Source organism: Pseudomonas sp. BB438 (genome assembly GCF_057180225.1).
This window is the reverse complement of sequence record NZ_CM170001.1, coordinates 1,106,700-1,163,599: the sequence shown is the minus strand read 5'-3', so window position 1 is coordinate 1,163,599 and position 56,900 is coordinate 1,106,700. Positions and strand designations below refer to the sequence as shown.

Below are 56,900 nucleotides of genomic sequence, written 5' to 3'. Positions count from 1 at the left end.
GATTCGCCACCGCGACCTGAGCTAAGCAGCGACAGACAACAAAAGGACAGCCCCTCGCGATGCCCGCCCTCGAAGTCACCATCATCAACAAGCTTGGCCTGCACGCCCGTGCGGCGGCCAAATTCGTCGGCGTTGCAGGGCGATTCCCCTGCCAGGTTCGCGTGGGCCGCAACCCGGAGAGCACGGTGGACGGCAAGAGCATCATGGCCGTCATGATGCTGGCCGCTGGCAAGGGCACCCATCTGCACCTCGCAGCCGAAGGCGAACAGGAAGACGAAGCGCTCAAAGCGCTGGTCGACCTGATCAACAACTACTTCGACGAAGGCGAGTGAGTCGCAGGGCCCTCAGCCCAGCGACGTATCCAGCGCCATCATCAGACAGAAGCCGATGATCAGCCCCTGCGTGGCCTGCGCCGCGTGGCCGCGCCGCTGTGATTCGGGAATGATCTCGCGCACCACGACGTAGAGCATCGCCCCTGCCGCCGCGGCCAGCCCCCAGGGCAAGAACATCCGCGAAATACCGATCAGCCAGGCACAGAGCACCGCAAACAGCGGTTCCACCAGCCCGGATGCTGCACCGGCCAACGCCGCCTTGCCGCGCGAGACGCCCGCCCCGGCCAGCACCAGCGCAATCGCAAGCCCTTCTGGCACATCCTGCAGCGCGATCCCCAGCGCCAGGCCGCTCGCCCCCTGCACCTGTCCCCCGGCGGCGACGCCCACAGCCATGCCTTCGGGGATGTTGTGCAGGACGATGGCGGCGACGAACAGGAGGATACGTGCCGGCACCTTGCCGTCGGCTACACCCTGGATGTTCGCCTGGGCATCCTCCAGCACCCGCCCGAAGACGGCGAGGCCAAAAGCCCCCAGCGCCAGGCCGAGGCTGACCAGCAGTGAGGCCAGCCAGGTCGGCCGTCCGGAAGCTTCTGCCGCCTCCAGTGCCGGCAACAGCAGGGAGAAGGCCGTGGCCGCCAGCATCACCCCAGCACCGAAGCCCAGCATAGTGTCGGCGATGCGTGCCGGCATGCTGCGCACCAGCAGCACGGGCAGCGCTCCCAGAGCGGTCCCGAGCGCGCAGAGCATGCCGCCCTGCAGGGCCAGGTACATCGGCGCCGACAGCGACAGCCGTGCCAGCAGCATCAGATGCTGAGCCATGAGTACACCGCCGCCAAGGACGATGCTCAGTCCCAGCAACCAACGCACATTGCGCCCTCCGCTTTCACGCAGACTCTGCACGATCAGACGCATGGTGCCGCCTTCGGTTTCATCCGTTGCCCCGCTCCTGCTGGGCCAGACGGTAGCGTCGGAGGACCTCCGGCCAGGCGACGACGTTATAGAAGGCCGCGATGTATTCCGGTCGGCGGTTCTGGTAGCGCAGGTAATAGGCGTGCTCCCAGACGTCCAGGCCAAGGATCGGCAGGTTGTCCTGCATCAGCGGGCTGTCCTGGTTGCCACTGCTCTCGACGACCAGACGCCCTTGCGGATCGACGCACAGCCACGCCCAGCCACTGCCGAAGCGGGTCAATGCCGCCTGGGTGAAGGCCTGGCAGAAAGCGTCGTAACCACCCAGCTCGGCGTCGATCGCCTGACGCAGCTCTTCCTGCGGCTGGCCGCCGCCGTCCGGCGCCATCACGGTCCAGAACAGCGAGTGGTTGGCATGGCCGCCGCCATTGTTGATCACCGGTCCACGCAGAGCAGCGGGGAGACTGTCGAGCGTCTGCAGCAACTGCTCCACCGGCGTCTCGGCGAACTCGGTGCCTTCCAGCGCAGCGTTGAGGTTGTTGATGTAGGTCTGGTGGTGCTTGCAGTGATGGATTTCCATGGTCTGCGCATCGATATGCGGTTCCAGGGCATCGTAGGCGTAGGGCAAGGCAGGCAGGACGTGGGGCATCTTCAAACCTTCTGTCAGTGGGGGCGCATCGACTCAGTGATAACGCATCGATTGAACGGCGGTGAACAATCCCGGGCGCAGCTCCACCGCGCCCTGGCGGCGCAGCAGGCGCTGGGTGCGCGGGTAGGTGCCGTGTTCGCCGATGAAGTTGAGCAATTCGACATAAGTGCGACGGCTGTGCTGAACCGCCGCGGCGCGCAGATCCGAGCATTTGCGCAGGTCTTCACCCAGCGCGAGCAGCCGTTCGTGGCAGGCGCAGAGGTATTCGGCGGTCTCCTCCGGCTGGCCCAGCTGCAGGTGCAGGTCGCCGAGATTGTGGTGGGAGATGACGAAGGCCATCACCGCCTCCTCGGCGTCGTGCCAGCGGTCCAGCAGCACCTGTGCCAGCGCCAGGGCGTGCAGGTAGTGCTCACGGGCATCGATCAACTCTTGACGAATGAAGCAGCGATTGCCCAGTTCGATGGTGCGTTGCCAGTGGCGCATGGCCGTTTCCTCCAGCGGGTGGGGCGGACTCAGAGTCCGCCGGCGGTGAGCTTCTCGGGATTGAGCAGTTGCTCGAGACGGGCACGGTCCAGGTCGGTGCCCTTCAAGTAAGAGCCCTCAAGCGCAACGTCGATGATCGGCCGGCCGTCGCGGTAGGCCTGCTTGGCAATCTCCGCAGCCTTCTGGTAGCCGATGATCGGGTTCAGCGCGGTGACCAGGATCGGGTTGCGCGACAGCGCCTCGCGCAGGCTCGCCTCGTTGACCTTGAAGCTGGCGACGGCTTTGTCCGCCAGCAGGCGGCTGACGTTGGCCAGCAGGTGGATGCTGCGCAGCAGGTTGTCGGCGATGACCGGCAGCATCACGTTCAGCTCGAAGTTGCCGGACTGCCCGGCGACCGCGATGGTGGTGTCGTTGCCCATTACCTGGGCGGCAACCATGGCGGCAGCTTCCGGGATCACCGGATTGACCTTGCCGGGCATGATCGACGAGCCAGGCTGCAGCGCTTCCAGTTCTATTTCGGCGAGGCCGGCGAGCGGTCCGGAGTTCATCCAGCGCAGGTCGTTGGCGATCTTCATCAACGCCACGGCCAACGCCTTGAGCTGGCCGGAAGTGGCCACAGCGATGTCCTGGGCGCCGATCAGTGCGAAGAAATCGTCACCGGGCCGGAACACCAGGCCCGTCAGACCATTGAGCTCCTCGCAGAAGCGCGCGGAGAACTGCGGATGGGCGTTCACCCCGGTACCGACGGCGGTGCCCCCCTGGGCGAGTTGTTGCAGCGCCGGCAATTGCGCCTGGATGCCTTGCGAGGCTTGGCGTACCTGCTGCGCCCAGCCGCCGAGCACCTGACTCAGGCGCACCGGCATGGCATCCATCAGGTGAGTACGCCCAGTCTTCACATACTGATGCACCGCCTGGGCTTTCTTCTCCAGGGTGGCGTGCAGATGGTCCACTGCCGGCAACAGGTGCTGGTGGATCTCCAGCGCCGCGCTGATATGGATGGTCGAGGGAATGATATCGTTGCTGCTCTGCCCGCAGTTGACCTGGTCGTTCGCGTTAACCGGTTTGCCCAGGCGTCGGCTGGCCAGCGTCGCGACCACCTCGTTGGCATTCATGTTCGAGCTGGTGCCCGACCCGGTCTGGAACACATCCACCGGAAAATGCTGCTGCACGTCACCGGCCAGCAGCTCTTCGCAGGCGGCGACGATGGCCGCGCCGGTCTCCGCGTCCAGCTGTTCCAGGCCGACGTTGGCGCGTGCGGCGGCCGCCTTCGCCAGCAGCAGCGCGCGAATGAACGGTCGCGGCATGCGCTGACCACTCACCGGGAAGTTGTTCACCGCCCGCTGCGTCTGAGCGCCGTAGAGCGCCGACGCCGGCACCTCCAGTTCGCCCATGCTGTCGCGTTCGATACGGCTGTCAGTCATTCTCGATTCCTTCTTGCAGTCTCAGGGAGGGCGCCATCTCCTGCTGCGCCATGCGCCTGCCGAGCAGGCTCAGGCGCTGGCGCTGGGCGGACGACGTCGCCAGGCGTTGCAGTTCACGAAGAGGGAGATAGGCGTGGTCCAGGCAGAGCACGCGCCAATGCCAGGGCAGCGCGATGTCACGACTGCTATCAAGCAGCAGCTGGAAGCACTTCTCGAACAGGCGCCAAGCCGGCACCGGCTCCCAGGCGGCCAGGTAGCGAGCCTCGCCGAGATAGTGCTCGACCAGGCGCGGTTCATCCGGCTCCAGGGCGCAGCGGATACGGGTGCCCAGGCGGTACCAGCGGTCAGTGATCGAGCTGTCGACGTCGGCAAACATGGCAACCCCACAATCGATAATGAGATTGATTATTGTTTGTGAGAATTAAAAAAACAAGCCGTCCAAACGCAATGCGCTGGACGGCTTGTCTGGAGAGGGGGATCAAGGAGACGCTGGAAGCCGCGGCCAGCCGGGCCGCGGCAGGTGGATCAGTTGCCGGCGACCATCATTTTTTCGATGAGCACGGAGCCGGTGTGCAGGTTGCCGCGGTACTCCACATCGTTGCCAATGGCGACGATGTTGCGGAACAGGTCTCGCAGGTTGGCGGCGATGGTGACTTCCTGGACCGGGAACTGGATTTCGCCATTCTCCACCCAGTAGCCGCCCGCGCCGCGGGAGTAGTCGCCGGTCACCAGGTTGACACCCTGCCCCATCAGCTCGGTCACCAGCAGGCCGCGGCCCATGCGACGGATCAGGGCCGCCTGGTCCTCGTCGCCATGGCTGACGAACAGGTTGTGCACGCCACCCGAGTTGGCCGTACTGGGCATGCCCAGCTTGCGTCCGGAATAGGTACCAAGGACGTAGGAAACCAGTTCGCCACCTTCCACGAAGGGCTTGGCGTAGGTGGCCAGGCCATCGTTGTCGAACGAGGCGCTACCCAGCGCACCGCGCAACAGCGGGCGCTCGTCCAGGGTCAGCCATTCCGGGAACAGCCGCTGGCCCAGCGCACCTTCGAGGAAGGACGACTTGCGGTACAGGCTGCCGCCGGAAATGGCGCCAAGGAAGTGGCCGAACAGACCGACTGCGACTTCTGGTGCGAACAGCACCGGTACTTCGGCAGTCGGCACAGGACGCGCGCCGAGACGGCTCGCGGCGCGCTCGGCGGCGCGACGACCGATCGACTCGGGAGTGCCCAGCAGCTCGCCGCGGCGGTTCACGTCGTACCAATAGTCGCGCTGCATCTGCCCTTCGAGCTCGGCGATCATCACACAGCTCAGGCTGTGGCGGGTGCTGGCGTAGCCACCAACAAAGCCGTGGCTGTTGCCGTACACACGGCAACCCTGGTGGGTGTTCAGCGTCGTGCCGTCTGCCTTGGTGACCCGCTTGTCGGTGGCGAACGCAGCGGCCTCGCAGGCCAGCGCGCGCTCGATGGCCTGGTCGGGGGTAATCGACCAGCCGTGGTACAGGTCCAGGTCCGGCAGGTCACGCGCCATCAGCGCCGGGTCCGCCAGGCCGGCGCAATCGTCTTCGGAAGCGTGCTTGGCAATCGCCAGCGCCGCCGCCACCGTCTCGCGGATAGCATCGTCGCCGGTGGCCGAGGTGCTCGCCGAGCCCTTGCGCTGACCGACGTAGAGCGTGATGCCGAAGCCCTGGTCGCGGTTGAATTCGACGGTCTCGACTTCACCCTGGCGCACCGAGGTCGACAGCCCCTGCTCCACCGACACCGCTACCTCACAGGCGCTGGCGCCCTGCCGGGAAGCCTCGGCGATGATCCGCTCGACCTGCTCGCGCAGTTCGGGAAGGACCTCCGGGCTCACTGCCGGGTTGTGTTCGCTCATTGCATGCCTCTCCTGTTCATATTCCGGCCCTGCCATCAGGCGGCGGCAACCGGCGTGGGCCGGACAAGCGGCCCCTGACTCGTTATCATGGCGGCGTTTTCAACGAGACCCCCGCCATGGCTGAAATTCACGATGACGACTCGTCCTTCGATGAGAAGAGCAAGTCGCAAGTAAAACGCGAAATGCACGCGCTGCAGGAACTCGGCGAGCGCCTCACCACGCTCAAGGCCGACATGCTCGATCGCATGCCGCTGACCGATCCGCTGCGCCGCGCGCTGGAAGAAGCTCCCAAGCACAAGGCCAACGCCGCCAAGAAGCGCCATCGGCAGTTCATCGGCAAGCTGATGCGCGACCAGGACGTCGAGGCCATCCTCGCCCTTCTGGAGCAGGTCGATACGTCGACCCGCCAGTACAACGAACGCTTCCACGCCCTGGAGCGCTGGCGCGACCACCTGATCACCGGTGGTGACGCCGCGCTGTCGGCCTTCTTCGGCGAATACCCGGAAAGCGACCGCCAGCATCTGCTCCAGCTGATCCGCCACGCCCAGCACGAGGCCGCTCACAACAAGCCTCCGGCAGCGGCGCGGAAGATCTTCAAGTACATCCGCGAGCTGGACGAGCTCAAACGCGGCCTGCGCTGAGCAGCCGCGTCCCTCACATCCAGCCCTGCTCGCAACGGCCTCAGGCGCCCGTGCCGCCGACAGTGATGGCGTCGATCTTCAGGGTCGGCTGACCGACACCGACCGGCACGGACTGGCCGTCCTTGCCGCAGGTGCCCACACCGCTATCCAGCGCCAGGTCGTTGCCGACCATGGACACCCGGCCCATCACTTCCGGACCGTTGCCGATCAGGGTCGCGCCCTTCACCGGGCGAGTGATCTTGCCGTTCTCGATCAGGTAGGCCTCGCTCGTGGCGAAGACGAACTTGCCGCTGGTGATGTCCACCTGGCCGCCACCGAGATTCGCGCAGTAGATGCCACGCTCGACACTGGCGATGATCTCCTGCGGATCGCTCTGCCCGGCCAGCATGTAGGTGTTGGTCATGCGCGGCATCGGCAGGTGCGCATAGGACTCGCGACGGCCGTTGCCGGTGCGCGCCACACCCATCAGACGGGCGTTGAGCTTGTCCTGCATGTAGCCCTTGAGAATGCCGTTCTCGATCAGCACGTTGCAGTGGGTGGGCGTGCCTTCGTCGTCCACCGACAGCGAACCGCGACGGCCGGCGATGGTGCCGTCGTCGACGATGGTGCACAGGCTGGAAGCCACCTTCTCGCCAATGCGACCGCTGTAGTTCGAGCTGCCCTTGCGGTTGAAGTCGCCTTCCAGACCATGACCCACGGCTTCGTGCAGCAGCACGCCGGACCAGCCGGCACCCATCACTACCGGCAGACTGCCGGCCGGCGCGGGCACCGCTTCAAGATTGACCAGCGCCTGGCGCAACGCCTCGCGGGCGTAGCTCATGGCACGGTCTTCCTGGAGGAAGTACTTGTAATCGGTGCGACCGCCACCACCGTGACCACCGCGCTCGCGGCGGCCGTTCTGCTCGACGATGACGCTGACGTTGAAGCGCACCAGTGGGCGGATGTCCGCGGCCAGCGAGCCGTCCGCCGCAGCGATCAGCACCTGGTCCCAGACACCGGCGAGGCTGACGGTGACCTGCTGGATGCGCGGATCGAGCGCGCGGGTGGCGGCGTCGATCTTCTGCAGCAACGCCACCTTCTCGGCACGGCTCATCACGTCCAGCGGATTCTCGCCGGCGTACAGGCGGGTCGGCACCACAGCCGTAAAAGCCTGGACCTTGCCGTTCTGTCCGGCGCGGGAAATCGAACGGGCGGCGCGGGCTGCCTGGATCAGGGCTTCATGGTTGATCGCGTTGCTGTAGGCGAAGCCGGTCTTCTCGCCGGACTGCGCGCGCACGCCGACGCCTTGATCCATGTGGAAGCTGCCTTCCTTGACGATGCCGTCCTCCAGCATCCAGGACTCGGAGACCTGGCTTTGGAAGTACAGGTCGGCGGCGTCGATGCCGGGGCCGCTCAGTTCATGCAGGATCGGCGACAGCTGGTCGATATCCAGACCACCGGGGGCCAGCAGGTGCTGACTGACGGATGACAACAGTTCGCTCATATTCACTCCGTACGCGCCGGTCGAGGTTCGACCGACGGGAAAAATCTTCTGTGCCGGGCAATCGGCATGCGCTGCCGGACCGCCGCCTGTTCCTCGCTGTCGCGCCTGGCGAGCAGCACGGCCTCACCCTTGGCCTGTTCGGCGAGGATACGCCCCCAGGGGTCGACGATGGCCGACTGGCCCCAGGTTTCCCGTCCTTTGGGGTGGGTACCGCCCTGTCCCGCCGCCAGCAGGTAGCACTGGGTCTCGATGGCGCGGGCGCGGACGAGGACTTCCCAGTGCGCCGCACCGGTGACTGCAGTGAAGGCGGCAGGGGCGCTGATCAGCTCTGCGCCGGCTTCGCGCAATGCGGTGTAGAGCTCGGGGAAGCGCAGGTCGTAGCAGACCGTCAGCCCCAGGCGACCGACCGGCGTGTCCGCCACCACCACACGCTGGCCGAAGGCGTAATCATCCGACTCGCGATAACGGCCGCGGGCGTCGGCGACGTCCACATCGAACAGGTGCAGCTTGTCGTAGCGCGCTGCCACGTCACCGTGCTCATCTAGCAGCAACGAACAGGCGTTGGACTTGGCTTCCGGCTGGTCCGCCGGCGGCAACGGCAAAGTGCCGGCGACTATCCACAACCTGAGGTCGCGGGCGGTGCTTTTCAACCAGGGCAGGATCGGGCCTTCGCCCATTGCTTCGGCACGGCCGAGATCCGCAAGATCGCGGCGGCCCATGGCAGCGAAGTTCTCCGGCAACACAGCGAGGCGTGCGCCGCCCTCGGCAGCCTGTTCGAGCAGGCGACGGGCGGCGGCGAGATTAGCCAGGACATCGTCCTGGCTGACCATCTGGATGACGGCAAGAGACATGCTGAGCTCCGTCGGTGTCTGGGTTTCATGCTAACTGAAGCCCGGACTTTATGCTCGATTGACGGGCTCAATGAGGCTTTTCGAAGGGTTTCTCGAACGCGATGGTCGGGCTCTGCCACGGCCCCTTCACGCTGTACTGCACGCTGGCGAAACGCGCGACCTTGTCACCCAGCAGCTTGTCCACCACGAAGAGTGCGCCGCCAATGGCCGGAGCGCCGACGATCAGGGCAGCCAGCGGCAGGTTGTTGGTCACCGGCAAGGTCACCAGCAACTTGGCGTCGATCTGGTCGTGGGCCAGGTCCAGGGTGCCGTTCAGCTCGAGGTTGCTCGACGGGCCATCCAGGCGCAACGGCTCGCGGGTGAAGTACACGCCATCGTTGGCAGTGAGCACACCCTTCACGCGGTCATAGCTCAGGCCCTTGCCCAGCAGGTCGGAGAAGTCCAGACGCAGGCGGCGGTTGATGGCGTTGAAGTTGAGCAGGCCGAATACGCGCAGGGCGTTGGCGCCGCCCTCCACTTCGACGAACTGACCCTTGCGCAGACTGGCGTCGAGGGTGCCACCGAAACGCCTCAGGTTCAGCGCCGCCGGGGAGCCCGGCCAGTTGCCGTTGATGTCCACGCGGAAGCGCTCGCTGGTCACGCTGGGCGCAAAGTCCCAGGCCTTGAGCACATCGCCCAGGTTCTTGCCGTCGAGCTGCCCCTGGAAGGTGCTGCGAGCGCTTGCCCCCGTGCCATCCCAGCGCAGGTTGCCCTTCACCGACAGGCCTCGCAGGTCGAGGTTCACATCGTTGAAGCCCAGCCCGGTGGTTGTCGGACGCACGTTGAAACTCCAGGCGCCGACCGGCTTGCCTGCCTTCAGGACCTGGCGAATGCTCACATCCATCGGCGGCAAGGTACGCGGGTCGATATTCGCCAGCGGATCCGGTGCTTCCACCGCCTTTTCGGAGTCAATGGCCTCACCCTTGGGCAGGTTGATGCGGTCCAGAGCGATCTGGATCGGCTTCACCTTGCTATCAGGCACCGTGACCTTGCCGGAGACCAGCGAACTGACCAGCCCAACCTGCCAGTTGCTGTCGACGCGCGCCACGTCCAGCGTCAGATTCTCCAGGGTCTGTCCGAAGCCCTTGAACCGACCAATCTGCAGGTCTGCACCGCGCAATAGTCCCGCAGCGCCTTCTACACCGGTGTTGGAATACTTCTTCGCGACAGCCATCCAGGCATCGGCGTCGACTTCGTCGATCTTGCCGCGCACCTGGACGCCATTCCAATTGGGCAGCACGGCGGGATCTCCGCCCAGGCGCAGCACGCCGCGGCCTGCCAGCGGCTGGTCCGCCGGCGCGGCATAGGCCAGGCTGGCGCGATCGCCATAGGTCGCCCAGTAGCGGCGCTCGGCACCCTCCAGGGTCATGCGCCATTCGCTCTCGCGGGTTTCCTGGGCAGCCTTGCCCAGGGGCGCCGGCAGATCAACGCTCACGCCCTGCAGGTTGGAAGCGACCTGCAACTGGCTGTCCTTGCCGTCGAGCAACAGGTTGAGCTGGAACGGCACGCGGCCATCCACCGGCAGCCGCTTCTGCACCTTGCCCCAGTCGAGCAGGGCCTTCACCGGCACCTGGCCGCCCACCAGCACCCGCGTGCGTGGCACGCCGTTGCGGCCTTCGGCGCGGATGCTGCCGGTGATGCGGCTGCCCAGCACCTGGGCGGCAATATTCTGCCCGCTCAGACCGCTGTCGGTGTCGTAGCGGAACGTGCCCTTGACCTGCTCGAGCCTCAGCTCAGGCTTGGCGATCTTCAACTGGGCCTTGTCGGTATCGAAGTCGACGATCACGCGGGCCTTGCTCATTTCGCCCTTGGCCAGCGGGATGTCCAGGTTGAGATGGCCGTTGAGGTCGCCCGAACCTTCCCAGCCGGCGAAGGTATGAGTCGCGCCGATCGGCGAGTCCTGGAGGATCTTCAGGCCATCGACGAGATTGCTGTCGATATCACCGTTCACGTGCAGATGGGACACCTCACCCGGCTCCGTGTGGGGAATCTCCACCGACACGTCGCGCACCTGGCTGTTGAGGATCTGCCCGCGGGTGGCATTGATGCTGACGCCGGTGTCCTCGACCCGTACCTCACCCTCGGCCTTGCTCAGGCCGGGCCAGCCCGGCTGGTAGTCGAGCACGCCGTCGTGGACCTTGAAGTACAGGGTCAAGGCGTGGGCCTCGGGTGCCGAATGCTTCTGCAGCGAGCCCTGCCAGAGGAAGTAACCCTGCTCGATACGGCCACTCTTGATCGAGCCCTTGAGCCACGCGGCGAGGTCCTTGCTCATCTGCGGGATGACGGTGGGCAGGTATTTGCCGGTGTAGCGCGCATCGCCATTGCTCATGCCGACGCGCAGGTCCATGTAGTCCTCCGCCTCCGGGTCTCGCATCAGCCGGATCAGCATGTCGCCGGCCAGCGTGCCCTCCTCGCCTTCTACCTTCATCAGGTGGCTGCCGAGGGTGAAGGCCTCGTCGTTGAGCTGGAAGAACAGCCGCGCGTGGGCTGTGCGGTAGTGCCAGGGCTCGGGAAACAGAGTTGCCAGGTGCAGCATGAAGTCCTGGGCATTGGCGTCGAGCGTGCCCCCGCCAAGGTTGCCACTGAAGGTGCCGTCGACGTTGGCCACCGCAGGCACGTCGTGGAAAGCACTGACCCCCACCTTCTCGAGGTTGGTAGCGTAGGCGACGCGCTCTGCGCCCTCGCGCTGCGGCCAATAGTCGACGTTGACATTGTGCAGCACGCCCTGGGGCTTGAGCCCATGCAGCCATTCGTCAGCCTTGTCCGGCAGCGGCACCAGGGTGGTGATCAGCGGCGTCAGCGGGGTCAGGTCGAGACGATCGGCGCGCAGTTGCCAGTGCTCCTCGTCCTGCATCCGGCGAGTCAATTCCAGTTCCACTTCGCCCCAGCGGGTTTCGCCGAGGTTCGCTGCCAGATCGGCGACACGCAGATCAAAGTCGTCGCCCTTGCGCTGGAAAAACAGGCTGACGCCCAGATCGCTCAGGCTGACCGGCTTGCGCTCGCCCAGCGCAACGTCGATCTGCGGGGCATTCAGCCGCGCAACGGCAGAAACCGGCACGCCCTTGTCGAGGGTTGCCCACAACTCGCCGCCGGCCTTGGCCTGGGACAATTTCCAGGCGCCGGTGAGGCGTTCGGGCAGCCACTTGGCCCAGTCGGCCTGGGGCAGGCTCAGGTACAGCTGGCCCGAGCTCTTCGTCCAGTCGTCACGGTCCAGGCGGGTTTCCAGGCGGGCCGCCACTGGCTCGCCGCCCGGCAGGCTGAGGCGCGCTTCCAGTCGCTGACGGCTGCCGCTGCGCAGGGTCATGCCGACATAGGTCAGCGACAGCGGTTTGGCCTGCTGCGGCAGCACGGTCAGTTGGCTGTCCATCAGCGACAGGCGCCGCGGGGTCAGCAGCAGGTCGATGAGCTTGTGCGGATCGGTATCGCCGCCGCGGCTGGGCAGGCCGTCGGCGTGCCACTTGCCCTCTTCGTCTTCGCGCAAAGTCAGGTGCAGGCCTTCCAGCTCCAGGCTGTCGATGCGCGGCTGGCGTGCCATCACACTGCCGAGAATGTCCGGAGTCAGGCGCACGCGCTCCAGGCGCAACGAATCATTGCCCTCGCCCAGCTGGATATCACGAACCACGATGATCGGGCTGAAGGCATGCCAATGCCCTTCCAGCGCGCCGATGGCCACCGGCAAGCCCAGTTGCTCGCTGGCCTTCTGCGCCAGGTCGTCACGGTACTCCGCCACCAGCGGCACCAGTTGCCGGCCGAGGCTGACGTACAGCGCGAGCAGCACCAGTCCCAGTGCCAGAAGGCCCAGGATGATGCGCAGGGACGAGGCGAAGAGTCGGCCGGCGCGCTCCATGTCAGCCGACTGCCTGTAGGGTGAAGCGAAGGATCATCGAGCGGCCTCCCAGCCATGCAAGGTCGAACCCAGTCTGACAGTGTGCGTCAGGCAAAGCTCCAGGAAACCCCATTGCACGGCGGCCTCCTGCCAAAACTCCACATTCTGCGATCCGCCGCTCAAAGCAGGACCACGTCGTATTGCTCCTGGGAGTACATGGCCTCGACCTGGAACTTGATGGGACGGCCAATGAACAACTCCAGGTCCGCGACGTTCCCCGACTCCTCGTCGAGCAGGCGATCCACCACCTTCTGGTTGGCCAGCACCAGGTAGGAATTGGCCTGGTAGGCGCGCGCCTCGCGGAGGATCTCGCGGAAGATCTCGTAGCAGATGGTCTCGGCGGTCTTCAGCATGCCGCGCCCCTGGCAACTCGGGCAGGGCTCGCAGAGCACCTGCACCAGGCTTTCGCGGGTACGCTTGCGGGTCATCTGCACCAGGCCAAGCTCGGTGATGCCGATGATATTGGTCTTGGCATGGTCGCGTTCGAGCTGCTTCTCCAGGGTCCGCAGGACCTGGCGGCGATGCTCCTCGTCTTCCATGTCGATGAAGTCGATGATGATGATCCCGCCCAGGTTGCGCAGGCGCAGCTGGCGGGCGATGGCGGTAGCCGCCTCGAGATTGGTCTTGAAGATGGTCTCTTCGAGGTTGCGGTGGCCGACGAACGCACCGGTGTTCACGTCGATGGTGGTCATCGCCTCGGTCGGGTCGATGATCAGGTAGCCACCGGACTTGAGCAGCACCTTGCGCTCCAGCGCCTTCTGCACCTCGTCCTCGACCCCGTAGAGGTCGAAGATCGGCCGTTCGCCGGGGTAGTGTTCCAGGCGGTCGGCGATTTCCGGCATCAGTTCTTCGACGAACTGCGTGATCTTCTGGAAGTTCTCCCGGGAATCGACGCGAATCTTCTCGATGCGCGGATTCACCAGGTCGCGCAGGGTGCGCAGGGCCAGGGAAAGGTCTTCGTAGATCATCGTCGGCGCGCCAACGGTCTTGATCTGTGCGTCAATCTGGTCCCAGAGACGGCGCAGGTAGCGAATGTCGGCGAGGATCTCGTCCTCACCGGCGCCCTCGGCCGCGGTGCGCAGGATGAACCCGCCCCGCTCGACGATGCCCTCGGCCTCGACGCACTTGGCGACGACCTGTTTCAGGCGTTCGCGCTCCTGTTCATCCTCGATCTTCAGGGAAATGCCGACATGGCTGGTACGCGGCATGTAGACCAGGTAGCGCGAGGGGATGGACAGGTGCGTCGTGAGGCGCGCGCCCTTGGTGCCGATGGGATCCTTGGTGACCTGAACGACCAGGCTCTGCCCTTCATGAACCAGCGCGCCGATGCTCTCCACCGCACTCCCCTCACGGGTGGAAATTTCCGCCGCATGGATGAAGGCTGCGCGCTCGAGGCCGACGTCGACGAAAGCCGCCTGCATGCCTGGCAGCACGCGCACGACCTTGCCCTTGTAGATGTTGCCGACGATCCCGCGGCGCAACGTGCGCTCAACGTGGACTTCCTGCAGGACGCCGTTCTCCACCACCGCCACGCGCGATTCCATCGGCGTGATATTGATCAGGATCTCTTCGCTCATGCGCCCTTCCTTATCGCGCCCGGAGTCTTGCCAGCGCTACTTCGTGATCAAGACTGCCAGCTGGGGATGGAGAAGTCAGCCAGCAATGCCGAGGTTTCGCACAGGGGCAAGCCGACCACGGCGCTGTAGCTGCCTTCGACGCGGCTGACGAACACCGCCGCGAGCCCCTGGATAGCATAGCCACCGGCCTTGTCCTGCGGCTCGCCGGTTTCCCAGTAGCGTGCGGCTTCGTCGGCCGAAACGGCGCGGAATGTCACACGACTGCTGACCACGCGCGCCTCGCAACGATCACGGTCGGCCACGGCCACGGCGGTCAGCACCTCGTGCTCGCGACCGGACAGCGCCTGCAGCATGGCCAGGGCGTCGTCACGGTCGACGGGCTTGCCGAGGATGCGGCCGTCCAGCACCACGGCGGTATCGGCGCCGAGCACGCAGACATCGGCGCGCTGAGCGAGGAAATTCAGCCCGGCCAGCGCCTTGCCGCGCGCCAGGCGTTCAACATACGCATGCGCCGACTCGCCGGATTCCGGCGTCTCATCGATGGAGGCAGGCACGATGTGGAACGGCAGGCCGATCTGGGTGAGCAGTTCGCGGCGGCGCGGCGAACTGGAGGCGAGATACAGCTGGGCCATCAGGGACTCCGAAGCGGACCCGCGCAATACGGGCCCGGCGATTTCCCCGCTAAGGGGGCGATCAGTTGATGTTCAGGCGCAGCCGCAGGGCCCGCAGCAGTGTATAGACCCAGGGCCAGAGCAAGGCACTGACCAGTGCCGGCAGGAGAAACACCAGGGTCGGCGGGCGGTTGCCGGTCAGAGCGCTGATCCATAGCTGGACCAGTTGGGCGAGACCGAAGACCACCAGCAACACCAGGCATTGCTGCCAGATGGGGAACATGCGCAGACGCTGGTGCAACGACAGCACCAGACAGATGATCAGGCTCAGGATGAGGGCGTTCTGCCCCAGCAGGCTGCCGTAGAGCACGTCCTCAGCGACGCCGAATACCCAGGCGGTCAGCATGCCGACCTTGTGTGGCAGGTAGAGCACCCAGTAGGTCAGGAACATCGCCAGCCACAGGGGGCGCCCGATCTCCATGAAGCTCGGCATCGGCGCCACCGAGAGCAGCAGCGCCGCCAGCAGGGTGAGCCAGATGGCCCAGCCGTTGTTCGAGCCCTGACCCGCCATCAGTGTCGGGCCCTTGCATCAGGGTGCGAGGCCGGCGCACCAGGCGCGGCAGGGGCGGTGCCATTGGCGCCAGCCGGATGGGCTGGGGCGGCGGGAGCAGCAGGCGTAGCAGGCGATGCGCCGTCATGCGACGGAACGGCCGGAGCGCCCGGTGCAGGCTGCGCCGACGCGCCCGACTCGGCTGCCTTGCGATCGGCCTCGGCCTGGGCTTCGGCGGCATCGGTGGCGCGCTGCTCGGGGGTACGGCTGTCGCTGAACACCAGCAGCACGTAGCGGCTGCGGTTCATCTTGGCGGTTGGCACGGCACGAATGGTCGCGAAAGGCCCTCCGGTGTCGTGCAGGACTTCTTTCACCACTGCCACCGGATAACCGGCCGGGAAGCGCTGACCGAGGCCTGAACTGACCAGCAGGTCGCCTTCCTTGATATCGGCGGTATCGGCGACGTAGCGCAGCTCGAGACGCTCGGGGTTGCCGGTGCCCACGGCGATGGCGCGCAGGCCATTGCGGTTCACCTGCACCGGAATGCTGTGGGTGGTGTCGGTCAGCAGCAGCACGCGCGCGGTGTAGGGCATGACCTCGACCACCTGCCCCATCAGGCCGCTGGCATCGAGCACCGGCTGCCCCTGGAACACGCCGTCCTTCTCACCCTTGTCGATCAGGATGCGCTGGGTGAAGGGGTTCGGGTCGACGCCGATCAGCTCGCCCACCAGCACCTTGTCGTCGACCAGGGCGGAGGAGTTGAGCAGCTCGCGCAGCCGCACATTCTGTTCGGTGAGGGTGGCCAGCTTCTGCAGGCGGCGCTGCATGAGCAACTGTTCGGCCTTCAGGCGCTCGTTCTCGGCCAGCAGCTCGCTGCGGCTGGTGAACTGGTCACGTACACCCTCCCAGGCGCGAACGGGAAAGTCGGCGATGCCATAGAAGGGACTCAGCACGAGGCCCATCTGGCTGCGTACCGGTTTCAGATAATCAAAGCGGGCATCGACCACCATCAAGGCGACCGACAGGACGGCGAGCACCAGCAGGCGCGCGCCCAGCGAGGGCCCTTTGGAGAATATCGGTTTGATGACCGGCTCCTAGCTGTGCAAAGTCGGTTGAGGTTTCACCCGCTGGGGCAAAACGTCAACCGACCTCTACAGGACTTCCCACCTTATTCGGTGGAAAGCAGGTCCATCGAATGACGGTCCATCATTTCCAGCGCCTTGCCGCCGCCACGGGCGACGCAGGTCAGCGGGTCTTCGGCGACGATCACCGGCAGGCCGGTTTCCTGGGCCAGCAGCTTGTCCAGGTCGCGCAGCAGCGCGCCACCGCCGGTCAGCACCAGGCCGCGCTCGGCGATGTCGGAAGCCAGTTCCGGCGGAGACTGCTCCAGAGCGCTCTTCACCGCCTGGACGATGGTCGCCAGGGATTCCTGCAGCGCTTCGAGCACTTCGTTGGAATTCAGGGTGAAGCTGCGCGGTACGCCTTCGGCCAGGTTGCGGCCACGGACGTCGACTTCGCGGACTTCGCCACCCGGGAAGGCGGTGCCGATTTCCTGCTTGATGCGCTCGGCGGTGGATTCGCCGATCAGGCTGCCGTAGTTGCGGCGCACGTAGGTGACGATGGCTTCGTCGAAGCGGTCGCCGCCGACACGGACAGATTCGGCATAGACCACGCCGTTGAGGGAAATCAGGGCGATCTCGGTGGTGCCGCCGCCGATATCGACGACCATGGAACCACGGGCCTCTTCGACCGGCAGGCCGGCGCCGATGGCTGCGGCCATCGGTTCTTCGATCAGGTACACCTCACGGGCGCCAGCGCCCAGAGCCGATTCACGGATCGCACGACGCTCCACCTGGGTGGACTTGCACGGTACGCAGATCAGCACGCGCGGGCTGGGCTGCAGGAAACTGTTCTCGTGAACCTTGTTGATGAAGTACTGCAGCATCTTTTCGCAGACGCTGAAGTCGGCGATCACGCCGTCCTTCATCGGACGAATGGCGGCAATGTTGCCCGGAGTACGGCCCAGCATGCGCTTGGCCTCGGTACCGACCGCTACCACGCTCTTCTGGCTGCCGTGGCTACGAATGGCGACCACGGACGGTTCGTTCAGGACGATGCCGCGCTCGCGCACATAAATAAGGGTATTGGCAGTGCCCAGGTCGATCGACAGATCACTGGAAAACATGCCACGCAGTTTTTTGAACATTGGAAAGAAACCCGTAGGTGGAGCGTGGGTGAAAAATGCGCGGGTAAAAAAGTGCGGCAAACTCTAACAATGACGGGGGTTTTGGGCAAGGCGGCAATTTATGCTAGATTCCTCGTTTTTCGGGCCTGCAGGCCCGTCCCAGCGGCCTTCGACCGTCTGCCGCGGGTTCTGTTCCCTGCCCCACCAATTCCTTCCGGCCAGGTCCAGTTCGAACCGGGCCGCTCTAGCTGGAGACCCCGATGGCGCTTGAACGCTCCGACGTGGAAAAGATCGCCCACCTCGCCCGCCTGGGCCTGGAGGAAGCCGACATTTCACGCACCACCGACACCCTCAACAACATCCTCGGCCTGATCGACGCCATGCAGGCGGTCGATACCGACGGCGTCGAGCCGCTGGCCCATCCGCTGGAAGCCACGCAGCGCCTGCGCGCCGACGAAGTTACCGAGGAGAACCGCCGCGAAGCCTACCAGGCCATCGCGCCGGCCGTGGAAGACGGCCTTTACCTCGTCCCGAAAGTCATCGAGTAAGCGCTAAGGACACGGACATATGCTGCATCAATTGACCCTCGCCGAAGTCGCTCGCGGACTCGCCGACAAGCAATTTTCCGCCCAGGAACTGGCCACTGCCCTGCTCGCGCGCATCCAGCAGCTCGACCCACAACTGAACAGTTTCATCACCGTCACCGAAGAGATCGCCCTGGCCCAGGCCAAGGCGGCCGACGAGCGGCGCGCCAAAGGCGAGACCGGAGCCCTGCTGGGCGCGCCGATCGCCCACAAGGACCTGTTCTGCACCCAAGGCGTGCGCACCAGCTGCGGCTCGAAGATCCTCGACGCCTTTGTCTCGCCCTACGACGCCACCGTCGTCGAGCGCCTGGCCGACGCCGGCGCCGTGAGCCTGGGCAAGCTGAACATGGACGAGTTCGCCATGGGCTCGGCCAACGAATCCAGCCACTACGGCCCGGTGAAGAACCCCTGGGACACCTCCCGCGTACCGGGCGGCTCCTCCGGTGGTTCAGCCGCCGCCGTCGCCGCGCGGCTGATCCCGGCCGCTACCGGCACCGACACAGGCGGCTCGATCCGCCAGCCGGCCGCGCTGACCAACCTGACCGGCATCAAGCCCACCTATGGACGGGTTTCCCGCTGGGGGATGATCGCCTACGCGTCCAGCCTCGATCAGGGCGGCCCGCTGGCCCGCACCGCCGAGGATTGCGCGTTGATGCTAGGCGCCATGGCCGGCTTCGATCCGAAGGATTCCACCTGCGTCGACCAGCCGGTGGACGATTACCTGGCCGCTCTGGCCAAGCCGCTGACCGGGCTACGCATCGGCCTGCCGAAGGAATACTTCGGCGCCGGCCTGGATAGCCGCATCGCCGACGCGGTAATGAAGGTCGTCGAGCAGCTCAAGCAGCTCGGCGCGGTGATCAAGGAGATCTCTCTGCCGAACATGCAGCACGCGATCCCTGCCTATTATGTGATCGCGCCCGCAGAAGCCAGCTCCAACCTGTCGCGCTTCGACGGCGTTCGCTATGGGTACCGCTGCGAAGACCCGAAGGACCTGCAGGACCTGTACAAGCGCTCCCGCGCCGAAGGCTTCGGCGCTGAAGTGAAGAACCGCATCATGGTCGGCACCTACGCGCTTTCCGCCGGTTACTACGACGCGTATTACCTGAAGGCTCAGAAGATTCGCCGCCTGATCAAGAACGATTTCACCAGCGCATTCGCCGACGTCGACGTGATCCTCGGCCCGACCACGCCGAACCCGGCCTGGAAGCTGGGCGAGAAGAACAACGACCCGGTCGCCCAGTACCTGGAAGACATCTACACCATCACCGCCAACCTCGCCGGCATCCCGGGCCTGTCCATGCCCGCCGGCTTCGTCGACGGCCTGCCGGTGGGCGTCCAGCTGCTCGCGCCGTACTTCCAGGAAGGCCGCCTGCTCAACGTCGCGCACCAGTACCAACTGGCAACCGACTGGCATAAACAAGCACCGGCTGGATTCTGAGGACGACACACATGCAATGGGAAACCGTGATCGGGCTGGAAATCCACGCACAGCTCTCCACCCAATCGAAGATCTTCTCCGGTAGCGCCACCACCTTCGGCGCCGCCCCGAACACCCAGGCCAGCCTGGTTGACCTGGCCATGCCCGGCACCCTGCCGGTGCTGAACCAGGAGGCCGTGCGCATGGCCTGCCAGTTCGGCCTGGCGATCAACGCCGAGATCGCCGAGCGCAACGTCTTTGCCCGGAAGAACTACTTCTATCCGGACCTGCCCAAGGGCTACCAGACCAGCCAGATGGACCACCCCATCGTCGGCAAGGGCCACCTGGACATCACCCTGGAAGACGGCACCGTCAAGCGCGTCGGCATCACCCGTGCGCACCTGGAAGAGGACGCCGGCAAGAGCCTGCACGAAGACTTCCACGGCATGAGCGGCATCGACCTGAACCGCGCCGGCACCCCACTGCTGGAGATCGTCTCCGAGCCGGACATCCGCAGCGCCAAGGAAGCCGTGGCCTACGTCAAGGCGATCCACGCGCTGGTGCGCTACCTGGGCATCTGCGACGGCAACATGGCCGAAGGCTCGCTGCGTTGCGATTGCAACGTCTCGGTGCGCCCGAAGGGCCAGGCAGAATTCGGCACCCGCGCCGAAATCAAGAACGTGAACTCCTTCCGCTTCATCGAGAAGGCGATCAACCACGAAGTACAGCGCCAGATCGAGCTGATCGAAGACGGCGGCAAGGTTGTGCAGGAAACCCGCCTGTACGACCCGAACAAGGACGAAACGCGCTCCATGCGCAGCAAGGAGGAAGCCAACGACTACCGTTACTTCCCCTGCCCGGACCTGCTGCCGGTGGTGATCGAGCGCGCCTTCCTCGAAGACTTGCGCGCCAACCTGCCGGAACTGCCGGACCAGAAGCGCGAGCGCTTCGAGAGCCAATACGGCCTGTCCGCCTACGACGCCAGCGTGCTGTCCGCCAGCCGCGAGATGGCCGACTACTTCGAACAGGTCCAGGCCATCTGTGGCGATGCCAAGCTGGCTGCCAACTGGGTGATGGGCGAGCTTTCCAGCCTGCTCAACAAGGACGGCCTGGAAATCGAACAGTCGCCGGTTTCCGCCGAGCATCTGGGTCAGATGATCCTGCGTTTGAAGGACGGCACCATCAACGGCAAGGCGGCCAAGACCGTGTTCGCTGCCATGGCCGAAGGCGAAGGCTCGCCCGACGAGATCATCAAGGCCAAGGACCTGGTGCAGAACACCGACTCCGGGGCGGTCGAGAAGCTGCTGGACGACGTGCTGGCGGCCAACGCCGAGCAGGTCGAACAGTACCGCGCCAGCGATGAAGCCAAGCGCGGCAAGATGTTCGGCTTCTTCGTCGGCCAGGCCATGAAGGCAGCGAAGGGCAAGGCCAATCCGGCACAAGTGAACGAACTGCTGAAGAAGAAGCTCGAAGCCTGAGCCCACACTTCACCGACGCCGGGCTTGCCCGGCGTTTTCACATCTGGAGGTTCGATGCTGCGACCCATGGCCCTCGTCGGCTGCCTGGCCCTGGTGGCCGGCTGCAGCTCCACGTCCTACGACAGCGAAACAGACGTCTCCGGCCGCGGCTACCGCGCCGAAGGCACCGCGTCCTATTACGGCAAGGCGCACCATGGCAAACGCACCGCCAGCGGCGAACGCTTCAATCAGAACGCCCTCACCGCCGCCCATCGCACGCTGGCCTTCGGCACGCGGGTGCGGGTAACCAACCTCGACAACGGCCGCAGCGTCGTGGTGCGCATCAACGACCGCGGGCCGTTCGGTCGCGGGCGCATCATCGATCTGTCCAAGGCCGCCGCCGAACAACTCAACATGCTGCGCACCGGCACCGCGCCGGTGCGCCTGGAAGGACTCTGAAGGAATCATCATGAGCAACGACAACCGCAAGGCCGGCGAACAGGTCCGCCGTGAAGTGATGGGCGACTCCTTCGTCGACCGCGCCCTGGGCAATGCCACCGAGTTCACACAGCCGCTGCAGGACTTCGTCAACGAGCACGCCTGGGGCGGCGTGTGGAACCGTGAAGGCCTGCCGCGCAAGACCCGCAGCCTGATCACCCTGGCCGCACTGACCGCGCTCAAGTGCCCGCAGGAGCTGAAAGGCCACGTGCGCGGTGCGCTGAACAACGGCTGCACGGTGGAAGAGATTCGCGAAGCGCTGCTGCATTGCGCGGTCTATGCGGGCGTTCCGGCGGCCATCGATGCCTTCCGTGCGGCGCAGGAAGTGATCGACGCGTGGCAGGCGGATCAGAAGGCCTGATTTTCAACGGTGCCGATAGGCACTGTTCTCGGGCATGACCCGCCCCTACAAGGGGGTTCGCAGCGCAGCGGTTCGCGAGCAAGCTCGCTCCTACGAAAAGCGCATCGAGCCTCGGCTTTCGCTTTCGCTTTGGCTGTGCAGCCCCAGAGAAACATCCGCGCACTCCGACTGCCCCGTTCGGGAGGGAGTTTTTCGCCCCAAGCGAGAAACCGGATGTCCGGGGCAAGACCCTTGCCTACTTTGGGGCGTTTGCCAAAGTAGGTCGCCCGAGGGGGCGAAACAAGAACTTCACGCGCACGCCGAAGCGGCGCCAAAAGACCTCGCCCGAAGCAGCATTCAGGGCGGATAAACCGGGCCCGGTTATCCGCCGACGCCACGGCGGCGGATAACGCTGAAGCGCTATTCGCCCTACAAACTGAGCGTGGCGTGATCCTGCGGGAGCGTTCCTGGCCTTACGGGTAACTGAACCGCTTAACCAGCGTCAGCTCACCCGGCTGGCGCATCGGGATCAGGAAGGACTCCTGCTTCTCGTTCACCGTCCCCTCTTCGGTGACGATCGTGACCTGCGCCGTGGTCAGCGGTTTGGCCGCATTCACGTCGCCCGAGCTTTCATCCGAGCTCCAGCCGCCGCCGTAGTAGTTCACGTAGACCAGGTACTGGCCCTTGAGTGGGGTCGGGCTGGCGATGATCTCCGGGCCGTAGCCGGTGGTCACATCGACATCCTGAGCCGCACCGTTGGGCAGCGAGCGATTGCCGTACCAGACATGGCCGCCGTCCGGCGTCACCAGATGCAGGTCGAGGTCGGTGTTGTCGGAATCCCAGGACAGCAGCACCCGCAGCTTGGCCGCCACTTCGCCGCCGCCACCGCCGTGGTAGAACTGCACGCGCTTGTGCTGCTGGCCGTCCGGGCTGATGACCTCGACACTATTGGAGCCCGCCGGAAAGGCGAACGGGCGGTCGAAGCGTCCGTCGCCTTCGACCCGCATCGGCATGGCCACGCCGTTGACCACCAGGCGCGCCGGCTCCTTGCTGTCCTTGGGCAGGCCACGGATCTCGCCGCGGATGCGCGCGGTGTCGGACTGGTCGTCCCGTGTGTTCACCGAGGACGCCGGGTAGTTCACCGTCTGCCGGAAGTCGGCCTTGTCACCGTCGCCCGCGCGCCAGCCGCCCAGCGGCGTATCCAGGGTGATCGGCGATTCGGCGGCCTGCGCACCCAACGGGATCAGGCTGGCAAGCAGGGACAGGCGGAGCGCGTGGGCGAGTGTCATGACGATCATTCCAGTATCAGGCGACGGGCCAGGCTTTCCACGTAGCCCTCGTCTTGTCCATTGGGGTGCGCCTGGAAAGCCAGGTGCAGGTATTCATGTGCGAGGTCGAGGCGGTCCTGCTGGGAGTACAGGCCACGCACGTAGATGCGCTGGCGTTCGCGATCGACATAGGGCCGGCCGCTGCTCAGGCGGCACACGGCGAAGGACTGCAGCTCTTCATAGCCCGCCTCGGTTTCCAGGCGCGGGCGCCAGTCGCGGCGCTGCGCCTTGAGCCAGCGTTCGGCGTCGGGCAGCGGCTGGCACGCGGCGATCGGGTTGCTCCAGCGGCTGAGGCTGGTGCGCGGAAAGGCGCGAGCGAGAATGGCGTCGTAGCGCAGGCCTTTGGCGGCCTGATCCTGGGCGTCGCGCCAGGACAGTTTCGACTGCCCTGCCTCGTCCGAGTGATAGGTGACGGTACCGCCGGCCAACACCAGGTCGGCGGTCCAGGCGGCAATGCCGCGCGCTGCCTCGCTGGCCGGTCGCGGCGCCACGCGCTGGCGCTGACTGCTGTCGTCGATGCTCAGGCAGTCGCCACGTGGTGCGCCGTTCTGCAACAGATAGGTGCGAATGATCACCGCCAAAGCCTTGGCTGCTTCCGGCGGCGTCGCCGACGCCTCACGGTCGAGCACCCGGGCCACATACTCTTCTCGGGAAAGTCGTGCTGTCAGGCGCGGGCCTTGGGCGCCACGCTCAAGGAACAGGTCGCCGCGACTGTCCACATCGAGGCGGACTCCATTGGCGAACAGCACATTCTGCCGACCGGTCAGCACACCTTCGGCGGCCGGCTGATTCCGCGAGTCGTAGACGTCCTTCAGCGGATAGCGGCTGAACAACCCGACCTCCACGCACCGCCCCGGATCAAGCGGCCATGGAGCGGGCAGTGCGGCGCCAATGGTGCTGCCGTACTTGGCCAGCACCGTCTTGCTGGTACCCGGCCCGCGCACCCAGAGCGGCGTGCCGTCCACCAGCCAGCCGGCAAATCCGCCCTCGCGCTGGCCGTTTTCGTCCCAGCTCCAGGTCTTCACCCGCAGGCGACCGCCCAGCGCGGCGGGAGTGCGGCCTTCGTCGGCGACGAGGCTGACATCCAGCAGCACCTTGCGTGCCTGCTCCTGCGCCGGCAGGTGCTGCAGTTGATCGAGCAGTTCGGTGACCGGCACTTCGGTCTGCGGCGCCAGCTTGTCCAGCTCGGCAATCCAGGCCGGGGCATGGCGCGCCCGCCAGTACTGCTGCCAGACCGCGCCATCGATACCCAGGCGCTGCGGATGGAAATACAGGCCGCAGGACTTCACCAGCGCGGCATCACGCTCAATGCTCTGCCCCGCCGAACAGCAATAGACTTCTTCCTTGCTTTCGCCACGGCACTCGTAGGCCGGCTCCTGTTGGCCGGTGTCGCTGAGCCAGGCATAGACAAACAGCTTCCACAGGCTGCCCAGCGGAGCATGCAGCTCGGCCGGCAACGGCCGGCGATCGAGCACCTGCTGCGGCCCGAGCCGCAGCAGTTCGTCGCCCTGCGCGGTGCGCCAGGCCAACTGTGCCTGCTCTTGCGGGCCGGGCGCCGCGAAGGCGCTCAGCGGCAACAGCAGGATCAGCCCGGCAAGGCGCGCGCGCATGGATTACTGGACCTTGATCTTCGCCAGGGCAGGCTGCTGCTCCAGCGCCTGCTCCTGCGGCGCATAGAGCCGCTGGTAGCGTGCCGGCGGCAGGACGAACTCGCCCTTCTGCGAGAAGCGGACCAGATGGCGGAAGCGCAGCTCACCGCTCAGGGTATCCACCGGTACGCCATAGAACAGGTCGCCCGGCTCGTTGCGCGCACGTTCCAGGCTGGTTGCCTCGACGCCACCCAGGCCGCTGATCTGCAGGCCCCAGGTCGTGCGTTCGACATCCGCACCCGGCGGCAGCGGTACTTCCAGCATGCCGTAGCGCAAGGCTTGCGCCTGCTCGGTGGTCAGGGTCACTTCGTCCAGGTACAACTCGTCGCTGGAGAGCGGCTTGTTCCCCAGCTCCTCGGCATTGAAGGCGAAGGCGTCGTCACCCGGCACCAGACGCAGCAGGCGGCGCTTGATGGTTACCGGCAACTGGCTGGCTGGCGCTTCGGCGCTGCGGAAGGTCACGGACGCGTTGAGCGGGCGCGACGGCGCGGCACTCAGGTCCAGCTGTGCCGGCACGTCCTTGCCCTGCCATTGCCAGAAGGCGTCGCCAGTCGTGCTGCGGCCCTCCTTCCAATCCACCGCCGGCTTGGGCAGCTCGGCCGCCGGTGCATCGGTCACGGCGCGCTGCATCCAGGTCAACGCCAGGGCACGTTCGACGGTGGACTGCTGCGGCGCCAGGCTCTGCAGCAGTGCACGGGCACGATTGGCATCGACGGTGCCGCTATAGAGCTGCACGGCACGGGCGAACGGCTGGTCGCTGGTGTTCAGCTTCAGGCGCGCGCCATCGAGCTGCCGGGCGAACCCGGATGGCAGCGCCACCTTGTTCTGCTCGGCCAGACTGGCCGTCAGTACGCGGGCGACGGCCAGCCCCAGTTCGGAGTCCGGCTGGCCCATGACCAGGCTGTCGTCGCTGCCGAAGTCGTTCACCGACTTGGCCGCCTCGCCGTTGCCGGCATTCTCCAGATCGCTGAGCAGGCCGCTGACCAGGGTCTGCACCGGCAACTGCATGTCGCGGGCGAAGGCCAGGATCAGTGCGCGTTGCAGCAGCGGCGTAGCGCTGGCGCGCGCGGAGTACAGCTCCAGCACGCGCTGCCAGTGGTCCGGTGGCAGCTGGATTTCCAGTGCGCGGCTGGCATGCCAGTCGGCGTAGTAGGCGTACGCGGTGAGGAAGGCGTCGTTGTCTTCGCCGCCCCACCAGGTGAAGTAGGCATCCGGGCCAGCCATCTGCACCAGGCGCAGGCGGCTGGTCTGCAGGATCAGGCGCAGGCGGTCGCGAACCCGCGGCTCGCCACTGGCGAGCATCGGGTAGGCAACGCTCAGCGGCAGCAACTGGCTGGCCGTCTGCTCGACGCCGCCCCAGGGGTAGTCGAGCAGCGAATCGAGGTTGCCGCGTAGCAGGGCCTGGGCGCTGTCATCCAGGCGCAGGCTGACCTCGCGGGCATCTGCCGGCAGCTCCAGCGGAGTGTTCTGCGCATTGACCTGCAGCGGCCGGGACTGCAGCACCTGCCAGCTATCGGCCACCAGGCTGAAGTGCACGCCGAGGCTGTCACGCACCTGGCCGTCCTGGCGCAGTTCCACGCTCCAGTCGCCATCGCTGAGCGGCTGTTTCGGCAGGGCGATGTAGTTGACGCCACGCTTGAGTTCCAGCGCCTGGGTCTGCTCCTCACCATTGGCGCGGATCAGCAGCTCGGCCTTGGTGTCCTGCTCGCCCTGGTTGAAGACGAACAGACCGAGGTCCGGCGCATCGCCAGTGCGGAAGCGTTTCGGACCGCTCCACTTGAGGTACAGCGGCTTCTCGGAGCGGATGAACTGCTTCTTCTGGCCAACCTGTCCAGCGTCGTCCATGGCACGGGCGGTGATACGCCAGCGGGTCAGGGAGTCCGGCATGCGGAACTTGAACTGCGCCTTGCCGTTGGCATCGGTGACCAGTTCCGGCTCCCAGGCGGCGGTGTCGACTTCCTCGCGGCGCGGGCGCTCCAGTACCTTCACGCCCCGCTCGCTGCGGTTGGCGCGGCCGGGGGCGCTGGGCGTGCCCGGCAATGCCACGTCGTAGCTGATGAACGACAGGCTCGCACTGGTGCGCACGTTGTTGCGCCGCGGGTGGTAGAAGAACTGGTCGATGCCCGGGGCGATCTCCGGCTGCAACGCATAGATCATCTCGTCCACCACGCTCACGGTGAGGTGGCTGGAGACAGGCTTGCCGGCGTAGGCGGTGTCCAGGTTGACGGTGACCGTCTCACCCGGCTCGTAGCGCTCCTTGTCGGTGCTGACGGCGATCTCCACCTGCGGCACGGCGACCTTGATGCCGGCGTTCTGGAAGCTGTAATCGCCACTGCGGGTGTAGAGCACGGAGAAGGTCAGGTTCGGCGAGAACTCGGCCTTCACCGGGATGCGTGCGCGGTACTGGGTCGGGTTGAGCTTCTCCAGTTTCAGCCAGTCGCCGCCCTTGGACAGCAGCGCGGTGGCCTCGACCTTGTCGCGCTCCAGCGACAGCAGCGCATCGTCCACCGGCTCCGGGAAGGTGATCAGCGCCAGGGCTTCTTCGCCGGCCTGGTACTCGGCCTTGTCGAGGACGATCTCCACGGTGCCCGGCACGGCCTTCACGCCATCGCCGCTGACCGAGTGACCGGTGCCGCCCAGCAGTTGACCAGCCTTGTCGCGCAGCTCGACGCTGTAGGTGCCGGGCTTGTCGAAGGTGATAGCGAACGTGCCGTCGGCCACTGCACCATCACCGCTACTGCGGTCTTCCAGGCGCAGCCAGCGGTAGGCGGCGGGCTGGATCTGAGTCTGCTGTTCGGCGGCGTAGCTGAACTCGACTTTATCCCCGGCGGCGCTGAAGCGCTGCGGTGCGCTCACGCGATAGCGCGCGGCGCCACGCTCGATGAGGATTTCCTTGCTGGTCTTCACGCGGTACGCGGCGCCATCACTGGCGAACACGGTGAGCATGTAGCGGCTGGGCTTCTCCGCCGCCGGCAGGTCCAGCGCGGCGCGGCCCTGGTCGTCGGTGGTGATCTGCGCGCTGGACAGTTCCACGGGGAACTGGCCGAGGTACTGCAGTTCGTTGTCCACCATGGACAGCTGCTGGGCGCGCAGGCTCAGCTCCAGGCGCGCATTGGCCACCGGCTTGCCGTCCGGGTAGAGCAGGATCAGGTTGCCCTTCACCGGCTCGCCGGTCTTGAAGTCCGGCTTGGCGAGGTCGAGGGAAATCTCGAAATGCGGCTTGATGTATTCGGCGACGCGGAAGGCGCTGCTGTAGGTCTGGCCGCGGTAGTCGAAGCGCAGCTCATAGCCGCCGGCAACGGCGTTGGCCGGCAGCTGGAAGCGGCCGTTGGTCCCGCTCTTGGCGTCGTACTTGAGGTCCAGGGTCTGCAGCGTGGTGCCGGCGGCATCGATGACCGACAGGCGCAGCGGTGCACTCTGCGGCGACTGCGATTCGCGGGAGTTCTTGAATTCGCGGCCGACGATCTTCATCGACACCCAGTCGCCCGGACGGTACAGCGGGCGGTCGGTGAACGCGTAGAGCTTGGTGTCGTAGATTTCGCTGTCGTAATAGAAGTTCTCGGAGACGAAGACGCCGCCCTCCTCGTCCTCGCCGATCACGAAGGAGCGCTCGGGGCTGACGTGCTGCAGGCGCAGCAGACCCTCGGCGTCGCTGCTGCCGCTGCTCATCACGCCCAGGCCATCGGTCCACAGCACCTTGGCGCCGCCCACTGGCGTGCCTTCATGCTTGCGCGCGGTCCACACCAGCAGTTCGTTGCCGGCGATCTTGCTCACGGCAACGCTGTTGGAAACGAACACCACGGTGGTTGCGCGGTACTTGCCGACCAGCGCTTCGACCAGATACAGGCCGGGTTTCAGCTTGCCCAGCGGCACATAGACGTTGCCCGGAGCGACGTTGATGAATTCGCTGGAGGAGCCGGCGAGGCTGACTTCCTTCGGCGGCTGGATGGGCTTGGCGTCCCACAACGGGTAGCGGAACTGGCTGACCATTGGCAGGCCGGGGATTGGCGCATACTGCGGTTGCGTGTCGTAGGGCGTCGGCGCCGCAATGGCATTGCCCATCTTCAGCTCGGGCACCACCTCGGTGACCTGGTGGCGCGACTCATAGGAGAAGGTCCGCTGCATCACCCGACGCGACTTGCGGTACCAGTTGTCCCACAGGTAGGCCAGGGTGTTGGACAGGCCCTCCCCCTTGAACTGCCCTTCGGACAGCACGCGGTGCAGGTTCTTCTGGCGCTTGAGGAAGTCCAGCGGCTTGTCGATGCGGTAGACGCGGATGTCCGCGCCGCCGTAAGGCTCCATACGATAGCGACGGTAATCGCGGCCCGGCGCTTCCAGGCGCACCTTGGCGACCTCGTCGGAGGCGAAGCTCGAATCGGCGAGCAGGAAGAACGACTCGCCAGCCATGGGCGTGTAGTTGCTCGCCGGAACGTCGTCGTCCGCCTGCACGGTCGCGGGCGCGGCGGCGAACAGGCCGGCGCAGGCCAAGGCAGCGGCAATGCCGCGTAGCGCGTTCATCGAGTCAGGAAGGACAAGCGATAGACGCCGATAAAGTTGGGATTGGATTCGTCGGGTATCCATCGGGTGTCCTTCCATGTCATGAGTTGTTGCAGGCTGACCGAGCGCATGCCGTTGTCGGTCGCCGTACGAGTACCGGTGTGATAAGCGATGTCGCGGCCCATCCAGATCATTAGATGCTGGTCATCGCCCTGGTCGAAGAACATCAGGTCGCCAGGGCGCGCCTGGTTGAGGTCGCGGCCAACGAGCTGGCTGTTGTATTGAATGAGTTTGATCGCGTTGACGTAGGGGCCGGTCTTGCCGCCGCCCTGCTGCCAGGTCTGCGCGAGATTGCGCTGCGCATCGCTGAGTTCCAGCTCCGGCGGTAGGTAGCGGTTGGACATGCCATTGGCGCGCAGCCACTTGGCGTCGTGCACCTTCAGCGCCTCGTTGGCGGCAAAGCGCACGAGGCCCGCGCAGTCCTGCTGGTACCAGCGCGGGTTCGGCCCACGACGCAGCTGCTCTTCGGCGATGCGCACGAACCAGGCGCGGAACACCTGGGTCTGCTGCGCATCCAGCGCCGGCTCGGTCGCGTGCGCCAGGGTGGCGACGAGCAAACCGGCCAGCATCGTGAAAGACGTTCGAATCACAGCGCCTTCCAGTCCAGCGGCAGCCATTTCCAGTCACCACTGGGCTCGCTGCCAGCCGGCAGCGTCAGGGCGAAGGAGCCATTGCCAGCAAGGGTCTTCAGGCGCGGCAGGAGCAGCGTATCGGCGGCGTTGCGGAACACCGGCTCGATGTCCTGCGGCAGGCTGTCGAGGGTTTCGCGCTTGAGCAGCTCGGAAAGGGTCTTGGGCGCGAGGTACGCAGGCACCACGGCGTCCTTGGGCAGTACATCGGCCAACGGCGGGAAGCGCTTGGCCATCGTATTACGGGCCTTGTCGAGCAGCTTGTCATCGATGGAGAACAGCAGCGTGTTGCCGTCACGCAACAGGCTGACGCGGAAGAAACCGTTGCCGCTGACCTGGTCAGGACTTTCCGCTTCGCTGGCCGGGTACTGGCCGAAGCGCGAGCTGACCTGGCGCTGCCACAGGCGGCCTTCGCCTTCGGCGCGGGTCTCCACGGGGAAGGTGCCTTCCTGCACATTGGCCTCGTAGGCGCCGATCATGCTGCCGAAAAGCTTGCCCAACTGATCGTCCAGCTCAGGGCTGGCAGGTGCATCCAGTTTCACGGCGAGCAGCGGCGAGTGCAGGCGCGAGTCCGGGTACCAGCACAGACCGGCGGCGCCGGACAAATGCTCGGAGAAGGACGCGGCCATCTTCTGTTCGGCCCCCAGCTTCACCAGCATGTTGTCGTACAGGCCCGGCGTGACCGGCAGCGCCACACATGCACTGGCGCCCATGGGCATGGCCTGCCAGACAGGCGTGAAGTCCAGCTCCGGCTGGCGGGCGACTTCGTTCAGCGCCAGGTAGCTGTGCCAGCCGTTCTGGCCCTGCTCGAAGCGCACGCCGGCAAAGGTCGGGATGAAGCGCTGGTAGCCCATGGCGAGAACGCCGGCGCCCAGGGTGATGCGCTGCTTCAGCTCGCCGCGCGGTTCAAGGGCGAAGTCCTTGGCGAACAGCGGTTCGCCTTCCAGCGCCGCGCCCAGGTCCTTGGCCACGGCGGCATCCGGCTCGCCGAGATCGTCATAGCCAGGATTGGGGAACAGCATCTTCGGGTTCGACAGCACCAGCATCTGGTCGCCACGGGAGACGAACAGCAGGGTCTTCTCGGCGCCGTAACGCAGGCTGTAGACCGGCGTAGCGCTGCCTTTCACCTGGATCTCGGAGACCTTCCTGAGCTGGCTGTCATCCGCGGCGACCTTGGCCAGCGGCTCCAGGATCCTGGCCAGGCCGCCACGCTTGAGGACCACCATGAAGTCACGCAGGCGGCCGTCGGCACCGCGCCACAGGGCAACCTGGGCCGGCTGATCGAGGAGTTCCTCGATCACGCTGTCCTTCAGGGTCAGGTCGTGCTCGTAGACGATGCGCCGTAGCGTGCCGGTCAGGCCCAGGCGATCGGCGTTGTTCTCGTAATAAAAGACGAAGTCCTCGGTGAGCACGTCGCGCAGCAGCGGCACTTCCAGCACGGCCTTGGGCAGCAGGCTCAGGGAGGCGCTTTCGATCAGCGCGTCCGGACGCTTGAGGTCGCGGACGATGTCCGGGCTTTCCGGCGCTTCCAGGGTCCCAACCGGCGCGGAATGGAAAGCGGGGATCAGGCCGAAGGCCAGGGCCAGGCCGCCGGCGACCAGCGCGGCGGCGAGCGCGCCGATGGCGATCAACGGACCACGGCTCGGGGCCTGGGCAGGCGTCGGCGAGGGGGTGCTGTCTTGGCTGCTGGAGGGCGTATTGTCGCTCATGGATCGCTTGTCCCGTGTCATCCCTGCGAGGGGCGAATTCAGTAGTTGAAGGTCTTCACCAGCACCAGATCGCCGATGGTGCGCATGGGCACCACGAAGGTCTCGCGCTTCTCGTTGACGGTGTTCTCGTTGAACACCAGGTTGATCTCGGCGGTGATCACGTCCTGCTCGTGATTGCCTTCCTGGAAGTTGTAACCCTGGCTGGCGTTGTAGTTGCCCCAATAGTTCACGTAGACCAGGTAGGTCCCGTGCAGCGGCGCGGCCATGGTGAACATCTCCGGACCGGGACCGTCGACGCCGTCCGGATCGAGGCCGCCGCCGTTGCTCAGGCGCGGCCGTGCCCAGAAGGCATGCTGGCCGTCTGGCGTGACGATATGCAGGTCGAGTTCGGCCTTGGGATCGTTCCAGCCCAGCGCCAGGCGAATGCGCGGCGGGATACGGCTGTTGTTGGCTTCATAGAACTGGACGCGCTTGAGGGATTTTCCCTCGGCGCTGGCCACCGCGACGCTGTTGCTGCCGGCGCCGAAATTGTACGGACGGACGAACTTGCCTTCGGCGTCGGTATACAGAGGGAGCGGGTTGCCGTTGACCACCAGGCGCTGGGCGCGATCGACGCCGGCCACTTCGCGCAGGTGGCCTTCGATCAGGCTGCGGCCGCGAACGCCGCCACGGTCGATGGGCGGCGTGGGGTAGGCCACGCGGGGCACGCTGGGATCATCGGTCAGGCCGGAATAGCGCCAGCCGCCGGTGGGGCTCGAGAGATCCGCGCTCGGCTCGGCAGCGACCGTCGCAGCCAGGAGACCGGCTGACAGATACAAGACGGCGCGAACCATCCGACGCGTGAGCTGCATGAACATTCCTTGATCGTGCATGGCGGGGGGGCCAAATGTAACCGGTCTTGTCGGCGCATGGAACGGCCGGCGCTCGGCGTTGCGACGCAGAGCGATCTTTCAGAAATTTCCTACAAGCCGAATAGCTTTTGGCGCAACACGAATTGGAAGAATCTCGACATCCGCCAAGTCACATCCAACCGCCCCACTGCAGGACGAAGATGCCGACGTTGGTGGTCAGCGCCGCCACCAGGGTGGTGATGACGATGATCGACGCCGCCAGTTCGTGGTTGCCATTGGCGGCACGCGCCATGACATAGCTTGCCGCTGCCGTGGGACTGGCGAAATAGAGGAAGAGGACACCCAGTTCGGCACCACGGAACCCCAGCGACCAGGCGACAAAGGTACAGACCAGGGGCAGCCAGATCATCTTCATCAGGCTCGCGCTGACCGCCAGGCCGCCGCTCTCGCGCAGCGAGGCCAGCGACAGGGTGCCGCCGATGCAGACCAGCGCCAACGGCAGGGTCATCTGGGCAAAATAGTCGGCGGAGGTCAGCAACCACTTCGGCAGCCCGATGCCGAACCAGGAAAATGGCAGCGCGGCCAGCACGCTGATGATCAGCGGGTTGCAGATGACGTTGCGGGCAATGCTCAGCGGGTCGGACTTCAAGCTGGGGCTATAGATCGCCAGCACCACCGAGGACAGCGTGTTGTAGCAGAGGATTACCAGGGCTGCGAGCACCGATCCCAGCGCCAGGCCGTGATCACCGTAGAGACTGGTGGCCAGCGCCAGGCCGATGATGCCGTTGTTGCCGCGGAACGAGCCCTGCACGTAGACGCCCCGCTCCGCGCGCGGCACTCGCCAGGCAGCCCAGCCCCACGCCAGCAGGAAACCCGCCAGAGTCGCCGCGCAGAAGTACAGCAGTACCTCCGGGCGCGCCGCGCTGTGCAGGTCGGAATGGTAGATGCCGAGGAACAGCATCGCCGGCATGGTGGCGTTGAACACCAGCGCCGAGGCGGTCTGGATGAATTCCGGGTTGATTGCCCCCACGCGGCGCAGCAGCACTCCGAGGAACAGCATGGCGAAGACCGGAGCAGTGATACTGAAGGTCTGGAGCAGGAGTGCGAGCATGGGGCGGGACGGTCTGGGCGGTGGGGGCGACAATCATAGCAAGCTAAGTACCCACCGCGCCGGGGCAAGTCAGGCTTCGGCTTCCTCTTCACGCACCGGAGCCGGCAGTTCCAGCGGCTTGGGTGCTTCGCCATCGGCCAGTCGCGTCAGTTTGCCGTCGACCGTGGCGCCGTTTTCCATGCTCAGCTGGCGATACTGGATATTGCCGACCACGCGTGCATTGGAGTGCAACTCCAGCAAGTGCTCGACGTAGAGGTCGCCGATGATGGTCCCGTCGATCAGCGCATCGTAGCTGCTGACATTGCCCTCGATCCGCCCTTCCGCGCTGAGCGCCAGCAGGCTGGCCGCGCCGGGCTTGTGGCGGACGTTGCCCTTCACCGTCCCGAGGATCTTCAGGCCATCCTGAAACTGCAGGTCTCCGACCAGATCGACATTGCCCGAGAGCAGGCTGGAGAACTTGTCCACCGACACCTGCGGTCCCTTCTTCTTGCTGTTGCTGAACATCGCAATTCCTCGCGCGACTACTTGCCAGGTTTCTGCTGGCGGAAGAAGGCCAGCTCGGTCTTGAGTTTCTTGATTTCGGCGGACATCGCATCGATCCGCCGCATCAGCTGCTCGCGGTTGGCGCGGTCCTCTTCGCCCTGCAGGCGCTTTTCCTCCAGGTCCCGCTCCAGTTCGGCGTTCTGTGCTTCGAGCAGGTCGATGCGCTCGCGCGCCTGACCGTCATCGCGGGCTCGCAACTGCCAGCCGCCCAGGGCTAGCGCAGACAGCACGACTAGCACCAGCGCCGCCCAGCCCAGCCAGGCAAAGCCACGGGGAACATGGGGACGGTGCTCGGCGCGAAGCAGGTGGCGGGTAGAGGGCCGCTTAGTCCGTGGCCAGGCCATCGCTGTCGATCTCCATGCCGCCCAGGGAAAGGAAGTTCTGCGGGTCGACGAACTCGCCGTGATAGAGCACTTCGAAGTGCAGGTGCGGGCCGGTGGATCGCCCAGTGGACCCCACCTTGGCGATCTCCTGCCCCGGCAGCACGACGTCGCCGACCTTCACCAGAAGCCGGGATGCATGGGCGTAGCGGGTGACCAGGCCATTGCCGTGGTCGATCTCGACGCGATTGCCATAGGACGCGTGGGGACCGGAGACGATCACCCGGCCACCGGCGGCCGCGTGGATCGGGCTGCCGGTGGGCGCCGAGAAGTCCTGGCCGGAATGGAAGGCCAGGTGGCGATTGAAGGGATCGACGCGGTTGCCGAACGGCGACCCCAGGCGCGCCTGCTCCATCGGGCGGCGCGCGGGGATTGCCATGAAATCGGCATTGCGGCGGGCCACCTGATCCATCAGCAGGTCGAAGACCCGGCGCAGGCACTTGGCCGACTGTTCGTTGCGTTCAAGGTCGGCAGCCGACGCGGGCAGCGGATCGACGCAGGCCCTGGGGGGCAGCAGGATGCCGCCTTCGTTGCGGGTGGCGCCGGGCTTGGCCTTGGGCGCGGGCACCAGTTCCGGATCGACCTTGGACAGCTTGCGGGCGATTTCCTCGTGGCTGTCGACAGCCTTGAGCAGGTAGTCGGCGTCCTTCTCCAGGACCTGCAGGCGACCGGTCAACTCACCGATGCGCTCGGCGGCGAAACGCTCGCCTGACTCATCCGTCGGGACGTCGGCCTGCACCACCGGTACCATCACCGGCTCTGCCTGCCCCCGCCCGATCCACAGCCCGCCGGCGAAAGCGGCCGCGGCGAGCGCCAGCGACACGCAGGCAGCGCCCAGCACGTACCGGCGCGTATCGACGAGGCGCAGGTCCGAGCGGGTCAGGGCTTGCCGTGAGGGGGAAAGGGACTTCATGGCGGTACCGTTGGAATGCATTCGGCTCGGCGGGGGAGCCGCCGGGGTGCACAGGGTACCTGTTATTGAAAACTTCGCAGCGGCTAAACACTGGAAAATGTAAATAAATAAGAAGAATTCATCCTGTCTGAGAAAACTTTCAGATGTTTCCCACTAACGCGGTCACATTATTCCAGTGAATCAAACTGCTATTACGCCGGCAGAACGGACTCGATCTCCTGCAAACGGTGCTCTTCCAGACGCAGCTGCCGCGGGTGGAATCGCTTCAGGCTGGCGCGGTGGCCAATGCTAATCAGGGTGACGTCCGGCAGTTGATCGAGCAACACCTGATAGAGCGACGCCTCGTCGGTTTCGTCGAGCGCGGACGTCGCCTCGTCGAGGAACAGCCACTGCGGCGCGTAGAGCAGCGCACGGGCAATCGCGAGGCGCTGCTGCTCGCCCGGCGAAAGGACGCGCTGCCAGTGATCGGCCTCGTCCAGTCGCGGCACCAGGGAGTCCAGCCGGCACAGGTGCAGGACCTGTTTCAGTTGCGCCGGGTCGTGACGGTCGCCCGCCTCCGGGTAGCACAGCGCCTCGGCCAGGGTGCCGATCGGCAGGTAGGGCTTCTGCGGAACGAACAGGCTGCGCGCCTCGGGCATTTGCACCACACCGCTGCCGTAGCGCCACAGGCCGCTCATGGCCCGCAGCAGTGTGCTCTTGCCGCCGCCGGACGGGCCGCCGATCAGCACGTGCTCTCCGGGATTCACCGCCAGGCTGGTGGGCTGCAGCAGTTCACGGCCGTTGCCCAGGTTCAGGGCGAGGTTGTGCAGCTGCAGGGTGTCACCGACCTTGCGCACGTCGATGTTGGCGGATTCGTGGGCGGTCTCGTCCATGGTGGAGCGGAAGCTCAGCAGTCGGTCGCAGGTAGCGCGCCAACTGGCGAGACTGGCGTAGGCATCGATGAACCAGCTCAGCCCGTCCTGCACATTGCCGAAGGCCGAGTTGATCTGCATGAGCTCGCCCAGCTGGATCTGCCCGGAGAAGTAGCGCGGCGCAGCGACGATGAAGGGGAACACGGTGGCGATCTGGGCATAACCGGAGCTGAAGAAGGTCAGGCGCTTCTGTACCTTCATCAATTCCCAGAAGTTGCTCCAGACGTTGCGGAAACGCCCCATCAGCCGATTGCTCTCGTTCGCCTCGCCGTTGTACAGGGCGATACTCTCGGCGTTCTCGCGCACCCGCACCAGGCCGAAACGCAGGTCCGCCTCGAAGCGCTGCTGGCGGTTGTTCAGGCCGATCAGCCGGCGTGCGATGAGGTGGGTCAGCCAGCTGCCGACCGCCGCGTAGAGCAGCGCCGCCCAGAACATATAGCCGGGGATATTGATACCGAGGACTTCGATGCTGCCCGACACGCCCCAGAGAATGACCGAGAAGGACACCAGGCTGACGATGTTGCGGATCAGCCCCAGGCCGAGAGTCAGGGTCGTGTCGGTAAAGCTGTTGAGGTCTTCGGAGAGGCGCTGGTCGGGGTTGTCGGTATGCCCGCGCTGCTCCAGCCGGTAGTAGTTCTTGTCGCCCAGCCAGGCGGCAAAGTGCTTCTCCGTCAGCCAGCGGCGCCAGCGGATGGTGAGCATCTGCGTCAGGTACAGCCGGTAGACCGCGGTGAGGATGAACACTGCGGCGATGCCGCAGAACATCAGCATCAGGTGGATGAAGCTCTTCAGGTCCTTGTTCTGCAGCGCGTTGTAGAAGTCGCGGTACCAGCTGTTGAGCCAGACGCTGAGGGCTACGCCCACCAGTGACAGGGCGATCACCACGATCAGCAACAGCCAGGCCACGCCCTTCTCTTCGCTGCGCCAGTAAGGCGCAGTGAGGTGCCAGACTCGGTGGAAGAAGCGGCTGCGAACGGCATCGTTCGCGGCGCGGTATTCGGCGCTGTCGGTCATGGGATGGGCTCGCACGGCTGTACATACAAAAAAGGAGCGCTCATTGGCGCTCCCTTGTGTTATCGATCGCTTAACGCCTCACCGGGCGTTTCTGCAGCTTACGTTGCAAGGTGCGCCGGTGCATGCCCAGCGCACGGGCGGTCGCGGAGATGTTGCCGTCATGTTCGGCAAGCACGCGCTGGATATGTTCCCATTGCAGGCGGTCTACCGACATGGGGTTTTCCGGCACCAGGGTTTCCAGGTCGGCGTGCTGGGACAGCAGCGCGGTCAGTACGTCGTCGGCATCGGCCGGCTTGCACAGGTAGTTGGTGGCGCCTCGCTTGATGGCTTCCACCGCGGTGGCGATGCTGGAATAGCCGGTGAGGATCACCACGCGCATCTCGGCGTCGAGCTCAAGCAGCTTGGGCAGCAGCACCAGGCCGGAGTCGCCGTCCATCTTCAGGTCGAGCACGGCGTAGTCGGGCAGATCGTCCTTGGCCATGGCCAGGCCTTCCTCGGCGGAGCCGGCGACCGACACCCGCAACCCGCGGCGGGTCATGGCGCGGGCCATGACGCGGGTAAAGGTGGCATCGTCGTCCACCAGCAGCAGGTGGGGCTGCTCTTCGCCTTCGAACAGGATCTCTTCGCTCATGGTACTTCCTCGCGGGCGCGGCAATCAGGCCACGCCATAGCTTCTGGGCAGACGCAACTCCGTCAGAGTGCCGCCATCTTCATGGTTATACAACTTCACCGTTCCACCTGCGCGGGTCACGCTGGCCTGGCTGAGGAACAACCCCAGGCCAAAGCCCTTGCCCTTGGTGGTGAAGAACGGCTTGCCGAGCTGTTCGGCAATGGCCAGCGGCACGCCTGGGCCCTGGTCGCGGATGCTCAGGCAGATTTCACCGGCATCCCAGTCCAGGCGGATGTCCAGATCGTCCGGACAGGCGTCCGTCGCGTTATTCAGCAAATTCAGCAGCGCCTGGCTCAGATCGGTCGGCGGAACCATCCGCGGTGCCTTGCCCTTGCCCAGCGTCTGGTAGCGATAACTCGCCTCGGGGCGCATCAGGTGCCAGCGACGCAGCACCGACTCGACCCATTCGTTGGCACCCTGCTCCTCCACCGCCTGACGACGATCCGCTTCGGCGGCGCGCACCAGGTGCTGCAGGGTGGTCTTGCAGAGCTTGACCTGCTCCTGCAGCAGGGCGAGATCTTCCTGCAACATCGGCTGGTCCGCATTGGTCTGGCGCAACTCCTTGAGCAGTACGCTCATGGTTGCCAGCGGCGTGCCCAGCTCGTGGGCCGCGCCGGCAGCCTGGGTGGCGACGGCCAGCAGTTGCTGGTCACGCATGCCTTCCTCGCGACGTTGCGCCTGCAATTGTTCCTGCCGGCGCAGCGCCTCGGACATGCGGGCGACGAAGAAGGTGATCAGCGCGGCGGCCAGCGCGAAGCTCAGCCACATCCCGTAGATCAGCAGGTTGTCCCTCTGTCCCGCAGCCATCTCCAGGGGGTGGAACCACACCAGCAGCACCGTGTAGCTGGCCAGCGCGAGGCCCGCCAGGGCGATGGTGTAGAGCCACGGCAGGGTCGCCGCAGCGATGGTCAGCGGCACCAGGTAATAGGAGACGAAGGGGTTGCTCGAACCGCCCGAGTAATAGAGCAGCACGCTGTGGATGACCAGGTCGCAGGCCAACTGGACGGCGTACTCGAGTTCGGTCACCGGCCACGGGCCGCGCAGGCGCAGCGCGGTCCCCAGACAAAGCACGAGGGAGACGCCAATGGTCACGCCAAGCGCAAGCCAGGGCAGCTGGATCAACTGGGCTTTATAGGCAAGGCCGACGGAGCCTGCCTGGGCGGCAAGCACGAGAATACGGATTAGCGTCAGATGCAGAAGGTTCTGACGACTGGCGGACAGCTGGAAAACCGGTGGGCGCATGGTGAATTCCGGAATTTGCGCGAGTATAGCCAAGAGCCCCGCCCCCTTTATGCGGCATAGCGCCACAGCATACTCCAGCTCGCCCCAGGACGGCCGCTCCAGCCCGAAACAATTGGTGACATCCGCGCTTAACCCGATTGCGAACCAATGTCCGTCAAAGGGTCTGACAGTCCTCGCCACTGCCTCTACTAAGCTGTGGCCCGGACATTTTCTGGAGCAAGGAGTCATCCATGTCTGTACTGAAGAAACCCTTCACCGCCATCGCCGCCGCCATCGCCCTGTGCGCCACCAGCCTGGGAGCCATGGCAGACGAACCTCGCTACAACCAGGTTTCGCTGCGCGCCGAGGTCAGCCAGGAAGTCGCCCACGACCTGATGCACGTGACCCTGTTCAGCGAAGGCCAGGCTGCGGATCCGGCGAAGCTGGCCGCGGAGACCACCACCACGCTGAATGCCGCACTGGAACAGGCACGCAAGGTAAAAGGCGTGACCGTCAGCCTCGGCAGCCGCAACAGCTACCCCGTGTATGACGACAAGGGCCAGAAGATCACCGCCTGGCGCGAGCGCGCGGAAATCCGCCTGGAAAGCACCGACTTCGCAGCGCTCTCCCAGCTCACCGCCGACCTGCTGGGCAAGCTGAAGATGGGCAGCATGGACTTCAGCATCGCCGACGCCACCCGCGCCAAGAACGAGGATGCGATGATGAAAGGCGCGGTGGATGCCTTCAAGGCTCGCGCCCAGGTGCTCACCGACGCGCTCGGCGGCAAGGGCTACAAGCTGGTCAGCCTGAACCTGAACACCTCCGGTGCGCCGCGCCCGATGCCGGTGATGCGCATGGCGTCGGCCAAGTTCGCCTCCATGGACTCGGCCCCGGCGCAGGACATCGAAGCCGGCACCAGCCAGGTCACCGTCAGCGCCGACGGCACGATCGAGGTGCAGATGCCGTAACGACTGCGACCTCTTTCAGCGCGGCGCTTCCGGGGACCGGGGCGCCGTCGATCGACCACACGGTTCCCATTGTCGAAATTGCGACATTCCCTTGCACCCGCGTCACAACTTCTACACTGACCCCGGTCAGCCGCTTGCGCCCGGCACATGCCGTGCATAGCTTCACGCAACGCAGCTCACGAGGCTGCCCCTCGATGACAACCAGAATAAACAGAGGTCCGTATGCGTAAGAACGCCGTCATCCGCTCCATGATTGCCGCTGGGCTGATCGCCAGCGCCCCGCTCGCCCACGCCGCCAACAACCTGGTCTACTGCTCCGAAGGCAGCCCCGCGGGCTTCGACCCCGGCCAGTACACCACCGGCACCGATTTCGACGCCTCGGCCGAGACGGTCTTCAACCGACTCACCCAGTTCGAGCGCGGCGGTACCCAGGTCGTGCCGGGCCTGGCGGAAAAGTGGGATGTATCCGATGACGGCAAGACCTACACCTTCCACCTGCGCTCCGGCGTGAAATTCCACGCCACCGACTACTTCAAGCCGACCCGCGAGTTCAACGCCGACGACGTGCTGTTCACCTTCAACCGCATGCTCGACAAGAATCATCCGTTCCGGAAGGCATACCAGACCGAATTCCCCTACTTCACCGACATGGGCATGGACGCGAACATCGCCAAGGTGGAGAAGGTCGACGACCACACCGTCAAGTTCACCCTCAACGAAGTCGACGCCGCGTTCATCCAGAACCTGGCCATGAGCTTCGCCTCGATCCAGTCCGGCGAATATGCCGACCAGTTGCTCAAGCAGGGCAAGGCCAGCGACATCAACCAGAAACCCATCGGCACCGGCCCATTCGTGTTCAGCCGCTACCAGAAGGACGCGATGATCCGCTTCAAGGCCAACCCGGACTACTGGAACAAGGGCGAGGTGAAGATCGACAACCTGATCTTCGCTATCAACACCGACGCCTCGGTGCGCATGCAGAAGCTCAAGGCCAACGAGTGCCAGATCACCCTCTTCCCGCGCCCAGCCGACCTGGAAGCGCTGAAGAAGGACCCGAACCTGAACATGCCGTCGCAGCCGGGCTTCAACCTTGGCTATATCGCCTACAACGTCCTGCACAAGCCGTTCGACAAGCTCGAAGTGCGCGAGGCGCTGGACATGGCGGTGAACAAGAAGGCGATCATCGACGCCGTCTACCAGGGCGCCGGGCAACTGGCCGTGAACGGCATGCCGCCGACCCAGTGGTCCTACGACGACACCATCAAGGACGCCGGCTACAACCCGGAAAAGGCCAAGGAGCTGCTGAAGAAGGCCGGCGTGGCCGAAGGCACCGAGATCACCCTGTGGGCCATGCCGGTGCAGCGCCCCTACAACCCCAACGCCAAGCTGATGGCCGAGATGCTGCAGTCCGACTGGGCCAAGGTCGGCATCAAGGCGAAGATCGTCACCTACGAGTGGGGCGAGTACATCAAGCGCGCCAAGGGCGGCGAGCACGATGCCATGCTGATCGGCTGGAGCGGCGACAACGGCGACCCGGACAACTGGCTGGGCACCCTCTACGGCTGCGACGCCGTGGACGGCAACAACTTCTCCAAATGGTGCGACCCGGCCTACGACAAGCTGATCAAGGATGCCAAGCGCACTCCGGACCAGGCCAAGCGCACCGAGCTGTACAAGCAGGCCCAGCACATCCTCAAGGAGCAGGTGCCGATCACCCCGATTGCCCACTCGACCGTGTACCAGCCGATGCGCAAGACAGTGCAGGACTTCAAGATCAGTCCGTTCGCGCTGAACTCGTTCTACGGCGTCAGCGTAGGGAAGTAAGGGCAGTGGCCGTCGGCAGGCGCCGGCGGCCACTTCTCCGGCAGCCATCTTGCGCAGCACTCTCGCCCGCCTGACTATCCTCGGCCTGCTGGGTTGCGGACCGGTATTCGGCCAATCCCTGGTGGTCTGCACCGAGGCCAGCCCGGAAGGCTTCGACATCACCCAGTACACCGCCGCAACCACCGCCGACGCCTCGGCCGAGACGGTCTTCGAGCGCCTCGTCCAGTTCGCCCCCGGCAGTACCCGCGTGGTGCCCGCGCTCGCCGAGAGCTGGACGATCAGCGACGATGGCCTGCAGTACACCTTCGCCCTGCGCCAGGGCGTGAAATTCCACAGCACCGATTACTTCACGCCGACCCGCGCGTTCGATGCCGACGACGTGCTCTGGAGCTTCCAGCGCCAGCTCGACCCGAAGCACCCGTGGAACAAGCTGGCGCCGCGCGGCTTCCCTTACGCCGAGGCGATGGGCCTGCCCGGCCTGATCAGCGCGGTGGAGAAGCTCGACGAGCACCACGTGCGCTTTACCCTGAGACACCCCGAGGCGCCCTTCCTCGCCGACCTGGCGATGGGCTTCGCCTCCATCTATTCCGCCGAATACGGCGACCTGCTGCTGGCAGCCGAGAAAGCCGACCAGTTGAACAACCTGCCCATCGGTACCGGCCCCTTCGTCTTCCAGCGCTACCAGAAGGATGCCCAGGTGCGCTTCAACGCCAATCCCGACTACTGGGGCGGCAGACCGAAGATCGATCGCCTGCTGCTGGCGATCACGCCCGATCCGAACGTGCGCATCCAGAAGGTCAAGGCTGGCGACTGCCAGATTGCCGTCTACCCCAAACCCACCGACGTGCCCGCATTGCGCCAGGATCCGAAGCTGACGATCGAGGAACTGGATTCGCTGCTGGTTGCCTATGTCGGCATCAATACTCGGCACAAGCCGCTGGACGACGTGCGCGTGCGCCAGGCGATCAACCTCGCCTTCGACCGCAACGCCTATCTGCGCGCGCAGTTCGGCGAAGGCGCCGCGACGCTGGCCGTGGCGCCGTACCCGCCGACGCTCTGGGGTTCCGACCCGCAGCTCAAGGTCTGGCCGCACGACCCGGCGCGAGCGAAGCAACTGCTGGAGGAGGCGGGCATCAAGCCCGGCCTGAAACTGTCGATATGGACCCGACCCGGCGGCGGGCCAACCAACCCCAACCCCGGCATCGGCGCGCAGATGCTGCAGAACGACCTGGGACAGATCGGCATCCAGGCGGATATCCGCGTATTCGAGTGGGGCGAGCTGATCAAGCGCGCCAAGCAGGGCGAGCACGACCTGATATTCATGGGCTGGGCCGGCGACAACGGCGATCCGGACAATTTCCTGACGCCGAACCTGTCCTGCGCAGCGGCGAAAAGCGGCGAGAACCAGGCCGGGTGGTGCAACGCCGAGTTCGACGAACTGCTGCGCAAGGCTCGCGCCATCACCAATCAGGACGCCCGCGCCGGGCTCTATCGCCAGGCGCTGGCGATCTACCAGCGCGAGGCGCCGTGGATCGCCCTGGCGTACCCGAAACAGTTCGCCGTGGTGCGGCCGGAAGTGAGTGGCTTCACCCTGAGCCCGCTGGGGTCAAACAACTTCTCGCGGGTCAACTTGGCACCGTGACTGCGAAGGCGGACCATATGCCCGCGATGCGCGCGAGACTCGCGCCTGAAGCGTCCCTCAGGCATTCAGGCCGAAGGGATCGTCCACCGAATGGCTGGGGCGGGTGAACCAGCGCGGACCTTGCGCCGTCATGTAGAAGTGGTCCTCCAGGCGAATGCCGAACGCGCCCGGCACGCAGATCATCGGCTCGTTGCTGAAGCACATGCCAATCTCCAGCGGCGTGCTGTCACCGCGCACGAGGTACGGGCCCTCGTGGATATCCAGGCCAATACCGTGGCCCGTGCGGTGCGGTAATCCCGGCAGCGCATAATCCGGCCCCAGGCCGCCGGCCTCCAGGCAACGGCGGGCGGCGGCATCCACCTGCTCGCAGGGCTCCCCCAGCACCGCGGCGTCGAACGCGGCTTGCTGCGCCGCCTTCTCCAGGTTCCACAGTTCGCGCTGGCGGGCACTGGGGGTACCGAACACGTAGCTGCGGGTGATATCCGAGTGGTAGCCGTAGAGCTGGCAGCCGGTGTCGATCAGCACCATGTCGCCGTCGCGCAGCGGGCGCGGTTTCCGCACACCGTGGGGGAAGGCGCTGTCCTCGCCGAACAGCACGATACAAAAGGTCGAGCCCGACGCGCCGACCTGGCGGTGCGCGGCCTCGATGAAGCGTGTCACCTCGGTGGTGGTGATGCCCTCGCGCAGGATGCTCGCGGCGGCCTTGTGCACCTCCAGAGTCATGTCCTTCGCCTGCTGCATCAGCGCCAGTTCAGCCGGTGACTTGCAGCGGCGGCACTGCTCGATCAGCGCGCCGGCGTCCACCAGTTGCAGCTTGCCCGCCGCCCGGCGCAGGCGCTCGACCATGCCGAATGGCAGACTGTCGCAAAGCCCGACCCGCGCGCCATCGCGTACCTCGATTTCCGCCAGCATGCCGGCCAGCAGGGAGAACGGGCTCTCATGTTCGGCCCACACGCTGATACTGCCTGGCAGCACCTGCAGATCGCGAACCGTGCCCTCCTCGAACGCAGGGGCGATGTAGCGTACGTCGCCTCGTGCCGGCACCAGCGCGCCCACCAGCCGTTCGCTGGGACTCCATTTCAGGCCGGTGAAATAGACCAGCGAACTGCCGGCGTCGATGAACACCGCCGGCAGTTCCCGTGCCTGCATCAGGTGCTGCAACTGCGCGATCCGCGCCTGATACTCCTCGGGCGCAATCGGGCGAGCGCCGGCCGTCATGACCTGCAATTTCGCCAGCGCCTGCTCAGGGCTCACGCCCCCCACTCCCACTGTCATGCCACTCTCCCGAGGATTGAAACGACACGAAATTTAAGCAGCACTGAATTTTTCGGTCAAAGGCTTTTCGGTGCCCGATCTCCTGGAGGCCGATTTTCCACCCGCTGCTGGCTCGATGCTTTCACTGGGCGGCGACACTGGTATGCTGCCGGCGTCCCACAAGAGCCTTGCCAATGTCCGTAGATCGTATCGGAGAACGCCTGCGCCGCTATCGGCGCGCAGCGAAGAAAACCCTGAATCAGGTTGCTGCCGAATCAGGCCTGACCGCCAGCTTCCTGTCCCAGGCCGAGCGCAATCTGACGGGCGTCTCGCTGTCATCCCTGGCCAGCATCGCCAAGGCGCTCAACGTGCCGCTCAACGCCCTCTTCGATTCCCCGCAGCAGATCCCGCCGGATTCGCACCAGGGCGAGCGCGTGCGCTACACCATCGAAGGCCAGCCGCTGAGCTACGAACGGTTGTCCAGCAGCTTTCCCGGCAACCAGCTGAATGCGGTCAAGGTAACGGTCCCGGTGGGCTACGAATCCGAACTGATCACCCACGACGGCTCGGAGTTCGCCTACGTCCTCACCGGACGCATCGCCTATGACATCGATGGCCATTCCTACCCACTGGGGCCCGGCGACTCCGTGCACTTCGACTCCGGCAAGCGTCACTGCCTGCGCAACGTCGGCGACAGCGTGGCGGAGATGCTCACCGTCACCACCCTGCCACTCTTCGGCGAACATTCCGCCACCTGACTCACAGGGCCGGGTAATTTTCAGTCCAGCTTAATTTTCAGTTGAACTTAATTTCAGCCTGACTTAACTTCGGCGCGGCGTGGCCGGGCACAGCCCGACCATGAATGGATAGGCCTTATCCGGACCAGTCCGACCAGGCCAGCTGCAGACCCCATCGGTTCGCCGGCCCCCTCAGAAGAACAAGAATGAGGTCAGGCAATGCGCAAGATGCGACGTAATCCCCTTCACGCACTCGCCTTCGGCGGGCTGCTGCTCGCCGGTTCCGCGGTCCAGGCCGCCTCCAGCCTGGTGTACTGTTCCGAAGGCAGCCCGGCAGGATTCGACCCCGCTCAATACACCACCGGCACCGATTACGACGCCACCTCCGAAACCCTGTTCAATCGTCTCGTGCAGTTCCAACGTGGCGGTACCGAAGCGCAGCCGGCATTGGCCGAGCGCTGGGAAACCTCCGCCGACGGCAAGACCTGGACCTTCCACCTGCGCCCGGGCGTGAAGTTCCACACCACCGATTACTTCAAGCCGACCCGCGAATTCAATGCCGACGACGTGCTGTTCACCTTCAACCGCATGCTCGACAAGGAGCAGCCGTTCCGCAAGGCGTACCCCACCGAGTTCCCCTACTTCACCGACATGGGCCTGGACCGCAACATCGCCAGGGTCAGCAAGGTCGACGAGCACACCGTGACCTTTTCCCTCAACGAAGTGGATGCAGCCTTCGTACAGAACCTGGCGATGAATTTCGCGGTGATCCAGTCCGCCGAGTACGCCAACCAGTTGCTCCAGCAGGGCAAGCCCGGCGAGATCAACCAGAAACCCATCGGCACCGGCCCGTTCGTGTTCAGTCGCTACCAGAAGGACGCGCTGGTCCGCTTCAAGGGCAACCGGGACTACTGGAAACCGGAGGACGTGAAGGTCGACAACCTGGTCTTCGCCATCAACACCGATGCCTCGGTACGCGTGCAGAAGCTCAAGGCCGGCGAGTGCCAGATCACCCTGAATCCACGCCCGGCGGACCTCGCGGCGCTGAAGCAGGACCCGAACCTGAACATGCCCTCGCAGCCGGGCTTCAACCTTGGTTACCTGGCCTACAACGTCACCCACGCCCCGCTGGACAAGACCGACGTCCGCCGCGCACTGGACATGGCGCTGAACAAGCAGGCGATCATCGACGCGATCTACCAGGGCGCGGGTCAGCTCGCGGTAAACGCCATGCCGCCGACCCAGTGGTCCTATGACGAATCGATCAAGGGCCAGGTCTACGACCCGGAGCAGGCAAAGGCCCTGCTGAAGAAAGCCGGCGTCGCCGAGGGAACCGAGATCAGCCTCTGGGCCATGCCCGTGCAGCGCCCGTATAACCCCAACGCCAAGCTGATGGCCGAGATGATCCAGGCCGACTGGGCCAAGGTCGGCATCAAGGCGAAGATCGTCACCTATGAGTGGGGCGAGTACATCAAGCGCGCCCACGCCGGTGAGCATGACGCCATGCTGTTCGGCTGGACCGGAGACAACGGCGATCCGGACAACTGGCTAGGTACGCTCTACGGCTGCGATTCGGTGAAGGGTAACAACGTCTCCAAATGGTGCGACGCCGACTACGACAAGCTGGTGCGCCAGGCCAAGGCCACTACCGACCACGACCAGCGCGTCGCCCTCTACCAGCAGGCCCAGCAGCTCCTCGCACAGCAGTTGCCCATCAGTCCCATCGCCCATTCCACCGTCTACCAGCCCATGCGCAAGTCGGTGCAGGGATTCCTGATCAGCCCCTTCGGGCGCAACTCGTTCTACGGCGTGGCCAACCAGCCCTGATCGCCGACGCGATACCGGCGGCCACATCCGCCTGAGCGCCAGCCCGGCACAGACCGGGCAGCACTACCCGCCTTCCCCTCCGCCTGCCGGCTCCCCCATCTCTCCGATGGGTGGAGGGGATGCATTCGTTGCTAGGAAAACCGACAACAAGAAGGAGCAACCCATGCAGTATCAAGCGATTCGCCGTTCCCTCCTCGCCCTGGCCATCGGTGGCGTTACCGCAGGCCATGCCCTGGCCGCTGACGAACCTGCGGGCCAGGCCGGTGCCAAGGGATTCATCGAGGACCAGAACCTTGTCTTCACCACACGCAACTTCGCCTCCCGCGAGCAGATGAAAGACAGTTTCCACTTCAACATCAAGAAGGACGGCTACAACGAGCCGACCCACAGCCGCTACACCTGGGTCCAGGGCAGCCAGCTCAAGTATGCGTCGGGCTTCACCCAGGGCACCGTTGGCGTGGGCCTGGACGTGGCAGCCTTCCAGGCGATCAACCTGGAGCGCGGACATGGAAGGATCGCCGGCGGCGGCAACCGGACCCTGACCGACAGTGACGGCGATGCCGTCTCCGAGTGGTCGAAGATCGGCCTCGCCAGCCTGAAGCTGCGCGCCTCCAACACAGTCTTCCGCGCCGGGCGCCAGCAGCCGGAAACGCCGGTATTCAACCCCATCGACAACCGCGCGCTGCCGTCGAGCTTCGACGGGCTCAGCCTGATCAGCAGCGAGATCAATGGCCTCGACCTGCAGGGTGGCACCTTCACCCGCGCCAGCCCGCGCACCGGCTCCGACCGTGAGCACTTCACCACCGAGTACGGCACCCGCGAAGTACGCGCCGACCGCTACAGCTACCTGGGCGGCAGCTACGCGATCAGCGACAGGCTCAAGGTCACCGCCTACGGCGGCCAGTTCGAGGACGTCTGGAACCAGTACTACCTCGGCGCCTCCCATGACCTGGGCGACCCTGCCAGCCTCGCGCTGAACACCAGCCTGAACTACTACCGCACCGGCGACACCGGCGCGCGCCAGGCTGGCTACATCGACAACGATACCTACAGCCTCGCCTTCACCCTGACCCATGGCGCCCACGCCGTACTGCTGGGCTGGCAGCAGGTTCGCGGCGACGAGTACTTCGACTACGTCCATGAAACCTCGGCCATCTACCTGGCCAACTCGTTACTCTCCGACTACAACGGCCCCAACGAGAAGTCCCTGCAACTGCGCTACTCCACCGACTGGGCAGCCTTCGGCGTTCCTGGTCTGACCACCATGGCGTGGTACGCCAAGGGCTGGGGCATCGATGGCACGCATTACGATGGCGACCGCAACGGGGCGTACGGCAACTACGCAGAAGTGCGCAACCAGGACGATGAAAAACACCACGAACTGGGCCTTTCCGCCGGCTACACACTGCAGGACGGCCCCCTCAAGCGCAGCAACTTCCGGGTGACCTACATGAAGCACCTGGCCAGCCAGAACCAGGTCGACGGCAGCGTCAACGAGATCCGCCTGGTCAGCAACTTCCCGTTCAACCTGCTGTAAGGAGAACCGGCATGCCCACCTTGCGATTGATCCCGATCCTGCTCGCACTCGGCAGCGGCACCGCCCTGGCGCAGAACCTGGTGGTCTGCACCGAAGCGAGCCCGGAAGGGTTCGATGTGGTCCAGTACACCGGCGCCGTGACCAACGACGCCACCTCGGAAACCCTCTTCAATCGCCTGGTGGGCTTCCGCCCCGGCACCACCGAACTGGTGCCATCCCTGGCGCAGAGCTGGGAGGTCAGCCCCGACGGGCTGACCTACACCTTCCACCTGCGTCCGGACGTGAAGTTCCATACGACCGACTACTTCAAGCCCACGCGTACCTTCAATGCCGACGATGTGCTCTGGACCTTCCAGCGCGCGCTGGACCCCAGACATCCGTGGCACGAATCGGCCAACCGTGGCTACGCGTACTTCGACGCCATGGGCATGCGTGACCTGATCAAGTCCGTGGACAAGGTCGACGACCTCAGCGTGCGCTTCACCCTCACTCACCCCGAAGCGCCGTTCCTCGCCGACATGGCCATGGGGTTCGCCTCGATCTACTCCGCCGAGTACGGCGACCAATTGCTGGCCGCCGGCAAGCAGGGGCAGCTCAACAACCTGCCGATCGGCACCGGACCGTATGTCTTCAATCGCTACGCCAAGGACGCCCAGGTGCGCTACCGCGCCAACCCCGACTATTTCGGCGGCAAGCCGGCCGTCGACAACCTCGTGTTCGCCATTACCCTCGACCCCAATGTGCGCATGCAGAAGGTGCGGCGCAATGAATGCCAGATCGCCCTCTATCCCAAGCCGTCGGACGTGCCGGCGCTGCAACAGGACCAGAACCTGGCGGTGGACAGCATCGACGCGCTGATGACCACCTACGTGGCCATCAACACCCGGCACAAGCCGCTGGATGACGTGCGCGTCCGCCAGGCGATCAACCTCGCCATCGACAAGAAGGCCCTGCTCGACGCGGTGTTCGGCGCCAACGCCGCCAGCCCGGCGATCAACCCGTATCCTTCGACGCTGCTGGGCTACAACAAGGACCTGAAGGATTGGCCCCACGATCCCGAACGGGCGAAAACACTGCTCAGGGAAGCCGGCGCACAGAACCTCAGGCTGACTCTCTTCATCCGCAACGGCAGCTCGCCGACCATCCCCAATCCGGCGCTGGCGGCACAGATGATGCAGGCCGACCTGGCCAAGGCCGGCATCGACCTGCAGATCCGCTCTTTGGAGTGGGGCGAGTTGCTCAAACGCTCCAAGGCCGGCGAGCACGACCTGTCGTTACTGGGCTGGGCCGGCGACAACGGCGACCCGGACAACTTCGTGAGTCCGAACCTGTCCTGTGCCGCAGCGAAATCCGGGGAAAACCAGGCGTTCTGGTGCAACCAGGACTTCGAAACACTGATCCAGCAGGCACGCGAGACCAACGACACGGCAAAACGGGCGGAACTTTATAGAAAGGCGACATCCCTATTCCACGAACAATCGCCGTGGATTCCCCTGGCGCATCCTAAGCTGTTCAATGTGCGCCGCAGCAACATCTCGGGTTACACCATCAACCCGATGACAAACAACAACTTCGCCGACGTTCGAATCCAGTAACCGGTGAAGTAATAAGAAACCGGCGCCCGTCGTGATCCGACGGGTAGCCGCTCGGTGAGGAGCCCCCAACCACCATGCTCAGTTTCATCGCACGCCGATTCGGGCTGCTGATCCCGACCTTCTTCGGCGTCACCCTTCTGACCTTCGCGCTGATCCGCCTGATTCCGGGCGACCCCGTGGAAGTGATGATGGGTGAACGCCGCGTCGATCCGCAGATGCATGCCGAGGCCATGCACCGCCTGGGGCTCGACAAGCCCCTCTACCAGCAGTACCTCGACTACGTCGGCAACCTCGCCCAGGGCAACCTCGGCGAGTCGCTGACCACCCGCGACAGCGTCTGGCACGAGTTCCTCACCCTGTTCCCCGCCACTCTCGAACTGTCCCTGGCCGCCCTGCTGTTCGCCGGCACCTTCGGCCTGCTCGCCGGGGTGATCGCCGCGCTCAAGCGGGGCTCGCTATTCGACCACGGGGTGATGACCATCTCCCTGGCCGGCTATTCGATGCCGATTTTCTGGTGGGGCTTGATCCTCATCATGCTGTTCTCCGTTTCCCTGGGCTGGACGCCGGTCTCCGGGCGCCTGGACCTGCTCTACGACATCGAGCCGAAGACCGGCTTCATGCTCATCGACACGCTGCTGTCGGATGAGGAAGGCGCTTTCCTGGACGCCGTGCGCCACCTGATCCTGCCGGCCATCGTGCTGGGCACCATCCCGCTGGCGGTGATCGCCCGGATGACCCGCTCCTCGATGCTCGAAGTGCTGCGCGAGGACTATGTCCGCACCGCCCGAGCCAAGGGACTCTCCCCGGCACGCGTGGTGTTCGTGCACGCCCTGCGCAACGCCATGATCCCGGTGCTCACCGTGTTCGGCCTGCAGGTCGGCACACTGCTCGCCGGCGCCGTGCTGACCGAGACCATCTTCTCCTGGCCGGGCATCGGCAAATGGCTGATCGACGCCATCGGGCGCCGCGACTACCCGGTGGTGCAGAACGGCATCCTGCTGGTGGCGACCCTGGTGATCCTGGTGAACTTCGTCGTGGACATCCTCTACGGCCTCGCCAATCCCCGCATCCGCCACCAGCGCTAACCGGAGCCGACGCCATGAATACCGCCGCAAAAGCTCCCGCCAGCGACCCGAGCCTGGTCTACCCGTCCCCGCTGAAAGAATTCTGGCACGCCTTCTCGCGCAACAAGGGCGCGGTGGGTGGCCTGCTGTTCATGCTGGTCATCGTGTTCTGCGCGCTCTTCGCCCCCTGGGTCGCGCCGCATGACCCGAGCGAGCAGTTCCGCGACTTCCTGCTGACTCCGCCGCTGTGGCTGGAGGGGGGCAATTCGCAGTTCCTGCTGGGCACCGACGAGCTGGGCCGCGACCTGCTCTCGCGCCTGATGCACGGCGCGCGGCTGTCGCTGATGATCGGTCTGACCTCAGTGCTGATCTCGATGATCCCCGGCATCTTCCTCGGCTTGCTTGCCGGCTTCTCGCCGACCCGACTGGGCCCGGTGATCATGCGCCTGATGGACATCATGCTGGCCCTGCCCTCGCTGCTGCTGGCGGTGGCCATCGTCGCCATCCTCGGCCCAGGCCTGATCAATACCGTGATCGCCATCGCCATCGTCTCGCTCCCGGCCTACGTGCGCCTGACCCGCGCCGCGGTGATGGGCGAACTGAACCGCGACTACGTCACCGCCTCGCGCCTGGCCGGCGCCGGCACCCTGCGCCTGATGTTCGTCACCGTGCTGCCCAACTGCATGGCGCCGCTGATCGTGCAGGCCACCCTGAGCTTCTCCTCGGCCATCCTCGACGCCGCCGCGCTGGGCTTCCTCGGCCTCGGCGTGCAGCCGCCGACGCCCGAGTGGGGCACCATGCTGGCCTCCGCGCGCGACTACATCGAGCGCGCCTGGTGGGTCGTCTCGCTGCCCGGCCTGACCATCCTGCTCAGCGTGCTGGCGATCAACCTGATGGGCGACGGCCTGCGCGATGCGCTGGATCCGAAGCTGAAGAATGCGGCGTGAGGACAGTGACCATGCACAGCCTCAAGATCGCCAACGACAACAAGAAAAGCCTGATGGAGACCGCCGTATGAGCCTCCTCGACCTGCGTCATCTTTCGGTCCGCTTCGGCGACCGCAACGCCGTCCCAGTGGTGGACGGCCTCGACCTCTCGGTGGACAAGGGCGAAGTCCTGGCCATCGTCGGCGAATCCGGCTCCGGCAAGTCGGTGACCATGATGGCCCTGATGGGCCTGATCGACGCCCCCGGCATCATTACCGCCGACACCATGCAGTTCGACGGCACCGATATGCTGCGCCTGAAGGGCCGCGAACGGCGGCGTATCGTCGGCAAGGACATTGCCATGGTCTTCCAGGACCCGATGACCGCGCTGAATCCCAGCTACACCGTCGGCTACCAGATCGAGGAAGTGCTCAAGCTGCACCTCGGCCTGCGCGGCAAGGCAGCCCGCCAGCGCGCCCTGGAGCTGCTCGAACGCGTGGAAATCCCCGGTGCCGCGCAGCGCCTCGACGCCTACCCGCACCAACTCTCCGGCGGCATGAGCCAGCGCGTCGCGATCGCCATGGCGATCGCCGGCGAACCCAAGCTGCTGATCGCCGACGAGCCCACCACCGCGCTGGACGTGACCATCCAGGCGCAGATCATGGAGCTGCTGCTGAACCTGCAGCGCGACCAGGGCATGGCGCTGATCCTCATCACCCACGACCTCGCGGTGGTCGCCGAGACCGCCCAGCGCGTCTGCGTGATGTACGCGGGGCAGGCCGTCGAAATCGGCGAGGTGCCGGCGCTGTTCGACCTGCCGACCCACCCGTATACCGAGGCGCTGCTCAAGGCGATCCCCGAGCACAGCGCCGGCGAGGAACGCCTGGCCACGCTGCCCGGCATCGTTCCCGGCAAGTACGACCGGCCGCAGGGTTGCCTGCTGTCGCCACGCTGCCCCTACGCGCAGGACAACTGCCGCAGCGTGCGGCCGGCCCTGGACGCCCATGAGCGCGGCGCGGTGCGCTGCTTCTACCCGCTCAACCTGAACACCGAGGTGGCCCGATGAGTGCCGTCCTGACCGCCCGCGACCTGACCCGTCACTACGAAATCTCCCAGGGCCTGTTCAAGCCGCACGCCCTGGTCCGCGCGCTCAATGGCGTGTCCTTCGACCTGCTGGCCGGCAAGACCCTCGCCGTGGTCGGCGAGTCCGGCTGTGGCAAGTCCACCCTCGCCCGCGCGCTGACCCTGATCGAGGAACCCACCTCCGGCTCCCTGCAGATCGCCGGTCACGAGGTGAAAGGCGCCGACCACGACACCCGCAAGCAATTGCGCCGCGACGTGCAGATGGTCTTCCAGAACCCCTACGCCTCGCTCAACCCACGGCAGAAGATCGGCGACCAGCTGGCCGAGCCGCTGGTCATCAACACCAGCCTGTCGCGCGCGGAACGCCGCGAGCGGGTGCAGGCGATGATGAAGCAGGTCGGCCTGCGCCCCGAGCACTACCAGCGCTACCCGCACATGTTCTCCGGCGGCCAGCGCCAGCGCATCGCCCTGGCCCGCGCGATGATGCTGCGGCCCAAGGTGCTGGTGGCGGACGAGCCGACCTCGGCGCTGGACGTGTCGATCCAGGCCCAGGTGCTCAACCTGTTCATGGACCTGCAGCAGGAGTTCGGCACGGCCTACGTGTTCATCTCCCACAATCTCGCCGTGGTCCGCCACGTGGCCGACGACGTACTGGTGATGTACCTCGGCCGACCGGCGGAAATGGGCCCGGCGGACAAGCTCTACGAACGCCCGCTGCACCCCTACACCCAGGCGCTGCTGTCGGCGACCCCAGCCATCCATCCCGACCCGGACAAGCCCAAGATCAAGATCCAGGGCGAACTCCCCAACCCGCTCAACCCGCCCACCGGCTGTGCTTTCCACAAGCGCTGCCCCTATGCGACCGAGCGTTGCAGGGCCGAAGTCCCGGAGCTGCGCCTGCTGGACGAGCGCCAGGTCGCCTGTCACCACGCCGAGCAGTTCCTGAACTGATGCGAAACGGGCCGGTCATAGGCCGGCCCTCTTTCGGAAACAGCTGCGTCCTACAGCGCAGCGGGAACAGGCCTATCGCCTGATCCTGAAAGTCCCGCCAGGGTGGCATCCCGCCACCGCCGACACGCCGTGGCCGTTCTCCACAGGGCCACGATCTTCCATGCTGCTGTTCTACCTCCTGCTCATCCTCGTCACCGCCGTCGTTGCCAACGTCCAGCTGCACAAGTGGAAGCGTCAGCGGCGAATGGACCTGCGCGCGGCGGTGACATCGCGGAAGAAGCCGGCGCCGAAGAAGAAGGCACCCGCGGAAGACGTCGATCTCGACGAGATCGACTGGGACGGCCTCGACCAAGAAGAGCTGGACGTCAGCGTACCGCCCGCGCCAAAGCCGCCACCCACGTCGGTTCGTGCCAAGGCTCCCGCCACTCCAGCGCTGGCGGCGAGGCCGAAAACGGAGCCGAAAGCCGGGCCGAGGGATGAGTTCTTTCCACTGGAACGGGCGCTGCCGCCAGGCCAACTGACACCTGCCCAGCGCGACGAGGCCATGACACATCTGCTCAAGGCCGGCCTGCACATGCCTGCCCCGGAGCCCGGCGAGCAGCACGTGGTGCTGGACATGGACGATGGCAGTTACGTGCCGGTGGCTACCCATCCGGCGGCGGCGGCCATTGCCCTCGGGCATCTCGCCGAGCATCTCAAGCCGTGCCAGGGTGCGCAGCTGCTCAGCGAGTTGCGCGGCCAGGAACTGGGGCTGCTGGTAGTCGCGCGTAATCCGCAGAAGCCTTCGGTGGCCCGACTGTGGAAGATCCAGCCAGAAGACCTCTGAAGGAAACACCCTGTAGGAGCCCCCGTTCAAAGATCGCGAAGCAGCGCCAGGCGCACGCCGAAGCCCAGCAGGATGCCGCCGAAGCCCCACTGCTGAACGCGCTGCATCGTCCGGTGCCGCGCCAGCCAGCGGCCCATGCCCTCGCCGCTGACGGCGTAGAAGCTGTCGAAGCCCAACCCGACCACCACCAGGACGCCGCCGAGCAAGGCAAATTGCAACGCCAGCGGGCCGTTCTGCGGATGGATGAATTGCGGCAGCAGCACCGAGCAGAACAGCAGCGCCTTCGGGTTGAGCAGATTGGTCAGCAGCCCCCGGCGAAACGCACGCCGATAGCTGACGGTGGATAACCCGGCCGCGCCGGTGGTCACCGGCAAGCCCACCGGTGCCCGCAGCAATTGCAGACCGATCCACGCCAGGTAGAGACCACCACCGATGCGCACGGCATCGAACGTCCACGGCGCAGTACGGAACAGCAGCGCCAGCCCGGTCGCCGCCAGCGCGACGTGGCAGCCCCGCGCCACGCCCAGCCCCAGGGCGGTTGCCAGTGCGGCACGAGCACCGTCGCGAGCGCCGGTATGCAGCAGGAGAATCATGTCCGGTCCGGGTAGCAGGTAGACCATCGCCAACGCCAGCAGGAAGACCCCGATATCCACAATCGCCACTCCGAAAAAGTCATTGCGGATAGGGATTCTATGCCTGAAGGCCGAGGCAGGTGCTTGCGTATTCGACCAGTATCAAGCAAACACTTGGCATATCCTGCCAACTTATCTATCAGCGAGCAGCCACCTATGCCAACCCCCAAGCTGGACGCCTATGACCATCGCATCCTCGCCGCCCTGCAGCGCGATGGTCGCCTGACCAACGTCCAGCTCGCCGAGGAGATCGGCCTGTCGCCCTCCCCCTGCCTGCGCCGGGTTCGCCTGCTGGAGGAAGCCGGGATGATCCGCGGCTATCACGCGGAGCTGGGCCGCGACGAAGTCGGCCTGGGGCTGACCGTGTTCGTCGGCGTGAAGGTGGAGCGTCACAGCGACACCAGCGCCGCCGCCTTCCGCCAGGCCGTGATCGATCTGCCGGAAGTCATCTCGGTGCACCTGGTCAGCGGCGAGTCGGACTTCCTCCTGCAAGTGGTACTGCCCGATCTGCGCGCCTACGAGCAGTTCCTCACCGGCACGCTGCTCAAGCTGCCAGGCGTCAGTGACATCCGCAGCAACTTCGCGATCCAGACGGTGAAGGAGGCTGCCCCCCTGCCATTGCGGCACCTGCCGAAATAGCGGGATTGCGCGCGTGCGGCTGCGCGCCTATCATTCGCCACCTTCCCATCCAACGACAGCAAAGGAGAGACATCATGCAAGCACTGATTACCCTTTGCAGGTCGCGCCTGGCGTAATAGCTTCC

General features: G+C 65.4%; 50 protein-coding genes (1 of these 50 only partly in view). 21 read left to right on the top strand and 29 right to left on the bottom strand.

From position 1 onward, the window contains the following. Window positions 1-25, top strand: partial view of an RNase adapter RapZ gene (rapZ, locus tag AC1ZV1_RS05560; protein ID WP_484295861.1) — the end only. The gene continues 833 nt to the left of window position 1, outside the view; 25 of the gene's 858 nt are visible here — the last part of the coding sequence; its start codon lies beyond the left edge, outside the window; its stop codon occupies window positions 23-25. A gap of 34 nt (window positions 26-59) precedes the next feature. Next, window positions 60-332 carry an HPr family phosphocarrier protein gene (locus AC1ZV1_RS05555; RefSeq protein ID WP_484295860.1) on the top strand — a complete coding sequence of 91 codons (273 nt, stop codon included), beginning with the start codon at window positions 60-62 and terminating at the stop codon, window positions 330-332. 12 nt (window positions 333-344) lie between these two features. Here the strand turns inward: AC1ZV1_RS05555 and AC1ZV1_RS05550 are convergent, their stop codons facing one another. The 6 genes from AC1ZV1_RS05550 to pmbA all read right to left on the bottom strand — a co-directional run bounded on the left by AC1ZV1_RS05550 (window position 345) and on the right by pmbA (window position 5,666). Continuing rightward, window positions 345-1,238 (bottom strand): ZIP family metal transporter, encoded by an 894-nt coding sequence (locus AC1ZV1_RS05550; protein ID WP_484297511.1) that lies wholly within the window; start codon window positions 1,236-1,238, stop codon window positions 345-347. A gap of 22 nt (window positions 1,239-1,260) precedes the next feature. After that, window positions 1,261-1,887: a superoxide dismutase gene (locus AC1ZV1_RS05545; protein WP_484295859.1), complete on the bottom strand. Its 627-nt coding sequence runs from the start codon at window positions 1,885-1,887 to the stop codon at window positions 1,261-1,263. A 33-nt stretch (window positions 1,888-1,920) separates the two neighbouring features. Next, entirely contained in the window at window positions 1,921-2,370 is a 450-nt protein-coding gene (locus AC1ZV1_RS05540) for a hypothetical protein (RefSeq protein WP_484295858.1), read from the bottom strand. A 29-nt stretch (window positions 2,371-2,399) separates the two neighbouring features. Further along, window positions 2,400-3,791, bottom strand: coding sequence for a class II fumarate hydratase FumC (fumC, locus tag AC1ZV1_RS05535; RefSeq protein ID WP_484295857.1), 1,392 nt, complete (start codon window positions 3,789-3,791; stop codon window positions 2,400-2,402). After that, on the bottom strand, window positions 3,784-4,167 hold the full coding sequence (locus AC1ZV1_RS05530) for a FagA protein (protein ID WP_484295856.1): 384 nt from the start codon (window positions 4,165-4,167) through the stop codon (window positions 3,784-3,786). Before AC1ZV1_RS05530 ends, fumC begins: the two co-directional genes overlap by 8 nt. A 149-nt stretch (window positions 4,168-4,316) precedes the next feature. Continuing rightward, the gene (pmbA, locus tag AC1ZV1_RS05525; protein ID WP_484295855.1) at window positions 4,317-5,666 is read right to left on the bottom strand and encodes a metalloprotease PmbA; all 1,350 of its coding nucleotides are present in this window, start codon (window positions 5,664-5,666) and stop codon (window positions 4,317-4,319) included. 116 nt (window positions 5,667-5,782) lie between these two features. On the opposite strand from pmbA, the gene yjgA reads away from it, so the two are divergent. Beyond that, window positions 5,783-6,307 carry a ribosome biogenesis factor YjgA gene (yjgA, locus tag AC1ZV1_RS05520; RefSeq protein ID WP_024766553.1) on the top strand — a complete coding sequence of 175 codons (525 nt, stop codon included), beginning with the start codon at window positions 5,783-5,785 and terminating at the stop codon, window positions 6,305-6,307. A gap of 40 nt (window positions 6,308-6,347) precedes the next feature. Here yjgA and tldD read toward each other — a convergent pair whose 3' ends face one another. From tldD to mreB, 8 genes are all read right to left on the bottom strand, one after another. Further along, window positions 6,348-7,790 (bottom strand): metalloprotease TldD, encoded by a 1,443-nt coding sequence (tldD, locus tag AC1ZV1_RS05515; protein WP_484295854.1) that lies wholly within the window; start codon window positions 7,788-7,790, stop codon window positions 6,348-6,350. Between the two features lie 2 nt (window positions 7,791-7,792). Next, a complete protein-coding gene (locus tag AC1ZV1_RS05510; RefSeq protein WP_484295853.1) occupies window positions 7,793-8,641 on the bottom strand; it encodes a carbon-nitrogen hydrolase family protein in 849 nt (282 codons plus the stop codon). 67 nt (window positions 8,642-8,708) lie between these two features. Continuing rightward, window positions 8,709-12,527, bottom strand: a complete 3,819-nt coding sequence (locus AC1ZV1_RS05505; RefSeq protein ID WP_484295852.1) for a YhdP family protein — start codon at window positions 12,525-12,527, stop codon at window positions 8,709-8,711. A 158-nt stretch (window positions 12,528-12,685) separates the two neighbouring features. Continuing rightward, window positions 12,686-14,143 (bottom strand): ribonuclease G, encoded by a 1,458-nt coding sequence (gene rng, locus AC1ZV1_RS05500; RefSeq protein WP_484295851.1) that lies wholly within the window; start codon window positions 14,141-14,143, stop codon window positions 12,686-12,688. A gap of 47 nt (window positions 14,144-14,190) precedes the next feature. Beyond that, on the bottom strand, window positions 14,191-14,775 hold the full coding sequence (locus AC1ZV1_RS05495) for a Maf family protein (RefSeq protein ID WP_484295850.1): 585 nt from the start codon (window positions 14,773-14,775) through the stop codon (window positions 14,191-14,193). A 61-nt stretch (window positions 14,776-14,836) separates the two neighbouring features. Beyond that, entirely contained in the window at window positions 14,837-15,325 is a 489-nt protein-coding gene (mreD, locus tag AC1ZV1_RS05490; protein WP_448679369.1) for a rod shape-determining protein MreD, read from the bottom strand. After that, window positions 15,325-16,341, bottom strand: a complete 1,017-nt coding sequence (gene mreC / locus AC1ZV1_RS05485) for a rod shape-determining protein MreC (protein WP_484295849.1) — start codon at window positions 16,339-16,341, stop codon at window positions 15,325-15,327. The genes mreD and mreC overlap by 1 nt, the downstream gene beginning before the upstream one ends. Window positions 16,342-16,472: 131 nt before the next feature. Beyond that, on the bottom strand, window positions 16,473-17,510 hold the full coding sequence (gene mreB, locus AC1ZV1_RS05480) for a rod shape-determining protein MreB (protein ID WP_017518164.1): 1,038 nt from the start codon (window positions 17,508-17,510) through the stop codon (window positions 16,473-16,475). A gap of 239 nt (window positions 17,511-17,749) precedes the next feature. Between mreB and gatC the strand changes: the two genes are divergently transcribed. From gatC to AC1ZV1_RS05455, 5 genes are read left to right on the top strand one after another with little or no spacing between them, the layout of a single operon-like run. Next, entirely contained in the window at window positions 17,750-18,037 is a 288-nt protein-coding gene (gatC, locus tag AC1ZV1_RS05475; protein ID WP_017518165.1) for an Asp-tRNA(Asn)/Glu-tRNA(Gln) amidotransferase subunit GatC, read from the top strand. A 19-nt stretch (window positions 18,038-18,056) separates the two neighbouring features. Further along, window positions 18,057-19,511 carry an Asp-tRNA(Asn)/Glu-tRNA(Gln) amidotransferase subunit GatA gene (gene gatA / locus AC1ZV1_RS05470; RefSeq protein WP_484295848.1) on the top strand — a complete coding sequence of 485 codons (1,455 nt, stop codon included), beginning with the start codon at window positions 18,057-18,059 and terminating at the stop codon, window positions 19,509-19,511. A gap of 11 nt (window positions 19,512-19,522) precedes the next feature. Then, window positions 19,523-20,968, top strand: a complete 1,446-nt coding sequence (gene gatB / locus AC1ZV1_RS05465; protein ID WP_484295847.1) for an Asp-tRNA(Asn)/Glu-tRNA(Gln) amidotransferase subunit GatB — start codon at window positions 19,523-19,525, stop codon at window positions 20,966-20,968. Window positions 20,969-21,022: 54 nt separating this feature from the next. Next, the gene (locus tag AC1ZV1_RS05460; protein WP_484295846.1) at window positions 21,023-21,406 is read left to right on the top strand and encodes a septal ring lytic transglycosylase RlpA family protein; all 384 of its coding nucleotides are present in this window, start codon (window positions 21,023-21,025) and stop codon (window positions 21,404-21,406) included. Window positions 21,407-21,416: 10 nt separating this feature from the next. Beyond that, complete coding sequence (locus AC1ZV1_RS05455) at window positions 21,417-21,806, top strand: carboxymuconolactone decarboxylase family protein (RefSeq protein WP_484295845.1); 390 nt, start codon at window positions 21,417-21,419, stop codon at window positions 21,804-21,806. Window positions 21,807-22,258: 452 nt separating this feature from the next. Here AC1ZV1_RS05455 and AC1ZV1_RS05450 read toward each other — a convergent pair whose 3' ends face one another. From AC1ZV1_RS05450 to AC1ZV1_RS05390, 13 genes are all read right to left on the bottom strand, one after another. Then, entirely contained in the window at window positions 22,259-23,083 is an 825-nt protein-coding gene (locus AC1ZV1_RS05450; RefSeq protein ID WP_484295844.1) for a YfaP family protein, read from the bottom strand. Beyond that, window positions 23,080-24,723 carry a DUF2300 domain-containing protein gene (locus tag AC1ZV1_RS05445; RefSeq protein WP_484295843.1) on the bottom strand — a complete coding sequence of 548 codons (1,644 nt, stop codon included), beginning with the start codon at window positions 24,721-24,723 and terminating at the stop codon, window positions 23,080-23,082. Before AC1ZV1_RS05445 ends, AC1ZV1_RS05450 begins: the two co-directional genes overlap by 4 nt. Window positions 24,724-24,726: 3 nt before the next feature. Next, a complete protein-coding gene (locus AC1ZV1_RS05440) occupies window positions 24,727-29,280 on the bottom strand; it encodes an alpha-2-macroglobulin family protein (RefSeq protein ID WP_484295842.1) in 4,554 nt (1,517 codons plus the stop codon). Further along, window positions 29,277-29,888: a DUF1175 domain-containing protein gene (locus AC1ZV1_RS05435; protein WP_484297510.1), complete on the bottom strand. Its 612-nt coding sequence runs from the start codon at window positions 29,886-29,888 to the stop codon at window positions 29,277-29,279. The genes AC1ZV1_RS05440 and AC1ZV1_RS05435 overlap by 4 nt, the downstream gene beginning before the upstream one ends. A 17-nt stretch (window positions 29,889-29,905) precedes the next feature. After that, complete coding sequence (locus tag AC1ZV1_RS05430) at window positions 29,906-31,657, bottom strand: DUF2138 domain-containing protein (RefSeq protein WP_484295841.1); 1,752 nt, start codon at window positions 31,655-31,657, stop codon at window positions 29,906-29,908. A gap of 38 nt (window positions 31,658-31,695) precedes the next feature. Next, window positions 31,696-32,490: a YfaP family protein gene (locus tag AC1ZV1_RS05425; RefSeq protein ID WP_484297509.1), complete on the bottom strand. Its 795-nt coding sequence runs from the start codon at window positions 32,488-32,490 to the stop codon at window positions 31,696-31,698. 187 nt (window positions 32,491-32,677) lie between these two features. Then, window positions 32,678-33,619: an AEC family transporter gene (locus AC1ZV1_RS05420; protein WP_484295840.1), complete on the bottom strand. Its 942-nt coding sequence runs from the start codon at window positions 33,617-33,619 to the stop codon at window positions 32,678-32,680. A 69-nt stretch (window positions 33,620-33,688) separates the two neighbouring features. Then, window positions 33,689-34,123, bottom strand: a complete 435-nt coding sequence (locus AC1ZV1_RS05415) for a bactofilin family protein (protein ID WP_484295839.1) — start codon at window positions 34,121-34,123, stop codon at window positions 33,689-33,691. A 17-nt stretch (window positions 34,124-34,140) separates the two neighbouring features. Continuing rightward, the gene (locus AC1ZV1_RS05410; protein ID WP_484295838.1) at window positions 34,141-34,506 is read right to left on the bottom strand and encodes a hypothetical protein; all 366 of its coding nucleotides are present in this window, start codon (window positions 34,504-34,506) and stop codon (window positions 34,141-34,143) included. Next, entirely contained in the window at window positions 34,487-35,455 is a 969-nt protein-coding gene (locus AC1ZV1_RS05405) for a M23 family metallopeptidase (RefSeq protein ID WP_484295837.1), read from the bottom strand. The genes AC1ZV1_RS05410 and AC1ZV1_RS05405 overlap by 20 nt, the downstream gene beginning before the upstream one ends. Before the next feature lie 191 nt (window positions 35,456-35,646). Then, complete coding sequence (locus tag AC1ZV1_RS05400) at window positions 35,647-37,380, bottom strand: ABC transporter ATP-binding protein/permease (protein ID WP_484295836.1); 1,734 nt, start codon at window positions 37,378-37,380, stop codon at window positions 35,647-35,649. Between the two features lie 70 nt (window positions 37,381-37,450). After that, window positions 37,451-38,011, bottom strand: coding sequence for a response regulator transcription factor (locus AC1ZV1_RS05395; protein ID WP_054906642.1), 561 nt, complete (start codon window positions 38,009-38,011; stop codon window positions 37,451-37,453). A gap of 24 nt (window positions 38,012-38,035) precedes the next feature. Beyond that, on the bottom strand, window positions 38,036-39,292 hold the full coding sequence (locus tag AC1ZV1_RS05390) for an ATP-binding protein (RefSeq protein WP_484295835.1): 1,257 nt from the start codon (window positions 39,290-39,292) through the stop codon (window positions 38,036-38,038). 230 nt (window positions 39,293-39,522) lie between these two features. Here AC1ZV1_RS05390 and AC1ZV1_RS05385 point away from each other — a divergent pair, with 230 nt between their 5' ends. The 3 genes from AC1ZV1_RS05385 to AC1ZV1_RS05375 all read left to right on the top strand — a co-directional run bounded on the left by AC1ZV1_RS05385 (window position 39,523) and on the right by AC1ZV1_RS05375 (window position 43,705). Further along, window positions 39,523-40,239 (top strand): SIMPL domain-containing protein, encoded by a 717-nt coding sequence (locus AC1ZV1_RS05385; RefSeq protein WP_484295834.1) that lies wholly within the window; start codon window positions 39,523-39,525, stop codon window positions 40,237-40,239. Between the two features lie 222 nt (window positions 40,240-40,461). Then, the gene (locus AC1ZV1_RS05380; protein ID WP_484295833.1) at window positions 40,462-42,063 is read left to right on the top strand and encodes an ABC transporter substrate-binding protein; all 1,602 of its coding nucleotides are present in this window, start codon (window positions 40,462-40,464) and stop codon (window positions 42,061-42,063) included. Between the two features lie 49 nt (window positions 42,064-42,112). Beyond that, the gene (locus AC1ZV1_RS05375; RefSeq protein WP_484295832.1) at window positions 42,113-43,705 is read left to right on the top strand and encodes an ABC transporter substrate-binding protein; all 1,593 of its coding nucleotides are present in this window, start codon (window positions 42,113-42,115) and stop codon (window positions 43,703-43,705) included. Between the two features lie 57 nt (window positions 43,706-43,762). On the opposite strand, the gene AC1ZV1_RS05370 is transcribed toward AC1ZV1_RS05375, so the two are convergent. Beyond that, window positions 43,763-44,980, bottom strand: coding sequence for a M24 family metallopeptidase (locus AC1ZV1_RS05370; RefSeq protein ID WP_484295831.1), 1,218 nt, complete (start codon window positions 44,978-44,980; stop codon window positions 43,763-43,765). Between the two features lie 173 nt (window positions 44,981-45,153). Between AC1ZV1_RS05370 and AC1ZV1_RS05365 the strand changes: the two genes are divergently transcribed. The 9 genes from AC1ZV1_RS05365 (at window position 45,154) to AC1ZV1_RS05325 (ending at window position 55,505) form a co-directional block, all read left to right on the top strand. Then, window positions 45,154-45,717, top strand: coding sequence for a helix-turn-helix domain-containing protein (locus AC1ZV1_RS05365; RefSeq protein ID WP_484295830.1), 564 nt, complete (start codon window positions 45,154-45,156; stop codon window positions 45,715-45,717). 198 nt (window positions 45,718-45,915) lie between these two features. Further along, window positions 45,916-47,523, top strand: a complete 1,608-nt coding sequence (locus AC1ZV1_RS05360) for an ABC transporter substrate-binding protein (RefSeq protein WP_484295829.1) — start codon at window positions 45,916-45,918, stop codon at window positions 47,521-47,523. A 163-nt stretch (window positions 47,524-47,686) separates the two neighbouring features. Next, entirely contained in the window at window positions 47,687-49,060 is a 1,374-nt protein-coding gene (locus tag AC1ZV1_RS05355; RefSeq protein ID WP_484295828.1) for an OprD family porin, read from the top strand. An 11-nt stretch (window positions 49,061-49,071) separates the two neighbouring features. Further along, complete coding sequence (locus AC1ZV1_RS05350) at window positions 49,072-50,655, top strand: ABC transporter substrate-binding protein (protein WP_484295827.1); 1,584 nt, start codon at window positions 49,072-49,074, stop codon at window positions 50,653-50,655. 74 nt (window positions 50,656-50,729) lie between these two features. Next, on the top strand, window positions 50,730-51,740 hold the full coding sequence (locus AC1ZV1_RS05345; RefSeq protein WP_484295826.1) for an ABC transporter permease subunit: 1,011 nt from the start codon (window positions 50,730-50,732) through the stop codon (window positions 51,738-51,740). A 14-nt stretch (window positions 51,741-51,754) separates the two neighbouring features. Then, the gene (locus AC1ZV1_RS05340; RefSeq protein WP_259759330.1) at window positions 51,755-52,666 is read left to right on the top strand and encodes an ABC transporter permease subunit; all 912 of its coding nucleotides are present in this window, start codon (window positions 51,755-51,757) and stop codon (window positions 52,664-52,666) included. Between the two features lie 67 nt (window positions 52,667-52,733). Further along, window positions 52,734-53,711 carry an ABC transporter ATP-binding protein gene (locus tag AC1ZV1_RS05335; protein WP_484295825.1) on the top strand — a complete coding sequence of 326 codons (978 nt, stop codon included), beginning with the start codon at window positions 52,734-52,736 and terminating at the stop codon, window positions 53,709-53,711. Beyond that, window positions 53,708-54,679, top strand: coding sequence for a peptide ABC transporter ATP-binding protein (locus AC1ZV1_RS05330; protein ID WP_484295824.1), 972 nt, complete (start codon window positions 53,708-53,710; stop codon window positions 54,677-54,679). The genes AC1ZV1_RS05335 and AC1ZV1_RS05330 overlap by 4 nt, the downstream gene beginning before the upstream one ends. 160 nt (window positions 54,680-54,839) lie before the next feature. Further along, on the top strand, window positions 54,840-55,505 hold the full coding sequence (locus AC1ZV1_RS05325) for a hypothetical protein (RefSeq protein WP_484295823.1): 666 nt from the start codon (window positions 54,840-54,842) through the stop codon (window positions 55,503-55,505). A gap of 26 nt (window positions 55,506-55,531) precedes the next feature. Here the strand turns inward: AC1ZV1_RS05325 and AC1ZV1_RS05320 are convergent, their stop codons facing one another. After that, window positions 55,532-56,158 carry a LysE family translocator gene (locus tag AC1ZV1_RS05320; RefSeq protein ID WP_484295822.1) on the bottom strand — a complete coding sequence of 209 codons (627 nt, stop codon included), beginning with the start codon at window positions 56,156-56,158 and terminating at the stop codon, window positions 55,532-55,534. 135 nt (window positions 56,159-56,293) lie between these two features. Here AC1ZV1_RS05320 and AC1ZV1_RS05315 point away from each other — a divergent pair, with 135 nt between their 5' ends. Next, a complete protein-coding gene (locus AC1ZV1_RS05315; RefSeq protein WP_484295821.1) occupies window positions 56,294-56,776 on the top strand; it encodes an Lrp/AsnC family transcriptional regulator in 483 nt (160 codons plus the stop codon). The last annotated feature ends 124 nt before the right edge of the window (window positions 56,777-56,900 follow it).

Excerpts from the sequence above, each read along its gene's own strand:
- AC1ZV1_RS05555 (WP_484295860.1), top strand. The coding sequence starts at position 60 with ATGCCCGCCCTCGAAGTCACCATCATCAACAAGCTTGGCCTGCACGCC.
- AC1ZV1_RS05545 (WP_484295859.1), bottom strand. The coding sequence starts at position 1,887 with ATGCCCCACGTCCTGCCTGCCTTGCCCTACGCCTACGATGCCCTGGAA.
- AC1ZV1_RS05540 (WP_484295858.1), bottom strand. The coding sequence starts at position 2,370 with ATGCGCCACTGGCAACGCACCATCGAACTGGGCAATCGCTGCTTCATT.
- fumC (WP_484295857.1), bottom strand. The coding sequence starts at position 3,791 with ATGACTGACAGCCGTATCGAACGCGACAGCATGGGCGAACTGGAGGTG.
- AC1ZV1_RS05530 (WP_484295856.1), bottom strand. The coding sequence starts at position 4,167 with ATGTTTGCCGACGTCGACAGCTCGATCACTGACCGCTGGTACCGCCTG.
- pmbA (WP_484295855.1), bottom strand. The coding sequence starts at position 5,666 with ATGAGCGAACACAACCCGGCAGTGAGCCCGGAGGTCCTTCCCGAACTG.
- yjgA (WP_024766553.1), top strand. The coding sequence starts at position 5,783 with ATGGCTGAAATTCACGATGACGACTCGTCCTTCGATGAGAAGAGCAAG.
- tldD (WP_484295854.1), bottom strand. The coding sequence starts at position 7,790 with ATGAGCGAACTGTTGTCATCCGTCAGTCAGCACCTGCTGGCCCCCGGT.
- AC1ZV1_RS05510 (WP_484295853.1), bottom strand. The coding sequence starts at position 8,641 with ATGTCTCTTGCCGTCATCCAGATGGTCAGCCAGGACGATGTCCTGGCT.
- AC1ZV1_RS05505 (WP_484295852.1), bottom strand. The coding sequence starts at position 12,527 with ATGGAGCGCGCCGGCCGACTCTTCGCCTCGTCCCTGCGCATCATCCTG.
- rng (WP_484295851.1), bottom strand. The coding sequence starts at position 14,143 with ATGAGCGAAGAGATCCTGATCAATATCACGCCGATGGAATCGCGCGTG.
- AC1ZV1_RS05495 (WP_484295850.1), bottom strand. The coding sequence starts at position 14,775 with ATGGCCCAGCTGTATCTCGCCTCCAGTTCGCCGCGCCGCCGCGAACTG.
- mreD (WP_448679369.1), bottom strand. The coding sequence starts at position 15,325 with ATGGCGGGTCAGGGCTCGAACAACGGCTGGGCCATCTGGCTCACCCTG.
- mreB (WP_017518164.1), bottom strand. The coding sequence starts at position 17,510 with ATGTTCAAAAAACTGCGTGGCATGTTTTCCAGTGATCTGTCGATCGAC.
- gatC (WP_017518165.1), top strand. The coding sequence starts at position 17,750 with ATGGCGCTTGAACGCTCCGACGTGGAAAAGATCGCCCACCTCGCCCGC.
- gatA (WP_484295848.1), top strand. The coding sequence starts at position 18,057 with ATGCTGCATCAATTGACCCTCGCCGAAGTCGCTCGCGGACTCGCCGAC.
- gatB (WP_484295847.1), top strand. The coding sequence starts at position 19,523 with ATGCAATGGGAAACCGTGATCGGGCTGGAAATCCACGCACAGCTCTCC.
- AC1ZV1_RS05460 (WP_484295846.1), top strand. The coding sequence starts at position 21,023 with ATGCTGCGACCCATGGCCCTCGTCGGCTGCCTGGCCCTGGTGGCCGGC.
- AC1ZV1_RS05455 (WP_484295845.1), top strand. The coding sequence starts at position 21,417 with ATGAGCAACGACAACCGCAAGGCCGGCGAACAGGTCCGCCGTGAAGTG.
- AC1ZV1_RS05450 (WP_484295844.1), bottom strand. The coding sequence starts at position 23,083 with ATGATCGTCATGACACTCGCCCACGCGCTCCGCCTGTCCCTGCTTGCC.
- AC1ZV1_RS05445 (WP_484295843.1), bottom strand. The coding sequence starts at position 24,723 with ATGCGCGCGCGCCTTGCCGGGCTGATCCTGCTGTTGCCGCTGAGCGCC.
- AC1ZV1_RS05440 (WP_484295842.1), bottom strand. The coding sequence starts at position 29,280 with ATGAACGCGCTACGCGGCATTGCCGCTGCCTTGGCCTGCGCCGGCCTG.
- AC1ZV1_RS05435 (WP_484297510.1), bottom strand. The coding sequence starts at position 29,888 with ATGCTGGCCGGTTTGCTCGTCGCCACCCTGGCGCACGCGACCGAGCCG.
- AC1ZV1_RS05430 (WP_484295841.1), bottom strand. The coding sequence starts at position 31,657 with ATGAGCGACAATACGCCCTCCAGCAGCCAAGACAGCACCCCCTCGCCG.
- AC1ZV1_RS05425 (WP_484297509.1), bottom strand. The coding sequence starts at position 32,490 with ATGGTTCGCGCCGTCTTGTATCTGTCAGCCGGTCTCCTGGCTGCGACG.
- AC1ZV1_RS05420 (WP_484295840.1), bottom strand. The coding sequence starts at position 33,619 with ATGCTCGCACTCCTGCTCCAGACCTTCAGTATCACTGCTCCGGTCTTC.
- AC1ZV1_RS05415 (WP_484295839.1), bottom strand. The coding sequence starts at position 34,123 with ATGTTCAGCAACAGCAAGAAGAAGGGACCGCAGGTGTCGGTGGACAAG.
- AC1ZV1_RS05410 (WP_484295838.1), bottom strand. The coding sequence starts at position 34,506 with ATGGCCTGGCCACGGACTAAGCGGCCCTCTACCCGCCACCTGCTTCGC.
- AC1ZV1_RS05405 (WP_484295837.1), bottom strand. The coding sequence starts at position 35,455 with ATGAAGTCCCTTTCCCCCTCACGGCAAGCCCTGACCCGCTCGGACCTG.
- AC1ZV1_RS05400 (WP_484295836.1), bottom strand. The coding sequence starts at position 37,380 with ATGACCGACAGCGCCGAATACCGCGCCGCGAACGATGCCGTTCGCAGC.
- AC1ZV1_RS05395 (WP_054906642.1), bottom strand. The coding sequence starts at position 38,011 with ATGAGCGAAGAGATCCTGTTCGAAGGCGAAGAGCAGCCCCACCTGCTG.
- AC1ZV1_RS05390 (WP_484295835.1), bottom strand. The coding sequence starts at position 39,292 with ATGCGCCCACCGGTTTTCCAGCTGTCCGCCAGTCGTCAGAACCTTCTG.
- AC1ZV1_RS05385 (WP_484295834.1), top strand. The coding sequence starts at position 39,523 with ATGTCTGTACTGAAGAAACCCTTCACCGCCATCGCCGCCGCCATCGCC.
- AC1ZV1_RS05380 (WP_484295833.1), top strand. The coding sequence starts at position 40,462 with ATGCGTAAGAACGCCGTCATCCGCTCCATGATTGCCGCTGGGCTGATC.
- AC1ZV1_RS05370 (WP_484295831.1), bottom strand. The coding sequence starts at position 44,980 with ATGACAGTGGGAGTGGGGGGCGTGAGCCCTGAGCAGGCGCTGGCGAAA.
- AC1ZV1_RS05365 (WP_484295830.1), top strand. The coding sequence starts at position 45,154 with ATGTCCGTAGATCGTATCGGAGAACGCCTGCGCCGCTATCGGCGCGCA.
- AC1ZV1_RS05360 (WP_484295829.1), top strand. The coding sequence starts at position 45,916 with ATGCGCAAGATGCGACGTAATCCCCTTCACGCACTCGCCTTCGGCGGG.
- AC1ZV1_RS05355 (WP_484295828.1), top strand. The coding sequence starts at position 47,687 with ATGCAGTATCAAGCGATTCGCCGTTCCCTCCTCGCCCTGGCCATCGGT.
- AC1ZV1_RS05350 (WP_484295827.1), top strand. The coding sequence starts at position 49,072 with ATGCCCACCTTGCGATTGATCCCGATCCTGCTCGCACTCGGCAGCGGC.
- AC1ZV1_RS05345 (WP_484295826.1), top strand. The coding sequence starts at position 50,730 with ATGCTCAGTTTCATCGCACGCCGATTCGGGCTGCTGATCCCGACCTTC.
- AC1ZV1_RS05340 (WP_259759330.1), top strand. The coding sequence starts at position 51,755 with ATGAATACCGCCGCAAAAGCTCCCGCCAGCGACCCGAGCCTGGTCTAC.
- AC1ZV1_RS05335 (WP_484295825.1), top strand. The coding sequence starts at position 52,734 with ATGAGCCTCCTCGACCTGCGTCATCTTTCGGTCCGCTTCGGCGACCGC.
- AC1ZV1_RS05330 (WP_484295824.1), top strand. The coding sequence starts at position 53,708 with ATGAGTGCCGTCCTGACCGCCCGCGACCTGACCCGTCACTACGAAATC.
- AC1ZV1_RS05325 (WP_484295823.1), top strand. The coding sequence starts at position 54,840 with ATGCTGCTGTTCTACCTCCTGCTCATCCTCGTCACCGCCGTCGTTGCC.
- AC1ZV1_RS05315 (WP_484295821.1), top strand. The coding sequence starts at position 56,294 with ATGCCAACCCCCAAGCTGGACGCCTATGACCATCGCATCCTCGCCGCC.